The 57,671-nt window shown below is 69.7% G+C and carries 45 protein-coding genes (2 of these 45 cut by a window edge); 28 read left to right on the plus strand and 17 right to left on the minus strand.

All coding sequences use genetic code 11. From position 1 onward, the window contains the following. Positions 1–1,051, minus strand: partial view of a bifunctional aconitate hydratase 2/2-methylisocitrate dehydratase gene (gene acnB, locus ACTIGJ_RS03040; RefSeq protein ID WP_439638804.1) — the 5' end (the start) only. 1,544 nt of this gene lie to the left of the window's left edge; the window shows 1,051 of its 2,595 coding nt (coding positions 1–1,051); its start codon is at positions 1,049–1,051; its stop codon lies off the left edge, out of view. A gap of 243 nt (positions 1,052–1,294) precedes the next feature. Here acnB and ACTIGJ_RS03045 point away from each other — a divergent pair, with 243 nt between their 5' ends. From ACTIGJ_RS03045 to ACTIGJ_RS03075, 7 genes are all read left to right on the plus strand, one after another. Next, positions 1,295–2,614: a serine hydrolase domain-containing protein gene (locus tag ACTIGJ_RS03045; RefSeq protein ID WP_439638805.1), complete on the plus strand. Its 1,320-nt coding sequence runs from the start codon at positions 1,295–1,297 to the stop codon at positions 2,612–2,614. Between the two features lie 307 nt (positions 2,615–2,921). After that, positions 2,922–4,916 (plus strand): heme-binding protein, encoded by a 1,995-nt coding sequence (locus ACTIGJ_RS03050; RefSeq protein ID WP_439638806.1) that lies wholly within the window; start codon positions 2,922–2,924, stop codon positions 4,914–4,916. A gap of 4 nt (positions 4,917–4,920) precedes the next feature. Then, complete coding sequence (locus ACTIGJ_RS03055; protein WP_439638807.1) at positions 4,921–6,990, plus strand: hypothetical protein; 2,070 nt, start codon at positions 4,921–4,923, stop codon at positions 6,988–6,990. Between the two features lies 1 nt (position 6,991). Continuing rightward, positions 6,992–10,771 carry a hypothetical protein gene (locus tag ACTIGJ_RS03060; RefSeq protein ID WP_439638808.1) on the plus strand — a complete coding sequence of 1,260 codons (3,780 nt, stop codon included), beginning with the start codon at positions 6,992–6,994 and terminating at the stop codon, positions 10,769–10,771. Between the two features lie 15 nt (positions 10,772–10,786). After that, on the plus strand, positions 10,787–13,228 hold the full coding sequence (locus ACTIGJ_RS03065) for a cyclic nucleotide-binding domain-containing protein (RefSeq protein ID WP_439638809.1): 2,442 nt from the start codon (positions 10,787–10,789) through the stop codon (positions 13,226–13,228). Next, positions 13,215–14,258, plus strand: a complete 1,044-nt coding sequence (locus ACTIGJ_RS03070) for a hypothetical protein (RefSeq protein WP_439638810.1) — start codon at positions 13,215–13,217, stop codon at positions 14,256–14,258. Before ACTIGJ_RS03065 ends, ACTIGJ_RS03070 begins: the two co-directional genes overlap by 14 nt. Positions 14,259–14,263: 5 nt before the next feature. After that, entirely contained in the window at positions 14,264–15,994 is a 1,731-nt protein-coding gene (locus tag ACTIGJ_RS03075) for a hypothetical protein (RefSeq protein ID WP_439638811.1), read from the plus strand. Here the strand turns inward: ACTIGJ_RS03075 and ACTIGJ_RS03080 are convergent. The 6 genes from ACTIGJ_RS03080 to ACTIGJ_RS03105 are packed head-to-tail and all read right to left on the minus strand — an operon-like array spanning position 15,948 to position 22,532. Beyond that, positions 15,948–16,685 (minus strand): SDR family oxidoreductase, encoded by a 738-nt coding sequence (locus tag ACTIGJ_RS03080; protein WP_439638812.1) that lies wholly within the window; start codon positions 16,683–16,685, stop codon positions 15,948–15,950. The genes ACTIGJ_RS03075 and ACTIGJ_RS03080 overlap by 47 nt on opposite strands. Then, positions 16,682–17,995, minus strand: a complete 1,314-nt coding sequence (locus tag ACTIGJ_RS03085) for an FAD-binding protein (protein ID WP_439638813.1) — start codon at positions 17,993–17,995, stop codon at positions 16,682–16,684. The genes ACTIGJ_RS03080 and ACTIGJ_RS03085 overlap by 4 nt, the downstream gene beginning before the upstream one ends. Beyond that, positions 17,995–19,449, minus strand: coding sequence for a UbiA family prenyltransferase (locus ACTIGJ_RS03090; protein ID WP_439638814.1), 1,455 nt, complete (start codon positions 19,447–19,449; stop codon positions 17,995–17,997). The genes ACTIGJ_RS03085 and ACTIGJ_RS03090 overlap by 1 nt, the downstream gene beginning before the upstream one ends. Further along, entirely contained in the window at positions 19,446–20,435 is a 990-nt protein-coding gene (locus tag ACTIGJ_RS03095; RefSeq protein ID WP_439638815.1) for a lysylphosphatidylglycerol synthase transmembrane domain-containing protein, read from the minus strand. Before ACTIGJ_RS03095 ends, ACTIGJ_RS03090 begins: the two co-directional genes overlap by 4 nt. Next, positions 20,432–22,261 (minus strand): 1-deoxy-D-xylulose-5-phosphate synthase, encoded by a 1,830-nt coding sequence (gene dxs / locus ACTIGJ_RS03100; protein ID WP_439638816.1) that lies wholly within the window; start codon positions 22,259–22,261, stop codon positions 20,432–20,434. Before dxs ends, ACTIGJ_RS03095 begins: the two co-directional genes overlap by 4 nt. 13 nt (positions 22,262–22,274) lie before the next feature. Then, positions 22,275–22,532, minus strand: a complete 258-nt coding sequence (locus ACTIGJ_RS03105; RefSeq protein ID WP_439638817.1) for an exodeoxyribonuclease VII small subunit — start codon at positions 22,530–22,532, stop codon at positions 22,275–22,277. A 119-nt stretch (positions 22,533–22,651) separates the two neighbouring features. Here ACTIGJ_RS03105 and ACTIGJ_RS03110 point away from each other — a divergent pair, with 119 nt between their 5' ends. The 4 genes from ACTIGJ_RS03110 to parE all read left to right on the plus strand — a co-directional run bounded on the left by ACTIGJ_RS03110 (position 22,652) and on the right by parE (position 26,186). Further along, a complete protein-coding gene (locus tag ACTIGJ_RS03110; RefSeq protein WP_439638818.1) occupies positions 22,652–23,083 on the plus strand; it encodes a DUF6249 domain-containing protein in 432 nt (143 codons plus the stop codon). Positions 23,084–23,112: 29 nt separating this feature from the next. After that, positions 23,113–23,730 carry an RNA polymerase sigma factor gene (locus ACTIGJ_RS03115; protein ID WP_439638819.1) on the plus strand — a complete coding sequence of 206 codons (618 nt, stop codon included), beginning with the start codon at positions 23,113–23,115 and terminating at the stop codon, positions 23,728–23,730. 50 nt (positions 23,731–23,780) lie between these two features. After that, entirely contained in the window at positions 23,781–24,152 is a 372-nt protein-coding gene (locus tag ACTIGJ_RS03120) for a hypothetical protein (protein WP_439638820.1), read from the plus strand. Positions 24,153–24,245: 93 nt separating this feature from the next. Continuing rightward, positions 24,246–26,186, plus strand: a complete 1,941-nt coding sequence (parE, locus tag ACTIGJ_RS03125) for a DNA topoisomerase IV subunit B (RefSeq protein WP_439638821.1) — start codon at positions 24,246–24,248, stop codon at positions 26,184–26,186. 30 nt (positions 26,187–26,216) lie between these two features. Here parE and ACTIGJ_RS03130 read toward each other — a convergent pair whose 3' ends face one another. After that, a complete protein-coding gene (locus ACTIGJ_RS03130; protein WP_439638822.1) occupies positions 26,217–27,239 on the minus strand; it encodes a tyrosine-type recombinase/integrase in 1,023 nt (340 codons plus the stop codon). A gap of 260 nt (positions 27,240–27,499) precedes the next feature. Here ACTIGJ_RS03130 and ACTIGJ_RS03135 point away from each other — a divergent pair, with 260 nt between their 5' ends. The 8 genes from ACTIGJ_RS03135 (at position 27,500) to ACTIGJ_RS03170 (ending at position 39,440) form a co-directional block, all read left to right on the plus strand. Next, positions 27,500–28,234 (plus strand): MbnP family protein, encoded by a 735-nt coding sequence (locus tag ACTIGJ_RS03135; RefSeq protein ID WP_439638823.1) that lies wholly within the window; start codon positions 27,500–27,502, stop codon positions 28,232–28,234. Next, positions 28,234–29,325 carry a cytochrome-c peroxidase gene (locus ACTIGJ_RS03140; protein WP_439638824.1) on the plus strand — a complete coding sequence of 364 codons (1,092 nt, stop codon included), beginning with the start codon at positions 28,234–28,236 and terminating at the stop codon, positions 29,323–29,325. The genes ACTIGJ_RS03135 and ACTIGJ_RS03140 overlap by 1 nt, the downstream gene beginning before the upstream one ends. After that, a complete protein-coding gene (locus tag ACTIGJ_RS03145; protein ID WP_439638825.1) occupies positions 29,325–32,423 on the plus strand; it encodes an efflux RND transporter permease subunit in 3,099 nt (1,032 codons plus the stop codon). Before ACTIGJ_RS03140 ends, ACTIGJ_RS03145 begins: the two co-directional genes overlap by 1 nt. A gap of 318 nt (positions 32,424–32,741) precedes the next feature. Next, on the plus strand, positions 32,742–35,540 hold the full coding sequence (locus ACTIGJ_RS03150; RefSeq protein WP_439638826.1) for a hypothetical protein: 2,799 nt from the start codon (positions 32,742–32,744) through the stop codon (positions 35,538–35,540). 197 nt (positions 35,541–35,737) lie between these two features. Beyond that, complete coding sequence (locus ACTIGJ_RS03155; RefSeq protein WP_439638827.1) at positions 35,738–36,655, plus strand: peptidylprolyl isomerase; 918 nt, start codon at positions 35,738–35,740, stop codon at positions 36,653–36,655. 34 nt (positions 36,656–36,689) lie between these two features. Next, positions 36,690–37,412 carry an ankyrin repeat domain-containing protein gene (locus ACTIGJ_RS03160; protein WP_439638828.1) on the plus strand — a complete coding sequence of 241 codons (723 nt, stop codon included), beginning with the start codon at positions 36,690–36,692 and terminating at the stop codon, positions 37,410–37,412. A 10-nt stretch (positions 37,413–37,422) separates the two neighbouring features. After that, complete coding sequence (locus ACTIGJ_RS03165; RefSeq protein WP_439638829.1) at positions 37,423–38,280, plus strand: HlyD family efflux transporter periplasmic adaptor subunit; 858 nt, start codon at positions 37,423–37,425, stop codon at positions 38,278–38,280. Beyond that, positions 38,277–39,440, plus strand: a complete 1,164-nt coding sequence (locus ACTIGJ_RS03170; RefSeq protein ID WP_439638830.1) for an efflux RND transporter periplasmic adaptor subunit — start codon at positions 38,277–38,279, stop codon at positions 39,438–39,440. Before ACTIGJ_RS03165 ends, ACTIGJ_RS03170 begins: the two co-directional genes overlap by 4 nt. Here the strand turns inward: ACTIGJ_RS03170 and ACTIGJ_RS03175 are convergent. From ACTIGJ_RS03175 to ACTIGJ_RS03210, 8 genes are all read right to left on the minus strand, one after another. Then, on the minus strand, positions 39,431–40,465 hold the full coding sequence (locus tag ACTIGJ_RS03175) for a hypothetical protein (RefSeq protein ID WP_439638831.1): 1,035 nt from the start codon (positions 40,463–40,465) through the stop codon (positions 39,431–39,433). The two genes, ACTIGJ_RS03170 and ACTIGJ_RS03175, sit on opposite strands and share 10 nt — an antisense overlap. A gap of 162 nt (positions 40,466–40,627) precedes the next feature. Beyond that, complete coding sequence (locus ACTIGJ_RS03180; RefSeq protein ID WP_439638832.1) at positions 40,628–43,066, minus strand: TonB-dependent receptor; 2,439 nt, start codon at positions 43,064–43,066, stop codon at positions 40,628–40,630. A 13-nt stretch (positions 43,067–43,079) separates the two neighbouring features. Continuing rightward, a complete protein-coding gene (gene cysB / locus ACTIGJ_RS03185) occupies positions 43,080–44,075 on the minus strand; it encodes an HTH-type transcriptional regulator CysB (protein WP_439638833.1) in 996 nt (331 codons plus the stop codon). A 57-nt stretch (positions 44,076–44,132) separates the two neighbouring features. Continuing rightward, positions 44,133–44,744 (minus strand): hypothetical protein, encoded by a 612-nt coding sequence (locus ACTIGJ_RS03190; RefSeq protein WP_439638834.1) that lies wholly within the window; start codon positions 44,742–44,744, stop codon positions 44,133–44,135. A 46-nt stretch (positions 44,745–44,790) separates the two neighbouring features. Continuing rightward, positions 44,791–45,006 carry a TOBE domain-containing protein gene (locus tag ACTIGJ_RS03195; protein ID WP_439638835.1) on the minus strand — a complete coding sequence of 72 codons (216 nt, stop codon included), beginning with the start codon at positions 45,004–45,006 and terminating at the stop codon, positions 44,791–44,793. A 150-nt stretch (positions 45,007–45,156) separates the two neighbouring features. Then, the gene (locus tag ACTIGJ_RS03200) at positions 45,157–46,611 is read right to left on the minus strand and encodes an FAD/NAD(P)-binding protein (protein ID WP_439638836.1); all 1,455 of its coding nucleotides are present in this window, start codon (positions 46,609–46,611) and stop codon (positions 45,157–45,159) included. A 158-nt stretch (positions 46,612–46,769) separates the two neighbouring features. Then, positions 46,770–47,420 carry a hypothetical protein gene (locus tag ACTIGJ_RS03205; RefSeq protein ID WP_439638837.1) on the minus strand — a complete coding sequence of 217 codons (651 nt, stop codon included), beginning with the start codon at positions 47,418–47,420 and terminating at the stop codon, positions 46,770–46,772. Positions 47,421–47,547: 127 nt separating this feature from the next. Next, positions 47,548–47,694, minus strand: a complete 147-nt coding sequence (locus ACTIGJ_RS03210; protein ID WP_439638838.1) for a hypothetical protein — start codon at positions 47,692–47,694, stop codon at positions 47,548–47,550. Positions 47,695–48,037: 343 nt separating this feature from the next. On the opposite strand from ACTIGJ_RS03210, the gene ACTIGJ_RS03215 reads away from it, so the two are divergent. The 9 genes from ACTIGJ_RS03215 to ACTIGJ_RS03255 all read left to right on the plus strand — a co-directional run bounded on the left by ACTIGJ_RS03215 (position 48,038) and on the right by ACTIGJ_RS03255 (position 56,697). Then, positions 48,038–49,189 (plus strand): flagellin, encoded by a 1,152-nt coding sequence (locus ACTIGJ_RS03215; protein ID WP_439638839.1) that lies wholly within the window; start codon positions 48,038–48,040, stop codon positions 49,187–49,189. 94 nt (positions 49,190–49,283) lie between these two features. Then, positions 49,284–49,664 (plus strand): flagellar protein FlaG, encoded by a 381-nt coding sequence (locus tag ACTIGJ_RS03220; RefSeq protein ID WP_439638840.1) that lies wholly within the window; start codon positions 49,284–49,286, stop codon positions 49,662–49,664. Positions 49,665–49,689: 25 nt separating this feature from the next. After that, the gene (fliD, locus tag ACTIGJ_RS03225; RefSeq protein ID WP_439638841.1) at positions 49,690–51,021 is read left to right on the plus strand and encodes a flagellar filament capping protein FliD; all 1,332 of its coding nucleotides are present in this window, start codon (positions 49,690–49,692) and stop codon (positions 51,019–51,021) included. Positions 51,022–51,124: 103 nt separating this feature from the next. Continuing rightward, entirely contained in the window at positions 51,125–51,526 is a 402-nt protein-coding gene (gene fliS, locus ACTIGJ_RS03230; protein WP_439638842.1) for a flagellar export chaperone FliS, read from the plus strand. A gap of 95 nt (positions 51,527–51,621) precedes the next feature. Continuing rightward, positions 51,622–52,179 carry a PilZ domain-containing protein gene (locus ACTIGJ_RS03235; RefSeq protein WP_439638843.1) on the plus strand — a complete coding sequence of 186 codons (558 nt, stop codon included), beginning with the start codon at positions 51,622–51,624 and terminating at the stop codon, positions 52,177–52,179. 60 nt (positions 52,180–52,239) lie between these two features. Then, the gene (locus ACTIGJ_RS03240; protein ID WP_439638844.1) at positions 52,240–52,875 is read left to right on the plus strand and encodes a response regulator; all 636 of its coding nucleotides are present in this window, start codon (positions 52,240–52,242) and stop codon (positions 52,873–52,875) included. Between the two features lie 318 nt (positions 52,876–53,193). After that, positions 53,194–54,672 (plus strand): RNA polymerase factor sigma-54, encoded by a 1,479-nt coding sequence (rpoN, locus tag ACTIGJ_RS03245; protein WP_439638845.1) that lies wholly within the window; start codon positions 53,194–53,196, stop codon positions 54,670–54,672. A gap of 59 nt (positions 54,673–54,731) precedes the next feature. After that, complete coding sequence (locus tag ACTIGJ_RS03250; protein WP_439638846.1) at positions 54,732–55,136, plus strand: response regulator; 405 nt, start codon at positions 54,732–54,734, stop codon at positions 55,134–55,136. Further along, positions 55,129–56,697 carry a sigma-54 dependent transcriptional regulator gene (locus tag ACTIGJ_RS03255; RefSeq protein ID WP_439638847.1) on the plus strand — a complete coding sequence of 523 codons (1,569 nt, stop codon included), beginning with the start codon at positions 55,129–55,131 and terminating at the stop codon, positions 56,695–56,697. The genes ACTIGJ_RS03250 and ACTIGJ_RS03255 overlap by 8 nt, the downstream gene beginning before the upstream one ends. Positions 56,698–56,903: 206 nt before the next feature. Here the strand turns inward: ACTIGJ_RS03255 and ACTIGJ_RS03260 are convergent, their stop codons facing one another. Next, on the minus strand, positions 56,904–57,671 hold the 3' portion of the coding sequence (locus ACTIGJ_RS03260; protein WP_439638848.1) for a diguanylate cyclase domain-containing protein. It continues 243 nt past the right edge of the window; the window shows 768 of its 1,011 coding nt (coding positions 244–1,011); its start codon lies off the right edge, out of view — the gene reads right to left on this strand; it ends in the stop codon at positions 56,904–56,906.

The following is a 57,671-nucleotide window of genomic DNA, read 5'->3' on the forward strand; positions in this document are numbered from 1 at the left end:
GGCCGATGATCAGGTTGATGCGGCCACCGGCGCGCACTTCATCGAGCAGCACCTGGCTCTTGAGTTCGAAATTCGCAGCCACCGCGCCGCTCTTCTCGATCTTGCCGTCGTAGGGGTAGATGTCGATGACGTCGCCCATCTCGAACTTCGAGACGTCGACCTCGATCGGCAGCGAGCCGGAATCTTCCTGGGTGTTGAAGAAGATCGGGGCGATCTTGCCGCCGAGCGTCACGCCGCCGAAACGCTTGTTCGGCACGAACGGGATGTCTTCGCCGGTCGCCCAGATCACCGAGTTGGTCGCCGACTTGCGCGACGAGCCGGTGCCGACGACGTCGCCGACGTAGGCCACCAGGTTGCCCTTCTTCTTCAGGTCGTCGATGAACTTCATCGGACCGCGCTTGCCGTCTTCCTCCGGCGTGAAGGCGGCGTCGGAGCGCACGTTCTTCAGCATCGCCAGGTAATGCAGCGGGATGTCCGGGCGGCTCCAGGCGTCCGGCGCCGGCGACAGGTCGTCGGTGTTGGTCTCGCCGGGCACCTTGAACACGGTGACGGTGATCTTCTTGGCCACTTCCGGACGGCTGGTGAACCACTCGGCATCGGCCCAGGACTGCATCACCGACTTGGCGTTGGCGTTGCCGCCCTTGGCCAGTTCGGCGACGTCATGGAAAAAATCGAACATCAGCAGCGTCTTCTTCAGCGCCGCAGCGGCGGTTGCGCCGACTTCGGCATCGCCGAGCAGGTCGATCAGCGGCTTGACGTTGTAGCCGCCGACCATGGTGCCGAGCAGCTCGGTGGCCTTGGTGCGCGAGATCAGCTTGCACGGCAGTTCGCCATCGGCGACCACGGTCAGGAACGAGGCCTTGACCTTGGCGGCATCGTCGACGCCGGGCGGCACGCGATGGGTCAGCAGGTCCACGAGGAAAGCTTCTTCGCCAGCCGGCGGGTTCTTGATCAGCTCGATCAGCTCGGCGGTCTGCTGGGCGGACAGCGGCAGCGGCGGGATACCGAGAGCAGCGCGCTCGGCAGTGTGTTGGCGATAGGCTTGCAGCATGGCGGTGAAGGTCCGTGTGGGAAGGCGGTGGACGAGGGCGGCGCAGCGCGCGGCACTCCCACTCCAGGTTCGCGGGAACGGCACGGACGATGCATCACGCGGCCCGGATTGTAGCATTCGGGCCACATGGCCGGCCCCATCGGGTGACAGCGCAGCGCTCGGGAACCGATGCCGATCGATCGGGTCGGAAGCTGCAATGGCATCGCGCACCGGTCGATGCCGCCCGAACAGGCCCCTCCCGCCATGATCCGATTGCCGACGCTGCGGCGTCTCAGCTTCCTGCTGCCCTTGCTGCTGCTGTCCGCCTGCGGCAGCGGCCGTTCCAGCAACGCCGGTGCGCCGGTCATCGAGTCGTTCAGCGCCAGCCCGGCGCGCGTCAATGCCGGCCGCGAAGTCACGCTCAGCTGGCGCGTCCGGGATGCCGATCGCCTGCTTCTCCTGCCCGGCAACATCGACGTGACCGGCACCAACGAGATCAGCCTGCCGGTCACCGACAACGGCGCCTTCGCGCTGCAAGCCAGCAACGAACGCGGCAGCCGCACACAGCCGGCGACGGTGGTGCTCTATGACTGGCGCGCCGTCGGCGATGCGCTGGACAGCGCGGTGAGTGCCGGCACCATCGACGGCGCGAGCTTCGCGCTGATCGATCGCGATGGTCCGCTCTACACGGCCGAGCGCGGCGATATCGCGCTGAACCAGATGGTGCCGCTGGCGTCGGCCAGCAAGCTGCCGACGGTGATGGCGATCCTGACCCTGGTCGACACCGGCCAGCTGGCGCTCGATCGCCCGGTCGGCGACTACCTGGCGCGCGACGCCGGTTTCGACTGGCCGGCCGACAAGGCCGCGATCACGTTGCGGATGCTGCTGGCCCACACCGCTGGCTTCGTCGGCCTCGGGGACACTCAGCCGGATTGCTTGCTGCTGGAGCGGCTCAGCACGCTGCGCGACTGCGCGCAGGCGATCGCCAAGACCACGCTGGTCGCAGCCCCGGGTAGTGCCTTCAACTACGGCGGTGCGGACATGCAGGTGGCCGCGTATGTCGCGACATTGGTCAGCGGCGAGGACTGGCAGGACCTGTTCGCCGGCCGCATCGGCAGCCCGCTGGGGCTGGGCGGCCTGCTGAGCTACGGTGATCCGGCCGTGGTCAGCAATCCGAGAGTGGCCGGCGGCGCCGTCGCCAGCGCCCCGGCGTACGCGCGGCTGCTGCGTGTCCTGCTGAACGACGGGCTGTATGACGGCCGGCGCGTGCTGTCGACCGCGATGGTCTCCGAACTGCTGCGCAACCAGACCACCGGACTGCCGGTGCTATATCAGCCGTTTCCGGCCGACCGCACGACCGACTATCCCGGCTACGGGCTCGGCGTGTTCATCTCCGCGCCGCGCCTGCATCCCGGCAGCAGTGGGCCGGAATACAGCGACCCCGGCCTGTTCGGCGCCACTCCGTGGATCGATCTCGGGCTCGGCTATGGCGGCGTGCTGCTGATCGAGAGCACCACCGACGTCGGACTCGATCTCTGGGATCAGCTGCGGCCGCTGGTGATCCGCCAGCTGACCGGCACCTGATCGACGCCCGGCGCGCGACGAACGGGCCGCAGCCCGCCAGCGGCCGCCATCCCGCTTCCGAAACTGTGAACTGCATCACTTCTCAGACGGCCTGCGGCGCAGCTGACCGCGATTGCGCTGCGGGGTCGCTTTACTTCCTCCCTCGACAAACGGTTAACTGACGCAAACAACGGGACGGCGCTGGGGAGCGCCGTCTCATCGAAGCGGTATTCGAGTTTGCAGTTCAGCGAGTCGGGGGACTTGCATGTCAGGGTTAGCACGGGGGCGGGGGATTCCTGCGTGGGTCGCCGGAATCGCGTTGTCATGTTTGCTGGGCTGCACGAGCGGAACATCGCCAGGGCCGGACGGCATCGGTGCCGGCCCGCAGGCCTGTGCCGGTTTCTGCCAGGACACCGCCGCCGCAGCACTGTCGATCCCGGCGGTCGAAGACGTCATCCGGCGCGCGGTCGCGGAGGCCAAGGCCCGCAGCGCGCCGGCGACCATCGCCGTGGTCGATCGCGTCGGCAACGTGCTGGCCGTCTACCGGATGACCGGCGCACGCCGCTTCACGACCGTGCGTTCGCCCGCCGGAATCGCGGTCAGCGGCGGCCTGGAAGGTGTGGATCTGGTGCCCTCGGCCGCCGCCGCGATCGCCAAGGCGGTCACCGCTGCCTACCTGTCATCGGAAGGCAATGCCTTCAGCACCCGAACCGCCAGCCAGATCGTCCAGGAAGCCTTCAATCCGGGTGAAGCCAACCAGACCGGCGGCCCGCTGTTCGGCGTGCAGTTCTCGCAGCTGCCCTGTTCGGACCTGATGGCGCGCTTCGGCGCTGGCGAGGTCGGGCCGCATCGCTCGCCGCTCGGCCTCGCTGCCGATCCCGGCGGGCTGCCGCTGTATCTGAATGGCACGCCGGTCGGCGGCGTCGGCGTGATCGCCGACGGCCTGTACTCCTACGACGCCACGATCAGCGATGCCGATCGCGACATCGACGAACTGATCGCCGTCGCCGCCAGCTTCGGCCTCGGCGCGCCGCGCGACCGTCGCGCCGACCGGATCACCGTCGACGGCAAGACGCTGCGCTTCGCCGATGTCGATTTCGCCGATCTGGCCAGCAATCCGAACAACGCCGGCAGCCTGTCGCTGGCGGCCGAAGGCGAACTGCTCGCCGTACCCGGCTATTCGGCGGCCACCGTGCTGGCCGGCACCGTGTTCGGCGAGCCGGCGTCGGGCATCCGGCGGGCCACCGAACCCGCGCTGGCGGCCGAAGATGCCTTCGTGCTGGTCGACGCCGCCGGCGCCAATCGCTTTCCGGTGCGGGCGTCATCGGCGCCGTCCGGTCTGAGCCAGGCCGAAGTGCAGGGGCTGATGGTCGAAGCGCTGCGGGTCGCCGGCCGGGCGCGCGCGCAGATCCGCCGGCCGCTGGGCACCGTGGCGAGAGTCAGCGTGTCGATCATCGATCTCGATGGCTCGGTGCTGGCGCTGGCGCGCGGACGCGACGCGCCGGTGTTCGGCATCGATGTGTCGCTGCAGAAGGCGCGCACCGCGCTGCTGTTCTCGAAGGCAGGCACCGGCGCTGCGATCGGCGCGCTGCCGCCGGCCGGCTACATCAAGCCGGATCTGATTGCCGGCGACACCGACACCCTGCCGGTAGTCACCAGCTTTCCGAGCCTGGAGCTCGAACAGAGCGCCCCGTTCCGCTATGTGCAGAGCCTGCGCAGTCTGAGCGGCCGGCCGACGATGCTTGACGACGGAGCGGTCGCGATCGCCAATCGCTCGGTCGGCAATCTGGCGCGGCCGTTCTACCCGGACGGCATCCGCGGCAATCCGCCGGGGCCGCTGAGCCTGAGCTTCGACGCACCGCGGCGCTGGAGCCCGTTCTCGGTCGGCCTGCAGCTGGACCTCGGCTACAACGCCATCGCCCAGCACGTGGTGTTCCTGCTCGATGCCTTCGGCGTCGCCGACGTCGGCCGCAGCTGCGTCGGCGTCGGCCCGGTCAGCGGCGCGGTGCCGTTCGCGGCGCCGGCGGCCGCTTCGGAAGCCGCCAACGGCATCCAGATCTTTCCGGGCAGCGTGCCGATCTATCGCGGCAGCACGCTGATCGGCGCGATCGGCGTATCGGGCGATGGCATCGAGCAGGACGACATGGTCGCCTTCCTCGGGCTTGAAAACGCAGCGGCCGCCGCTGGCAGCGGCTTCGGCAATGCGCCGCCGGCGATGCGCATCGACCAGCTCGACATCGGCGGCCTGCAGCCGCGCTACATCCAGTGCCCGCAGGCGCCCTTCATCGACAGCACGGAGCAGAACGTCTGTGCGCGCCCGTAAGCCGATGATCAATTGGGCCTGCCTGTTCCTGTTCGGCACCAGCCTGGTGGTGCCGGCGACGGTCGATGCGCAGGCGGAACGGCGACGGCCGGGGCAGGGTGCGGACCGCGATTCCAAGGTCGTCGTACCGCCGTCGGCACGTCCCGCGAAGCCGGTGGTGCGGCCGCCTGCCGAACCTGCGCCGGCCGGCGGCGCGCTGGAACCGGCCTCGAATCGCCGCCGTCCGGGTGATCCGGCGCCGGCATCGGCGATCGAGGTGCCACCGGCCGAGGCCAGCGAGCCCGGCCTGCCGCGCCGTCCTGGCGCGGCCGCCGATCGCGGCAACGCCAATCCGCCCGGCGCGGTGACCGCCGGTGCCGGCAGCGGCCCGGACGAGGCGAAAACGGCACGCGCCGCCGGCCTGCCGGGCGCGCCGAAGCCGGGGCCCGATGCCGAATTCCGGATGGTGGTCGTCGACGACCGCTGGCAGCTGACCAACCAGGTGCCGCTGCCGCCCGGTGCGCGCGAGGCGCATTTCCCGGTCTACACCTGGCAGGGCAGCCGCTCCGGGCAGACGATCACCGGCAACTCGCTGCTGAACCCCTACGACCAGAACACGCTGAAGTCGGACCGCCCGGTCTGGCACGACTGGTTCCTGAACCTCGCGGCGATTTCCGACACCGTGTTCGAGCCGCGCCGCATCCCGACGCCGACCGGCCCGTCCGGCGAGCTGCGCGGCGGCCAGCTCGGCGTCATCGGCAACGGTCAGCAGAACGTCTTCAACGAGAATCTGACGCTGTCGGTGATCTGGTTCAAGGGCGAAACCACGTTCCGGCCGCCGGACTGGGAATTCCGCTTCGTGCCGGTGTTGAACGTCAACCGCGTCGAGGTCAACCAGGCGCGCGTGCTGCGCATCGATCCGCTCGACGATTCCAAGGTCAGGACCGATGGTCACATCGGCATCCAGGAGCTGTTCGTCGACAAGCACCTGCGCAATGTGTCCGACCGCTACGACTTCGACAGCTTCCGGGTCGGCATACAGCCGTTCACGGCGGATTTCCGCGGCTTCCTGTTCCAGGAGCAGCAGCTCGGCGTGCGCCTGTTCGGCATCCGCGACAACAACCTGTGGCAGTACAACCTGGCGGCGTTCCGGCGGCTGGAGAAGGACACCAACAGCGGCCTGAACGACACCTGGACACGGCAGCGGCGCGACGATGTGTTCGTCGCCAACCTCTACCGGCAGGACTTCCCGGTGCCCGGCTTCACCAGCCAGGCCGTGGCGCTGTACAACCGCAACCGGGAAGGCGACCAGGCCTTCAAGTTCAACAACAACGGCCAGCTTGAACGGCCGGCGCCGATCGGCCTGGAAAAGCCGCGCAATTACGACGTCGGCTACATCGGCTACAACGGCGACGGCCATCTCGGGCCGGTCAACCTGTCGGTGGCGCTCTACGGCGCTTTCGGCAGCGAGAACCGCAGCATCTTCGTCGACCGCCGCACCGACATCCGCGCCGGCATGGCGGCTGCCGAAGCCTCGCTGGATTTCGACTGGACGCGCCTGCGCCTGTCCGGTCTCTACGCCAGCGCCGACCGCGATCCGTTCGACGGCGTGGAGACCGGCTTCGACGCCGTGGCCGAGGTGCCGATCTTCGCCGGCGCCGACACCAGCTTCTGGATTCGCCAGAACCTGCCGCTGATCGGCGGCGGCGGCGTCACCGTATCCGGCCGCAACGGCGTGCTGAACTCGCTGCGCAGCTCGATCGCCCAGGGCCAGTCGAACTTCACCAATCCGGGCACCGCACTGGCCGGCGTCGGCAGCGATCACGATCTGACCCCGCAATTCCGCGTGTCGACCAATCTGAACTACCTCTGGTTCAACGACACCCGCACCTTGGAAGTGGCGCGCAACCAGGGCCATATCCCGCGTTCGATCGGCCTCGATGCGTCGGTGGCGACCATCTGGCGGCCGTTCTTCACCCAGAACATCGTGTTCCGGGGCTCGGCGGCGATGCTGGTGCCGGGGAGCGGCTACAAGGCGCTGTACGGCGACCAGCTGGGCTACTCGGTGCTTCTCAATCTGATTCTGGCGTACTGACATGCGACATCTTTCGCTGCGTCTGGGGTGGGCCGTTGCCGCCGTCGTGATCGGGGCACTGGGCCTGCCGCCGGCCGTGATGGCTTCCGACGGCGAACACGCCCGCGACATCCACTACGTGCTGGCGCCGTTCGCGCCGCGCAGCCAGACGGCGGAGGCGGCGGCGGCCAAGTCGGCCGGCTGCGTCAGCTGCCACACTGATACCGATGCCGCCAGCATGCACCGGCAGCGCGCCGGCACCGAGGCCGTGGTGCTCGGCTGCACCGACTGCCACGGCGGCGATGCCGCGACGATGCGGCTGGCCTCGGAAGCGCCGACGTCGCCGGCCTACCGGCAGAAGCTGGAAGCCGCGCATGTGCTGCCGCGCTACCCGGAGACCTGGAAATGGCCCTCGTCGGCCAATCCTCAGCAGAGCTACACGTTGCTGAACAAGGAAAGTCCGGAGTTCATCCGCTTCGTCAATCCCAGCGATTACCGCGTGGTCCGCGAAGCCTGCGGGGCCTGCCACCTGCCGATCATCGAAGCGGCCGAGCGCAGCATCATGGCCAGCGGCGCGATGCTGTTTGGCGGCGCCTCGTACAACAACGGCATCCTGCCGTTCAAGCGCTACGCGCTCGGCGAGGCCTACAGCCGCGACGGCAAGCCGGCGCAGATCCTCGGCCCGGTGAAGCCGGACGCGGCGATGACCGAGAAAGGCATCCTCGCGACCCTGCTGCCGCTGCCGGCCTGGGAAACGGTGCCGCCGGCCGACGTGTTCCGGGTCTTCGAACGCGGCGGTCGCAACATCCAGAACCTGTTCCCGGAACAAGGCCTGCCGAATCTCGGTATCAACATCCAGCGGCTGGAGGAGCCGGGCCGGCCCGATCTCAAGCAGTCGAATCGCGGGCCAGGCACCGGCAACCGCATTTCGGTGCCGGTGCTGAACATTCACAAGACCCGCCTGAACGATCCGCTGATGTGGTTCCTCGGCACCAACGAGCAGCCGGGCGACTATCGCTCCTCGGGCTGCTCGTCCTGCCATGTGGTCTACGCCAACGACCGCGATCCGCGCCACAGCGGCGGCTACGCGAAGTTCGGCCACACCGGCACCAGCCAGAGCGTCGATCCGACGATTCCGAAGAACGCGTCGGGGCATCCGCTGAGCCATGCCTTCAGCTCGGCGATCCCGACCAGCCAGTGCATGGTCTGCCACATGCACCAGCCGAACGTGTTCGTGAACAGCTTCCTCGGCTACACGATGTGGGACTACGAGTCCGATGCGCCGGCGATGTGGCCGAAGCAGGAAAAGAAGCCGAGCCACGCCGAGCGCCGGGCGATCAACAAGCGCAATCCCGAGGAAGCCGCCACCCGCGGCAACTGGAGCGATCCGGAGTTCCTGAAGGGCGTCAGCGAGCTGAACCCGACCCTGAAGGACACCCAGTTCGCCGACTACCACGGCCACGGCTGGAACTTCCGGGGCGTGTTCAAGCGCGACCGCCGTGGCCAACTGCTCGACAGCGACGGCAAGGTGGTGCCGGACGATCTGCCGAACAAGTTCGAGAAGAATCCGGACGGTACGCCGAAGCCGGGGCGGGCGGTGCACATGTCGTCGATCCATGTCGATGTCGGCATGCACTGCGTCGACTGCCACTTCTCGCAGGACAGCCATGGCGACGGCCACCTGTATGGCGAAGTGGCGCAGGCGGTGGAGATCGAGTGCCAAGATTGCCACGGCACTGCCAAGGCGCTGCCGTCGCTGCGCACCAGCGGCCCGGCCTCGCCGGACGGTGGCACCAACATGGCCACCGCCCGCACGCCGTTCGGCCAGCTGCGTTTCGAATGGATCGGCGACAAGCTGATCCAGCGCTCCAGCGTCACCGAGGGGCTGCAGTGGGAGATGAGCCTGGTCAAGAAGTCGGTGACGCCGGGCGATGCCCAGTACAACGCCAAGGCGGCGCGCGCCAAGCTGATGTCGAAGGACACCGCCCAGCAGGGCTGGGGCACGCAGGTCGCGGCGGGCGATCTGGCCCACAACCCGGACGAGATGATGTGCACCACCTGCCACACCTCGTGGACCACCAGCTGCGGCGGCTGCCACCTGCCGATCGAGGCCAACACCAAGTCCGACAAGCAGCACTACGAAGGCGGGGAAACGCGCAATTTCGCGTCCTACAACCCGCAGGTGGTGCGCGACGACGTGTTCCAGCTCGGCAAACAGGGGCCGGGCAAGGGCGGGCGCATCGCGCCGGTGCGGTCGAGCAGCGCGCTGGTGCTGTCGTCGACCAATGCCAACCGCGAAAAGATCTACATCCAGCAGCCGCCGGTGTCGGCCAGCGGCTTCTCGTCGCAGGCCTTCGCGACCCACTACCCGCACACCGAGCGCAAGACCGAGACCAAGCAGTGCGAGGACTGCCACCTGTCGGCCAATGGCGACAACAACGCGATCATGGCGCAGCTGTTGCTGCACGGCACCAACTTCATGAACTTCGTCGGCTACAACGCCTGGGTCGGCGGGGACGGCGCGCTGTCGGCGGTCACGGTCACCGAATGGGACGAGCCGCAGTCGGTGATCGGCAGCTACCTGCACCGCTATGCCTACCCGCAGCGCTACCAGGCGCACGAGCTGCGCGGCCGTGAGCTGCCGGACGAGCAGTCGCACGCCACCGGCGGCAAAGTCGGCTGCCTGCAGATGCGCGGCGAGTACGTCTACGTTGCCGAAGGGCAGGGCGGCTTCCGCGTCTACGACGCTGCCTCGGTCGCCAACAAGGGCTTCAGCCAGCGCATCGTCACCGCGCCGTTCTCGCCGCTGGCGCAGAACATGAAGATCGCGTCGAAGAACGCCACCTGCGTCGCGCTGCCGACCAACCAGCCGATCGACCCGCAGCGCAACCAGGGCGAGCTGATGCGGGTGGTCAACCAGGAGCAGCCGTTCCAGCCGATCTACCACTACGCGCTGATCACCGACAGCGAGGAAGGCCTGATCCTGGTCGACATCGACACCCTGGCCGACGGCGAGCCGCGCAACAATGCGCTGCGCCGGGCGCTGACCTGGAATCCGGGCGGCGTGCTGAACGGCGCCCGGCATCTCACGGTGGCCGGCAACTGGGTCTACGTGGCGACCGATGCCGGTATCGTCACGCTGGATCTCAGCGAGCCGCTGAAGCCGAGGCAGGCCGGGATCATCCCGCTGGCCGGCGTTCGCGCCACGGCGGTGCAGTTCCGCTACCTGTTCGCGACCACCGACGTCGGCCTGCAGGTGGTCGACGTCACCCACCCGGACCAGGCCGTGGTGCTGCCTGCCGCACGGGTGCCGCTGGCCGATGCGCGACGCGTCTACCTGGTGCGCACCTACGCCTACGTCGCCGCGGGCGCCGAGGGCCTGGCGATCGTCGACATAACCCGTCCCGAAGCGCCGGCACTGCTGACCAAGTTCACAGCCGATGGCCGCATTCGCGATGCCAGCGACGTCAAGGTCGGCGCCACCAATGCTTCGTTGTTCGCCTATGTCGCCGATGGCGCGGCGGGGCTGAAGGTGATCCAGCTGATGGCCCCCGACACCCAGCCGGGCTTCTACGGCTTTTCGCCGGAGCCGAGGCCGCAGCTGATCGCCATGCACCGTACGCGGGCACCGGCCCGGGCGCTGTCCGAAGGCCTGCATCGCGATCGCGCGGTCGACGAGACCGGAGGCCAGATCGCGGTGTTCGGCCGCATCGGCTCGCGGCCGTTCACGCTCGACGAACAGCGGAAGTTCTTCCTGAACGCCGACGGCCGGCCGTGGTTCGTCAGCAATGCGCCGCAGTAGCCGGATGCGTCGGTCTTGAGCGAAGCAGCGGCCACGCGTTACCGGATTGCCATCGTCGGTTCCGGCCCCAGCGGGTTATCGGCCGCCTGCCGGGCGGCCGAGACCGGCACCTCGCACGTGCTGCTGGAAGCCAAGCCGCACCTGTCCGACACGGTGTTCCAGTTCCAGAAGGGCAAGCACGTGATGGCCGAGCCGTCATGGCTGCCGCTGCGCGCGTCGTCGCGCTTCGAGGCCGGTTCGCGCGAGAAGATTCTCGCCGTCTGGGCCGAGGACGCCGTGCAAAAGGGCGTCAACGTGCGCTACCGCGCCGAGGTCGGCGCCATCGTCCGCGACGCCGACGGCTTCCAGCTGACGCTGAAGTCCGGCGAGCAGCTGCTGGCCGATCACGTCGTGCTGTGCGTCGGCGTGCAGGGCAATCCGAACCGCATGAAGATTCCCGGCGAGGATCGCTCGGACGTCCAGTACCAGCTCACCGACCCGAAGGAATACAGCGACGAGGTGATCGTCGTCATCGGCGTCGGCGATGCGGCGATCGAGAACGCGCTGGCGCTGGCTGGCCAGAACACCGTCCACATCGTCAATCGCGGCGCCGAGATCTCGCGCGCCAAGGAAGGCAATGTCGCGCTGATCACGGCGGCGATCGACCAGGGCCGCGTGCAGTACCACGTCAAGACCGTGCCCGAGCGGATCGACGATCTGCCGGCCGGCGATGCCAGCGGCCGGCGCATGCTGCTGCGGCTCAATTCGGCCGACGGCCCGGTCGACCTGCCGTGCGACCGCGTCATCGCCCGCCTGGGTGCCGCCCCGCAGCGCGGCTTCGTCGAAGCCTGCGGCATCGAGTTCCCGAGCCCGGACCCGGCGTCGCTGCCGCAGGTGTCGGCGACCTACGAATCGAACGTGCCGGGGCTCTACATCCTCGGCGCGCTGGCCGGCTATCCGCTGATCCGGCAGGCGATGAACCAGGGTTACGAGGTCGTCGAGACGATCTGCGGCCGCCATGTCGAGCCGGCCGACGTGCCGGTGCTGAAGGAGCGTTTCTCGGCGTTCGCGAAGAATCCCGATGTCGACACCTTCCTCGACATCCTGCCGGCGCGGGCGCCGATTCTGGCAGCGCTGAACCGCCTGCAGCTGCGCGAGTTCCTGATCGAGAGCAAGGTCTACCGCGTGGCGGCCGGCACCCAGATCTACGCCAAGGGCTCGTTCGCCGATTCGATGTACATCGTGGTGGCCGGCGAGGTGCAGCTGCAGTCGGCCGATGGCAGCAAGGACCCGCCCCGGCGAATCAAGGCCGGCAAGGTGTTCGGTGAAGTGGCGCTGCTGTCCGGCCGGCCGCGGCTGCGGCCAGCGGTGGCCGGCGACGGCTGCGTGCTGGTCGAGGTGCCGCGCCGCACGATGCTCAAGCTGATCGCCAGCAGTCCGACCGTACAGCGCTACATCGACCGCAGCTTCTGCGCCCGCGCGCTCGAACGCTATCTGCTTCCGGGCATGGACGATGCCCAGCTGCGGGCGATCGTCGATTCCTCGCTGGTGCGTTCGTTCAAGGCCCGCGAGCCGATCTACGCCGCCGGCGACGCCGCCGACCGCATCCACCTGATCCGCTCCGGCTCGGTGATGCTGTTCAACACCATCGGCGGGCGCGACGTGATCCTGCAGTACTGCGCGGCCGGCGAGTATTTCGGCGAGATCGACGTGATCGCCGGCAGCCCGCGTGCCGCCGGTGCACGGGCGGCGATCAAGACCGAGATCCTCAGCGTCGATGCCGCCGCCTTCCTCGATCTGCTGAACCGCGAGCCGGCGCTGCGCGAAACCGTGCGCAACCGTTTCCGCACCCAGCTGCAACAGCGGCTGGAGATGGAACGCTCGCCGGAGCGCGGCGAACGGGTCGGCTTTCTGCTGCGCGAAGGTCTGGGCGAGGCGACCGATGCCCTGCTGATCGACGAGGCGCTGTGCGTCCGCTGCGACCAGTGCGAAAAGGCCTGCGCCGCCACCCACGGCAATGTCTCGCGGCTGAACCGCGAGGCCGGCGCCACCTTCGACAACCTGCACGTGCCGACCTCCTGCCGGCACTGCGAGCATCCGCACTGCATGAAGGATTGCCCGCCGAATGCCATCCGCCGCCAGCCGAGCGGCGAAGTGGTGATCGAAAGCACCTGCATCGGCTGCGGCAACTGCGAGCGCAACTGCCCGTACGGCGTGATCCAGATGGGCGTCGAGACGCCGGCCGATCCGCGTCCGCAGCGCAGCCTCTGGCAATGGATGATGTTCGGTCTCGGCGATGCGCCCGGCACCGACAACCACCACTACCCGAAGGACGCGATCAAGAAGGCCGTCAAGTGCGACATGTGCGGCGGCCGCAAGGAAGAAGGCCCGGCCTGCGTGCAGGCCTGTCCGACCGGCGCGGCGATCCGCGTCAGCCCGCAGCAGTTCTTCGACGTGCTGTCCCGTGGCGATCGCTGAGCGCCTGCGCGGCTGGCTGCGGGCCAGCGGCAGCGGCCGGCCGACCGAACGGCGGCAGGCCCACGAATCGTTCTTCACCTGGCGGCGCAGCTATTACCTGAAGCTGGCGCTGGCGCTGGCGGCGGCGATCAGCCTGGTCTACGCGCTGCACGACCCCGCCGAAGGGCCGAGCGGCAGCACCTGGCTCGGCTATGGCCTGGGCACGGCCGGGGCCGGGCTGATCGTCTGGCTGTCCTGGCTCGGCGTGCGCAAGCGCTCGTTCACCACAGCGCGCGGGCCGATCCAGGGCTGGCTGTCGGCGCATGTCTATCTCGGCCTGCTGCTGCTGCTGGTCGGCACGCTGCATACCGGCTTCCAGCTCGGCTTCAACATCCACACGCTGGCCTATCTGCTGATGGTGCTGGTGATCGTCAGCGGCATCTACGGTGCGGTGGCCTACGGCGTGCTGCCGGCGCGGATCACGCTGAACCGCAAGGGCGGCGAACTGCGGACCATGCTGATGGAGATCGACAAGCTCAACGATGCCGCGCTGTCGCTGGCCGATCGCATCGATCCCGAAGCCCATGCCGTGGTGGTGCGCTCGATCGCCAAGATCCGCCTCGGCGGTTCGGCCTGGGAACAGCTGAGCGGGCGCTACCGGAATGTCGACGACGACGGCGGCAGCCTCGAGCGTTTCTTCGCGCTGAAGAAGCAGCAGTTCGGCGAAGTGGTCGGCGCCGCCCGCGCCCGGCCGCAGACGCCACCACCTTCGCCTTCCCCAGCGCCGCAGGCGTCGTCGGGCGGCCTGCGTTCCGGCACCACGATGTTCGTCATCGACCACCTGTTCGACCGCGGCAACGACAAGGCCGCAGCCTTGCTGAACAAGCTGCTGCAGGCGATCGCCGATCGCAAGGAACTGGTCGAGCGAGTCAATGCCGACATCACGCTGCGCGCCCGGCTGTCGGTCTGGCTGTACCTGCATGTGCCGCTGACCGTGCTGCTGCTGGTGGCATTGCTGGCGCACATCCTGTCCGTCTTCCTGCTCTGGTAGTCCGGATGCAATTGATCGTCAGGATCCCGCGCCGGGATGGCAGCGTTCGCGAGTCGCAGCATGACGGCGCCGCCACCGTCGGCCGCGCGCCGGCCAATGACGTCGTCCTCAGCGGCCTGCGGGTTGCGGCCCAGCACCTGCGTCTCACCGCGCTGGCGGCCGATCGGCTGGGCGTCGAATGCCTGTCGTCGATCGGCGTGCGCCTCAACGACGGCCCGGTGGTCACCGGCGCGTTCGAGGCGCGGGTCGGCGACTCCCTCGAAGTCGGCAGCTGGCGGCTGACCGTGCAGGCCGCCGAAAGCGGCGACGCGCTGCGGGTGCTGGCGACCGATATCGGCAACGCCGATGGCCTGCAGCGCAGCCGCCTGAGCCTGGGCGACACCGGCCTCAGGATGCGCCGGCCGGCGCTGATCGGTGCCGTCGCCGTGCTGCTGCTGGCCCTGCTGCTGCCGCTCCTGTTCCGCGCGCTGCCGCTGCCGGCCTCGGTGGCCCGCCTGCTGCCGACCGAGCGGCTGTGGTCATCCGGGCCGCTCAGCCACGCCCACCGCCACCTGCAGGACCGCTGCGACAGCTGTCACGACACGCTGTTCGTGGCGGTGCGCGACAGCAGCTGCCTGAGCTGTCATGGCGGCATCCGCCACCACATGGCCGATGCCGGCCTGCTGAAGGACACCGGCCTCGACAGCAGCCGCTGCGCCAGCTGCCATCTGGAGCACGGCGGGCCGCATGCGGTGCTGCCGGCGCATCCGGCGACCTGCACCGACTGCCACGGCAGCGAGACGCGCAGCCGCCAGTGGCAGCTCGGCGGCGCCGCTGTCGATTTCGCCGACCGTCATCCGGCGTTCCGGCCGACTGTCAACCACCGCGATCCGGCGACCGGTGCCTGGTCCGAACAGCGGCTGGCTGTCGACGCGCCGGCCCGTGACGACCCGGGGCTCAAGTTCCCGCACGACCTGCACCTCGATCCCGCCGGCATCCGCGGCGCGAAGGGGCGCGAGGTGCTGCAGTGCGCGTCCTGCCACGCGGCGGCGCGCGGCGAGCCCGGCTTCCCGGCGATCCGCTACGAGACGCACTGCCAGTCCTGCCATGCCCTGAAGCTGGAAACCGCAGCCGGTCCGCTGACCGTGCCGCACGGCGATCTCGCCACCGCCCGCGCGCTGCTGCAGCCGGCGTTCGACAAGGGCCTGCTGGCCCGGCCTGAGCTGCCAGAGCCGGCGGCGCGCCGGCGGCCCGGCGAGCAGGCCGAGCGCGACCTCGACACGCGCGCCGCCACTGGCACCGTCGATGACCTCATCGAGCGCGGCCTGTGTGGCACCTGCCACGCGTTCAGCCCGCGCCCGGACGGGGTGGCCGAGCTGATCAAGCCCCGGCTGCGCAGCAGCTGGCTCGTGCATGCGCAGTTCAGCCACGCGCCGCACCAGTGGGTGGCCTGCAAGGATTGCCACGGCGCCGAGCAGTCGAGCCATGCCGAGGACCTGCTGCTGCCGACGATGGCCGGCTGCCAGAGTTGTCACGGCGGTGCCGGCGACGACCGCCGCATTCCGTCAACCTGCATCGACTGCCATCGCTTCCATCAGGCCGAAGGGCCGGTGATGGGGCAGGCTTCGAAGCCGGTGGCGCCGGCGGTAACCCCGGCAGACGCGCCCCCGGCCGCGCCGGCCGATGCGGCAGCCCCGGTCGGGGCCGAAGCTAAAGCCGGAGCCGGCGGAACAGTGCTTCCGGCAGGTGGCGGATGATCAGCATGATCGGCCACCAGAACCACGGCGTGTAGAGCACGGCCCGGCGCTGCTGGATGGCGCGGACGATGGCCCGCGCGACCTGCGCCGGTGTTGCCCACAGCGGTCCCTTGCGGAAGGCGGCGGTCATCGGCGTGTCGACGAAGCCGGGCTTGATCGTCAGTACCACGACGCCTTTCGGATGCAGGCGCTGGCGCAGGCCGCTGGTGAAGGCCGTGACGGCGGCCTTGGCCGCGCCGTAGACGTAGTTCGACTGCCGGCCGCGATCGCCGGCCACTGAGGAAATCACCGCGATGCAGCCGTGGCCCTGGGCTTCGAAGCGGTTGCCGAGCACGGTGCACAGCGCCATCTGGCTCAACGCGTTGACCCGGAATTCGTCGGCCAGCAGCGCGATGCTGGCCTGCGCGGCGGCCTGGTCGGTCAGCGTGCCGTGGGCGATCAGCGCGGTGTCCAGCCCGCCGAGACGGGCGCTGGCTGCGTCGACCAGCTGCGGATAGTCGTCCAGCGCCCGGGCGTCCATCACCTGCATGTCGACCTGGGAAGCACCGCGCAACCGCAGGTCATCGGCGATCGCCGACAGGCGGGCGCTGTCGCGGCCGACCAGGAACAGCGCCGCGCCCAGGGCGGCGAACTCGCGGGCGGTGGCTTCGGCGATCGCCGAGGTCGCGCCCATGATCAGGATTCGTCTCATGCCGTCGTGCTGCCGGTGACTCGCCGCCAGAACGACGACGAGAACTTCGGATCGATGTAGCGGGCGAAGGCCTGCCACTGCGGAAAGTACTGCTGGAAGGCGGCGGCCGACATCCGGGCGTCCTTGGCCGGATACACCGCGCCGCCGGCGTCGAGGGTCAGCCGGTCGAGCGCATCGAGCAGCGCCAGGGTCGCCGCGCCGCGGTTCGGGAAGTCCAGCGCCAGGGTCACGCCCGGCCGCGCGAACGACAGCAGGCCGCGCGAGCGCTGCGCGCCGAAGGTCTTCAGCACCACCAGGAACGAGCCGAGGCCGGAGGCGGCGATGCGCGCCAGCATCTCGTCCAGCACGGTCTCGGCGTCGGCTGCCGGCAGCACGCACTGGTACTGGTAGAAGCCGCGTGGGCCGTACAGCCGGTTCCAGTCGGCAATGGCATCGAGCGGATAGAAGAACGGCCGGTAGTGCCACAGCCGCTCGCGGGCCTGCGCTGCCGGGCGGTGGAAGTACAGCGTGTTGAAGGCGCGCAGGCTCAGGCTATTGACCGCCGACAGCGGCGGCGTGAACGGCAGCCGCAGCGACCGTCCGGCGGCTTCCTGCTGCGGGCCGGCGACGGTGGCCGGCGCGTGGTTGGCGCGCAGGAAGATGCCGCGCCCGCGGTGCCGGCCGCTGGCCGAGCAGTCCAGCCAGGCCACGGTGTAGGCGTAGTCGGGCTCGGAGCAGGCCGAGATCGCGAAGAACTCGGCGAGGCCGCCGAAGCGCAGGCTGTCGCCCCGGAGCCAGGGGCCGCCGACGCGCTGCAGCTGCAGCCGCGCGCGACGGATCAGCCCGGTCAGGCCCAGGCCGCCGATGGTGGCGTCGAACCAGTCGCGGTGTTCGGTCGGCGAGCAGTGCAGCACCGTGCCATCGGACCGCAGCAGTTCGAAATCGAGCAGGTGGTGGCCGAAGCTGCCGGCCCGGTGGTGGTTCTTGCCGTGCACGTCGTTGGCGATGCAGCCGCCGACGGTGACCCAGCGGGTGCCCGGCGTGACGGCCGGAAACCAGCCGTGCGGCAGCGCCAGCGCGATGATGCTGGCCAGCTGCACACCGGCCTCGACCTCGATGATGCCGGTGGCCGGATCGAAGGCGATGTAGCGGTCGAGCGCGCCGGCCGCGAGCAGCACGCCGCCGTCGTTGCGGCAGGAATCGCCATAGCTGCGGCCGTTGCCCCAGGGCAGCATCGACGCCTGTGCGGGAAGCGTCTGATGGCGGCTGCCGATGGCCAGCCATTGCGGCTCGGCGCCGGGCAGCCGCCCCCACGACGGGCTGCCGCGCATCACACGGCCGCCAGCACGGTCAGCGCCATCAGGCCGATGATCAGCAGGCTGGTGCGGTCGCGCATCGCGAACAGGATGGGGTCGTCGTGCATCCGGCCCCGCGTGGTCAGCAGCCAGACCCGACAGACCCAGTACAGCAACAGCGGGCAGATCAGCCACAGCGGCCGGGGATCGCCGTACAGCGCCTGCGACTGCGGGCTGTTGATGTACAGCGCCAGCACCACGATCGCCGCGAAGCCCGACGCCGTGCCGAGGGCGAGCAGCAGCGGCAGGTCGGCCGCCCCGTAGCCGCGCCCGGCGGCCTGGGTCAGGCCGGCGCGGGCGGCGTCGTGCAGCTCGGCGTAGCGCTTGACCACCGCCAGGCTCAGGAACATGAACATCGAGAAGGCCAGCAGCCAGAACGTGACCTCGACGCCGGTGGCGACGCCGCCGGCGACGATGCGGATCGTGTACAGGCCGGCCAGCATCATCACGTCGACGATCGGCGCGCGTTTCAGGCGCAGCGAATAGGCGCCGGTGCAGGCGTAGTAGGCGGCCAGCACCGCGCTGAAGGCGAGGCCGACCTGCAGCGCCACGGCGGCTGCCGCCAGCGCCAGCAGCAGCGCCGCCAGCGCGCCCTGGCGGGCCGGCAGGGCGCCGCTGGCGAACGGCCGCCTGCGTTTGCGCGGATGGCGGCGGTCGGCGTCGAGATCGAGCAGGTCGTTGATCAGGTAGACGCTTGACGCGCACAGCCCGAAGGCCAGGAAGGCCAGCAGGGCTTCCTGCAGCACCGCCGCTTCGGCGATCCGGTGCGACAGCAGCGCCGGCACCAGGATCAGCAGGTTCTTGACCCACTGGTACAGGCGCGCCGCCTTCAGCCACAGCTTCGGCGAGGCCGGCACGGTCGCGAACAGCGGACCAGGCGTGGCCAGCCGGGCGGCGCGGGCGGCCAGTCCGGCATCGCCGACCACGATCGCCTGCCGCGCCGCCGGCCAGACCTTCAGGTCGACCGGATGGTCGCCCACATAGTCGAAACCCTGCTCGCCGAAGCGGCGGACCAGCGCGGCGCGCTTGCCGGCACCGGCCAGGTTGTCGCCGGCATCGGTGGCGATCACCTCGTCGAACAGGCCGAGATGCGCGGCCACGGCTTCGGCGATGCGCCGGTCGGCGGCGGTCGCCAGCACCAGCCGACGGCCCCGGCTGCGTTCGCCGCGCAGCCATTCGAGCAGATCGCGCCGATAGGGCAGGTGGCTGACGTCGATCTGCACCCGCTGCGACAGCTCGTGCTTGAGCCGCGCCCGGCCGCCGGCCAGCCAGCGCGGCAGTGCCAGCAGCGCCAGCGGCCGGACCCGCGCCAGCGCCAGCGCCGTCTCGTGCAGCGTGTCGACCGGCGTCAGCGTGCCGTCGAGATCGACGCACAGCGGCACCTGCGATTCGGCGTCGGGCGGCGTCGGGGCATTCACCTGGGCGTTCATCGCGCGGCCACCGGCGGCGGTCGTTCCGGCCGCGCTTCCAGCACGGCGGCGGCCAGCAGGCCCAGCAGCACCGCGAACCACAGGGTGGCCAGCCGGCACAGCAGCATCGCCAGCACGGCGGTGGCCAGCGGCACGCCCTGGGCCACCAGCAGCGCCGGCATCACCACTTCGAGGCCGCCGATGCCGCCCGGCATGAAGAAGGCGACGCCGCCGGCCAGCACCGCGATGCCGTAGATGCCGATCGCGGTCAGCAGCGTGACCGGCAGGTCCAGCCCGGCGCAGATCCAGTACAGGCCGACGCCTTCGACACCCCAGGCGATCAGGCCGAGGCCAAGCCCGCCGGCCAGCAGGCCGGGCGACAACAGCCGCCGCGAGGCGCGCAGCAGGTCGGCGAGGCCGGCCAGCGCCCGGCGGCTGCGGCCGCTGCGGGCGGCGGCGAAGCGGTCGAGCAGGCGGCTGGTGGCCGGCCGGCCGATCACCGCCAGCAGCGCCGCCGTCAGCAGCAGCGCGCCGGCCAGCGCCGGCCAGTAGGCGCGCGCGCCGAGCACGAACAGGCCGGCCAGCAGCGCGATCGCGAGCAGGTCGAGCAGGCGTTCGACGAACAGCGCGGCGATCGAATCGGCATAGGCCACGCCGTGTTCGCGCAGGTACAGCGCGCGCACCGCTTCACCGGCTTTCGCCGGGCTGACGGTGAACGCGAAGCCGCACAGGTAGACCAGCAGGTGGCGGCCGCGCGGCAGCGGGTGGCCAAGCCGGCGCAGGTAGCGCGACCAGCGCTCGAAGCGCAGCAGGTAGTTCAGCAGCGAGGCGCCGAGCACCAGCAGGCCGCCGCCGATGCCGAGCGCCCGCAGCGCCGCCTGCAGGCGGGTCGCATCGGTGACCAGCGCGGCGGCCAGATAGACCAGCACGCCGAGGGCGGCGGTAGCGATCAGCGCCCGCCGCCGGCCGCCGGACAGCTGCAGCGCCGGCTCGGCTGCGCCGTTCATGGCGCGCCGTGGCCGGCGCTGGCGCTGCCGCCGCCGAGACCGCGCAGCCGGCCCTGGATCGCGCGCAGCACGCCGGCGGCATCGAGCCCGCAATCGGCCAGCAGCTGCTCGCGGCTGCCGTGGCCGACGAAGCGGTCCGGCAAGCCGAGGTTCAGCAGCGTGCAGCCGGCCCGCTGGGTGCTCAGCCACTCGTTGATCGCGCTGCCGGCGCCGCCGGCCAGGGCGTTGTCTTCCAGGGTCACCAGCAGCGCGTGATCGCGCGCCAGCTCGGCGAGCAGCGCCTCGTCGAGCGGCTTGATGAAGCGCAGGTCAGCGACCGTGGCGTCGAGCAGCGGGGCGACTTCCAGCGCCGTCGCCAGCAGTGCGCCGACGCCGATCAGCGCCACGCTGTGCGGCCGCCGTTTGGCGCTGCGGCGCAGGATGCGGCCGCGGCCGATCGGCAGCGGCTCGGCCGCCGCCAGCGTCGCGCCGGGGCCGTGGCCGCGCGGGTAGCGGACTGCGCTCGGGCCGTCGTGGGCAAGCCCGGTGGCGAGCATCCGGCGGCATTCCTGCTCGTCGCTCGGCGCCATCACGACCAGGTTCGGGATCATGCGCAGCAGGCCGAGATCGAAGGCGCCGTGGTGGGTCGCGCCGTCGGCGCCGACCAGCCCGCCGCGGTCGACCGCGAACAGCACCGGCAGGTTCTGGATCGCGACGTCGTGGATCAGCTGGTCGAGCGCCCGCTGCAGGAAGGTCGAGTAGATCGCCACCACCGGCCGCAGGCCGGCGCAGGCCATGCCGGCGGCCAGCGTCACCGCGTGCTGCTCGGCGATGCCGGCGTCGAAATGGCGCTGCGGAAAGGCCCGGGCAAAACCGACCAGGCCGGAGCCCTCGCGCATCGCCGGCGTGATCGCGACCACCCGGGCATCGGCTGTCGCGGCCTGGGTCAGCCAGTCGCCGAACAGCTCGGAGTAGCTGGCCGGGCCGGCCGGGGCTGGCAGCGCGCCGGTCACCGGGTCGAAGCGGGTGACGCCGTGGAAGGCGATCGGGTCGGCTTCTGCCGGCGGGTAGCCCTTGCCCTTGACCGTGACCACGTGCAGGAACTGCGGCCCCGGCGTCGACCGGAGCCGGTCGAGTGCCGGCAGCAGCGCGTCCAGGTCATGACCGTCGACGGGCCCCGAGTAGGTGAAGCCGAGCGCGGCGACCAGCGCCGCCAGCGAACCGTCGCCAGCGGCCGGCAGTGGCCGGCCCAGCTGCCGCGCCACGGTGTCGCGCAGCGCGCCGACGTTCTCCGAGATCGACAGGTCGTTGTCGTTGAACACCACCAGCAGGTCGAGCCCGAGCTGGCCGGCGTGGTTCATCGCCTCGAAGGCCATGCCGGCGGTGAAGCCGCCGTCGCCGATCACCGCGATGCTGCGCCGGCCGGTCGGCTGCAGCCGCTCGGCGACCGCGAAGCCGGCCGCTGCCGAGATCGCGGTGCCGGCGTGGCCGCCGCCGAAGGCGTCGTGCCGGCTTTCGCTGCGATCCAGGAACGGCGCCAGACCGCCGTGCCGGCGGATCGTGTCCAGCCGCGCGCGGCGGCCGGTCAGGATCTTGTGGGCGTAGGCCTGGTGGCCGATGTCCCAGACCAGCGCGTCGCGCGGTGTGTCGAACACCCGGTGCAGGGCCAGGGTCAGCTCGACGACGCCGAGGCTGGCCGCGAAATGGCCGCCGACGCGGGCCACCGTTTCGATCAGGCAGCGGCGCACCTCGTGGGCCAGCTGCGGCAGCCGCCCGGCCGGCAGGGCGCGCAGCGCGGCCGGGTCGTCGATGGTGCCGAGCAGCGCGTAGCCCGGGGTGTCGTTCATCAGCGGTGGCGGATCAGCGGTCGGCGGCGTCGTCGCCGGCATCGAGCAGGTTGCGCACGCGCAGCTCGGCGCTTTCCAGCGAGCTGCGGCAGACCTTGGTCAGCCCCATGCCGCGCTCGAACAGCTGCAGGCTTTCTTCCAGCGGCAGGTCGCCGCGTTCCATCCGCGCGACGATCGCTTCCAGTTCGGCCAGCGAGCCTTCGAAGCGGGCGACCGGATCGTCGGCGGGTGCGGCGCTGTCGCTGGCGGGGGCGGCGGTTTTCCGGGTCATCGGGCAAGTCCTTGAGGGCCGACTATTGTAGGCGCAGCGCCCGCGGCGGCCGGTGCATCCGAATCGGGGTCCGGCCGCATCAGACTCGCCGACGCATGACCATGACCCAGGAGTTGCCCATGTTGCTGACTTCCGCCGCCGAATTCGGCATCGACCTCGGCCAGCACGCCGGCCTCGGCGATGCCGCCACGCCGCTGCTCGACGCCCTGCTGCCGCTGCTGGCGGTGCTGATGGTGTTCGGCATGCCGATCGTCATCGTGCTGGCGGTGCTGCGCTACCGCGCGCAGCGCCAGAAATCGATCAACGACATGGTGCTGAAGCTGGCCGACAAGGGCCAGCCGATCCCGCCGGAGCTGTTCCTGGAGCCGGGGCGCAAGCGCAAGTCCGATGTCAGCTCCGGCCTGAGCCTGGTCGGTGCCGGGCTCGGCCTGATGGGCTTCTTCTGGTTCGCCGGCGCCGAGTCGGCGATCGGCATCGGCTTCATTCCGCTGATGATCGGCGTCGGCCAGCTGATCGCCTGGAAGATCGAGCAGACCCGCAAGGACGGCTGAGGCCGCTACGCCCGGAACCGGACCACGACGTGGCCAGCGAAGCAGTCAGGGTGCAGGCGGTGGAGCCGCTGCCGGCCGACGGTCCGCCGGACACGGCGCTGGTCGCCCGGGTGCTGGCCGGCGACGATCGCCACGCCTTCGCCGCGCTGGTGCGCCGCCACCAGGGTTCGGTGCGTGCGCTGCTGCGCCGGCTGTGCAAGGGCGATGACGCCTTCGCCGACGATCTGGCGCAGGAAACCTTCCTGCTGGCCCATCGCAAGCTCGACCAGTTTCGCGGCGACGCCAAGTTCAGCACCTGGATCTACCGCATCGCCTACAACAGCTTCCTGATGGCGATCCGCTCCCGGCACCCCGAGGAGCCGCTCGACGAGAATCGCGGCGACGACGATGCCGAGGCCCACGAGGGCCCGAGCGACCGGCATCCGGAGGAAACCGTCGCCGACCTGCAGATGGATCTGGCGCGGGCGATGGCGATCCTGTCGCCGGCGGAAAGAGCCGTGATTGCCCAGTGCTACTATCTCGACCGCAGTCACGAGGAAGCCGCCTATGCCCTCGACTGCCCGCTGGGCACGGTGAAATCGCACATTTCCCGCGCCAAGCAGAAGCTGAAGGCCCACCTTCAGGTCTGGGAGCCACGGACGTCATGAACCAGCCGCGCAATCCGCCGCCCCGGCGCGGCGAGCCCGAGGAGCCTGCGATGGACGGATCGATGTTTCCCAGCGGCCGAGGCGGCCCGCTGCAGCCGGGCGCGCCCGGCGACGACGCCTGGCTCGACGCGCTGCTGCGCGAGGATGCCGCCCGCCAGCCGCACATCGCCGACGACGGCTTCGTGGTCCGGGTGCTTATGAACATGCCGGCGCCGCGCAAGCCGGCCCCGCGCTGGATCGTGCCGGCCGCCACGCTGGCCGGCTGCGCGATCGCCGCGCTGTTCACCCCGGCCGGCGCCTGGTTCGCCGGCGGCCTGCTGCAGCTGCTGGACATCCGCAACCTGTCGGCCGAGCAGTTGCCGGTACTGGTGCCGCTGGCGGTGTTCTACGGCTGCTCGTTCTCGGCGCTGCGCGAACGCTGACACGGCCACCCGCCGCTGCGGCCTCGGCTTGCGGCACAGCGGGTCATTGAGTACCGTCCCGCGACTTTTTGCCGCCCCGACGATTCCGCAGCGATGGCCACCCCGAATTCATCCGCCTACGGCGCCGAGCAGATCGAAGTTCTTTCCGGCCTCGATCCGGTCCGCAAGCGCCCCGGCATGTACACCGACACCGCGCGCCCGAACCATTTGGCGCAGGAAGTCATCGACAACTCGGTCGACGAGGCGCTGGCCGGCCACGCCAAGCGCATCGACATCACCCTGCTCGCCGACGGTTCGCTGAAGGTGTCCGACGACGGTCGTGGCATGCCGGTCGACATCCACCCGGAGCACGGCGTTTCCGGTGTCGAGCTGATCCTGACCAAGCTGCATTCAGGCGCCAAGTTCTCGAACAAGGCCTACGGCTTTTCCGGCGGCCTGCACGGTGTCGGCGTGTCGGTGGTCAACGCGCTGTCGAAGAAGCTGGAAGTGCGCGTGGTGCGCGGCGGCGGCGAATGGCTGATCGGCTTCGCCGACGGCCACAAGGCCAGCGAGCTGGCGCGGGTCGGCGACGCTCCGGCCCGCAAGAGCGGCACCACCGTGCATTTCTGGCCGGACGAGCAGTACTTCGACTCGCCGAAGTTCTCGATTCCGCGCCTGAAGCAGGTGCTGCGCGCCAAGGCCGTGCTGTGCCCGAACCTGCGCATCAGTTTCGATGACCAGATCAACAACGAGCAGACCGTCTGGCAGTACGAGAACGGCCTGGTCGACTACCTGAAGGACGCGCTCAACGGCGCCGAGGTGCTGCCGGCCGAGCCCTTCGTCGGCAAGTTCGCCGCCAAGCGCGAAGAAGCCGAATGGGCGCTGTGCTGGGTCGCCTCGGGCCCGGAAGCGGTCGCCGAAAGCTATGTGAACCTGATTCCGACCGCCCAGGGCGGCACCCACGTCAACGGCCTTAGAACCGGCCTGACCGAGGCGATCCGCGAGTTCTGCGAGTTCCGCAATCTTTTGCCGCGCGGGCTGAAGCTGTCGCCGGAAGATGTCTGGGCCGGCTGCAGCTACGTGCTCAGCATCAAGATGCTGGACCCGCAGTTCGCCGGCCAGACCAAGGAGCGGCTGTCGTCGCGCGAGACCGCGGCCTTCGTGCAGGGCGTGGTGCACGACAGTTTCAGCGTCTGGCTGAACCAGCATCCGGCCGAAGGCGAGCAGGTGGCGGCGCTGGTGATCGCCAACGCCAATGCGCGCATGAAGCTGGCCAAGCAGGTGGTGCGCAAGAAGATCACCAGCGGCCCGGCGCTGCCTGGCAAGCTGGCTGACTGCGTGCTGACCGATCTCAACCAGACCGAGCTGTTTCTGGTCGAAGGCGATTCCGCCGGCGGCTCGGCCAAGCAGGCCCGCGACCGCGACACCCAGGCGATCATGCCGCTGCGGGGCAAGATCCTGAACAGCTGGGAAGTCGACGCCAACGAAGCGCTGGCGTCCAACGAGATCCATGACATCTCGGTCGCCATCGGCGTCGACCCGGGCTCCAAGGATCTGACCGGCCTGCGCTACGGCAAGATCTGCGTGCTCGCCGATGCCGACTCCGACGGCCTGCACATCGCCACCCTCTTGTGCGCGCTGTTCCTCAAGCACTACCGGCCGCTGGTCGCCGCCGGCCACGTCTACATCGCGATGCCGCCGCTGTTCCGCATCGATGCCGGCAAGCAGGTGTTCTACGCGCTCGACGAGGCCGAGAAGCAGGGCATCCTCGACCGCCTGCAGGCGGAAGGGAACAAGTCGAAGCTCAACGTCACCCGCTTCAAGGGCCTTGGCGAGATGAACCCGCTGCAGCTGCGCGAAACCACCATGAGCCGCGACACCCGCCGGCTGGTGCAGCTGACGCTCGATGGCGCGGCCGATACCGGCATTGCCGATGAGGAAGGTGCCGAAGTGCCGGTCACCGTCGACGCGATCATGGACATGATGCTGGCCAAGAAGCGCGCCGGCGATCGCAAGGCCTGGCTCGAAGAGAAGGGCGACAAGGCCGAGGTCTGAGCGATCGGCCGGCTACCCGGCCGCCCGCGTTCACTCCGGCGGGTTGCGGCGGCTTTTCTTCAGTCGGGCCATCGCGCCGCGCCCGGCCTGTAGGCTTTCGCTGTAGCGGATCACCATCCGCTCGGTCTTCCAGCGGCCCTGGCGCATGATTTCGGCGCCGCTGAAATTGGCCGCGATCAGGTCCTGCGCCGCGCCGACGCGGGTGCTGTGGCCGGACACCAGGGTCGGGTCGATGCCGGCCTGCAGCGCGCGTTCCTTGAAGATCCGGGCGACGTCGCGATCCGACAGCGGATGGGCGTAGCGATCGGCCTTGTTCGACTTCGGCACCGACCGGAAGATCGGCCCTTCGACCAGTCCGGCGATCGCCAGCCAGTCGCGGATCAAGGCCAGCGTTTCCGGCGACAGGTACTGCAGGAAGCCGCTGCCTTCCTGGTCGGTCTTGCTGTTCGGCAGGAAGATCCGGCCTGAGCCGTCGGCCTCCTCGCTCAGATCCTCGATCCGCAGCACGATCAGTTCCGAGCGCCGGAACATGGTCTCGAACGCGGTCGACACCAGCGCCGCGTCGCGAACATCGCGCGGCTTGGCGCGATCGAGCACGGCGATGATCCGGTCGATGTCGTCCATCGTCAGGCCCCGGGCCTGGCGCTGGCGGGCGCTCAGGTGCTCGCGGCGCAGGCCGCGCCACATCAGCCGCGCTTCCATCGAATCCATCGGCGACGGCAGTTCGGCCAGCCGGTGAACGACCGTCAGGGTCGCCAGGTAATGGTCGATGGTGGCCCGCTTGCGGCCGGCGGCGATGCGCTCCAGCACGAAGGCGCGCAGCGCCGGCACCGTCGCCGGCAGCGGCGCATGGCCTTCGCGCGTGCAGAACTCGGTCCACACGCGCCAGTCGGCACGCCAGCTTTTCAGCGTGTTCGGCGCATAGGCGATCTTCAGGTCGTCGGCCATCGCCTGCAGCCGGTCGACGGCGCCGGATGGCGTCTGGGCCAGCAGTTCGGCGACGGCGCCGTGGCGGTTGAACGCGGGGTCGGGACGGACTTCGGGCGGATTCACGCGGCGGACCGGGCGTCTGGACAAGGCAGCAGGGGCGCTGCTGGCGTCGATTGTCCCTGATCCGCGCCGGGCATCGACAGCAGCCGGCAATGACCGCCTGCAACCTGTGATTGAGCGGCTTGTTTCGATTATTAGGCTCGATCAAAACAATATATTGAACGCTGTTCTTATTCATTACAGTGACGGCCGATTCCGCTCGCACCGTCCCCGTGATCTCTCGTCCCTCGCTCCGTTCGCTGGCTGCGCCGCTCGCTGTCCTGATGGCGCTGACCGCTTGCCGGCAGGCGACGGCACCGGCGACGGCGCTGGACATCGAGATCAGCCACGTCGCCGGCACGGCGGCGCTGGAGAAGGGCGGTACGGTGACCACGCCGGCCGGCGAGGCGCTGACGGTCGGCAAGCTGCAGTACTACCTGTCGAACCTGCGGCTGCTGCGGCCGGACGGCAGCTGGTGGACGCCGAGCCACGATCCCGAGACCGCCGACGGCTACTGGCTGGTCGATCTTGCGCGGCCGGAAACCCAGCACCTGCGGATCGACAGTGCGCCGGCCGGCGAATACACCGGCCTTGAGCTGCTGATCGGCGTCGACCCAGCGCGCAACAGCGCCGGTGCGCAGACCGGTGCGCTCGATCCGGCGCTCGGCATGTTCTGGACCTGGGCGACCGGCTACATCCACTTCAAGCTCGAAGGCCATTCGCCGGCGTCGCCCGAGGCCGGGCAGACGGTGACCCTGCATCTCGGCGGCGACGGCGTGCAGCGCAGCGTGTTCCTGCCGTTCGCGCCGAAGCCGCTGCGGCTGTCGCCGGACCTGACGTCGACCGTGCACCTGCACGCCGATCTCGATGCCCTGCTCGGCGGCACGCCGCCGGTCTCGTTCGCCCGCACCGCGCTGGTGATGCAGGCGGCGGAAGGCCGGGCGCTGGCGGTGGGGCTGCCGGGCTTTCTGAAGCTCGACCATCTGCATCACGAGCCGCGCGATCGCGCAGCGCACTGATGCGCCATCGGCAACCCGGCAAGGGCCGCAGCAACGGGCAGGTGACGTGGCTGGCGGCGCTGATCCTGCTGGCGGTCGGCGCGCTGGCGCTCGACGCCCGGGGCGGCATCGGCATGCTGGCCGAACAGCTGGCGCTGCTGCGCACGCCGCAGTTCGAAGTGCCGGCCGGCTGGCCGCAGCCGGTCTACGACTTCCACGCCAATCCGATCACGGCAGCCGGCTTCGCGCTGGGCCGGCAGCTGTTCTACGACCCGCGCCTGTCGCGCGACGGGACGGTGTCCTGCGCCAGCTGCCACCAGCAGTTCGCGGCGTTCGCCCATTACGACCATGCGGTCAGCCACGGCATCGGCAACCGCAACGGCACCCGCAACGCGCCGGGGCTGTACAACCTGGCCTGGCTGCCGCAGCTGATGTGGGACGGCTCGGCGCACAACCTCGAAGTGCAGCCGCTCGGGCCGATCGCCAATCCGGTGGAAATGGATGCCCAGCTGCCGGCGCTGATCGAGCGGCTGCGCGCCGACGCCGACTATCCCCGCCGCTTCGAAGCGGCCTTCGGCACGCCGGCCATCGACAGCCAGCGGCTGCTCAAGGCGCTGGCGCAGTTCACCGGCACGATGATTTCCGCCGGCAGCCGCTACGACCGCTACGTCGCCGGTGATGCCGGCGCGCTCGATGCCCGCGAGCAGGCCGGGTTGGCGGCATTCCGCCGGCATTGCGCGCAGTGCCACGCCGAGCCGCTGTTCAGCGATTTCCGCTACCGCGACAACGGCCTCGATGCCGCGCCGCGCGATGCCGGCCGGGCCACCGTCACCGCCGTGGCCGCCGACTGGGGTCGCTTCCGGGTGCCGAGCCTGCGCAACATCGGCCTGACGCCGCCGTACATGCACGATGGCCGCTTCGACACGCTGGCCCAGGTGATCGAGCACTACCGCAGCGGCATCGCGGCCGGCGATCAGGTCGATCCGGCGCTGCGTGGCGGGCTGCCGATCAGCGACGCCGAACGCGACGCGCTGCTGGCCTTCCTGCCGGCGCTCGACGATCCGGCGTTCACGCACGACGTGCGCTTCGCCGACCCGGCCCATCGCCGCTGATGTTCCGCGCCCTGCTCGAAGCCAGCCTGCGCCACCGGGCGCTGGTGATCGCGCTGGCGGTGGCGCTGGTCGGCGTCGGCCTGTATCAGGCGGCGCGGCTGCCGGTCGACGTGCTGCCGGATCTGACCCGGCCGACCGTCACCGTGCAGATCGAGGCACCCGGCTTCGCCGTCGAGGACGTCGAGACCCAGGTCGCCTATCCGCTGGAAACCGCGCTCAGCGGCCTGCCGGGCATCAGCCGGCTGCGCTCGCTGTCGACCGCGGGGCTCGCCATCGTCTACGCCGAGTTCGACTGGGATGCCGATCTGTATCGCAGCCGGCAGCTGGTCGCCGAACGGCTGGAGGCGGCGCGCGGCCAGTGGCCGGAAGGGCTGGTGCCGAGGATCGGCCCGCCGACCTCGCTGATGGGCGAGATCCTGCTGGTGGCGCTGCAGGCCGACGGCCCCGACGCCGATCCGCAGATCCTGCGCAGCCACGCCGACTGGACCCTGCGGCCGGCCCTGCTGGCGGTGCCCGGCGTGGCCCAGGTGCTGGCGATCGGCGGCGAGATCCGCCAGTACGAGGTGCAGCCGGACCCGGCGCGGATGCGGCTGTTCGGCGTCACTCTCGACGAGCTGCAGGCGGCGCTGCGCGGCCATGGCCAGAACCTCGGTGGCGGGCTGATCGAATCCGCTGGCCAGGAAGTGGCGGTGCGGGCCAGCGGCAAGCCGTTCTCGTTCGATGAACTGGCGCAGGTCGCGGTGGCGCGCAAGGGCGTGGCGGTGATCCGGGTCGGGCAACTGGCGACTCTGGCGGTCGGCCATCGTTTTCCGCGCGGCGCTGCCGGCGCCAACGGCCATCCGGCGGTGATCCTGGCGATCCAGAAGCAACCCGGCATCGACACCCTGGCGCTGACTGCCGCGCTGGAAGCGAAGCTGACCGCGCTTGATGCCAGCCTGCCGAAGGGCGCGCGGCGGCTGACGGTGTTCCGGCAGGCCGATTTCATCGAGCACGCGGTCGACAACGTGCTGGACGCGCTGCGCGACGGCGCGCTGATCGTCGCCGTCATCCTGTTCGTGTTCCTGCTCAGCGGCCGCGCCACGGCGATCGCGCTGACCGCGATCCCGCTGTCGGTGCTGGCGGCGATCCTGGCGCTGACCGCGCTCGGGCTGTCGATCAACACGATGACCCTCGGCGGCCTGGCGATCGCGGTTGGCGAGCTGGTCGACGATGCCGTGGTCGGCGTCGAGAACGTGGTGCGCCGGCTGCGCCAGCGGGCCGGCGCGCCGGCCAGTCCGCGTGCGCTGATCGAGGCGGTCGGCCGCGCCACGCTGGAAGTGCGCTCCGGCATCCTCTACGCGACTCTGCTGATCGTGCTGGTGTTCGTGCCGCTGTTCGCGCTCGGCGGCGTCGAAGGCCGGCTGTTCGCGCCGCTCGGCATCGCCTACATCGCCGCGATCCTCGGCAGTCTGGTGGTCGCCATCACGGTGACGCCGGTGCTGTGCGCCGGGCTGTTCGGGCGTGCCGCGCACCTGCCGGTCGAACCGCGCTGGCTTGCGGCGCTGAAGCGGCGCTACCTGGGCCTGCTCGAACGGTTGCTGGGCTGGCCGCGCGCGGTGCTGGCCGGCACCGGCCTGCTGCTGGCCGGCAGCCTGCTGCTGGCGGCCCAGCTGCCGCGCAGTTTCCTGCCGTCGTTCAACGAGGGCACGCTGACCATCAACCTGATCGCTGAGCCCGGCATCGCGCTCGGCGAATCGGACCGGCTCGGCGGGATCGCCGAGAACCTGATCCTGGAGGTGCCGGAAGTCGCGGCGGTCGGCCGGCGGACCGGCCGCGCCGAGGCCGACGAGCATGCCGAAGGCGTGCATTACGCCGAGCTTGACGTGAGCCTGCGCGACGACGGTCACGGCCGGCCGCAGCGCGTGGTTGCCGCCGATCTCCGCGCCCGGCTGGCGGCGCTGCCGGCCTCGGTGTCGATCGGCCAGCCGATCTCGCACCGGCTCGACCACCTGCTGTCCGGCGTGCGCGCGCCGCTGGTGGTCAAGGTGTTCGGCCCGGATCTGCCGACGCTGCGGCGGCTGGCGGCCGAGGTGCAGGCGACGCTGTCGGCGCTCGACGGCCTGGCCGATGTGCTGATCGAGCCGCAGATCGACACGCCGCAGTTCGAGATCGGCCTTGATGCCCGCGCCGCCGCCGATGCCGGCGTCTCGCCGGCGCGCGCGCAGTCGGCGATCAATGCGCTGACCGTCGGCAGCCGGCTGGCGCAGATCGTCGACGGCGAAACCCGCACCGAGCTGGTGCTGCGGCTGCCGGACGCGGCGCGCCACGAATCGGCGCTGGAAGACCTGCAGATCGACGGCGCCGCCGGAGCGGTGCCGCTGAACTGGATCGCCGAGTTCCACAACGGTGCGGCGCCGAACCAGATTCTGCGCGAACACCTGCAGCGGCGCATCGCCGTCACCGCGTTTCCGGCTGCGCGCGGCTTCGATGCAGCGGCGGCCACCGCCCGGGCGCAGCTGACGGCGCGCACCTGGCCGCCCGGCTACCGGGTGGTAGTCGAAGGGCAGGCGGCTTCCCGGGCAGCGGCGGCGCAGCGGATCGCCGGGCTGGGCGCGCTGTCGCTGCTGCTGATGGCGGCGGTGCTGTACGGGCGCTACGGCTCGCTGCGGCTGACCGCGATCATCCTCGGCAACGTGCCGCTGGCGCTGATCGGCGGTGTGGTGGCGCTGGCGGTGACCAGCACGCCGCTGTCGGTGGCCAGCCTGATCGGCTTCGTGACCCTGGCCGGCATCGCCGCCCGCAACGGCATCCTGAAGATCAGCCACTACCTGACGCTGGCCCGCGACGAAGGCCAGCCGTTCGGTGTGCCGCTGGTGCTGCGCGGTTCGGCCGAACGGCTGACGCCGGTGCTGATGACGGCGCTGATCGCGGCGCTGTCGCTGCTGCCGCTGATGCTCGATGGCGGGGCGCCCGGCAAGGAGATCCTGCATCCGGTGGCGCTGGTGATCTTCGGCGGCCTGCTGTCGTCGACGCTGCTCGACAGCTTCGTGACGCCACTGCTGTTCCTGCGCCTCGGCGGCGGCACCGTGGCGCGGCCATCGAGCGAGGGGGAAAGCTGATTCTTATCGCCTTAGGTTCTGCGCTTAGAACGCGTCGTTCCGTTGAAGATTTGAAATAACCTGGGGTTCATTGGTTATTTCAAATAATTATCCGATTTTTCTTATGTGAACGTCATTTTTAAAACCTTAAATCGCGTTTCCGTGGCGAAATGATATATCCGGAATCAGTCGTCAGAATCCCGTAAAACAATAGGATACGCAAGCTTGGGGGAGTCATTCGTGATGCACGACGGCAAAGTGCGGAACGTTCGATGCAACCTGAGAAAACCTCGGAAAAGTCCACTTTTCCAGATCAACACAGTCATGGGAGATGTTCACGTGAAGCAAGACAATCGACAGCGCAAGCTGGGCGGCGTCGCTTCGGCCCTCGCGATGGCGGCAACCATCGTGGCGGCCGGCGCGCCTGTTCAGGCTGAAGCGCAGCTGGTGCAGAACCTGCTGGGAGGCAACTCCAGCAGCACCGCACCCGCCGCCGGCAACGGGCTGGTGCAGACGCTGCTGCCCCGCGATCAGACGCCGGCAGCCGGTGCCCCGGCGGCCATCAACAAGTACACCAACAAGATCATCCCGAACGGATCGGTGCTGCTGGTCTGGACGGCCGACGGCTGCTCGACGCCGGTCTGCAACCCCCAGACCGCGCAGGACTTCCTGGCCGTGGTCGACGCCGAGCCGAACTCGACGACCTACGGCAACGTGATCTGGACGGCCGAGCTGCCGAAGGTGCTGGTGTCGAACGTCCTGCCTGTGGCCACCGCAGGCGCGGCGACGGATTCGCACAACGATCCGCACCACATGCTGAGCTACACCTCGTACATCTCCGGTGGTGGCGACGGCCTGAAGGCCGGCCGCAAGTACCAGTTCGCCGGCGGCGTTATTTCCAAGAACGTGTTCCGTTTCGACGTGACCTCGGTCCGCAACATCGGCAAGGCCGAGCTGGCGGTCTGCGGCACCCAGGTGCGCCGTTCGTCGCTGACCGATGACTTCGTGGTCATGCCGTCGAAGACCGGCAACCACAAGATCCTCTACACCTACATGTCGAACTACGTGTACGGGCCGGGCGGCTCGGTCACCGAAATCGAACCGGATCGCGTGGCGCCGACGCTGCTCAACATCTGCCTTGCCACCGCGCCGGCCGTGCTGCCGCTGCTGGAATCGGTGCAGGTCGGTGGGCTGATCGGCAACATCCCGGGCCTGATCACCGACGATGCCAACCTGCTCGGCCACACCGGCATCACCGAATACGGTGCCGCCGTGCGGGCCAACCAGCCGCGCAACCCGACCAACTACACCAGCTACCCGGACCTGCGTCCGTCGCGTCGCTACAACCAGGGCGCGTTCTACCTGGGCAACGACGATGCCGGCATCGAAGCGCTGCCGCACGGCATGGGCCTGACCTATGACGGCAAGTACCTGGTGTCGTCCGACTACGCCGTCGCGGCGTCGATCGGCGTGGCCGCCATCAACGGCGCGCTGCGCGGCGTCTGCAACCAGGGCGCGTTCACCGGCGGCACCGGCAACGGCAGCCCGCTGGGCGTCTGCGGTTCGACCTTCGGTTCGTCGGTGCGCGTCTTCGAGACCAGCTACCAGTACAACCGCGGCAAGACCCGTGACTCGCTGAAGGAAGCGAACGTCTACGCGTCGAACCCGTACATCCGCTCGGTCTCGGCCGTGCCGGACGGCCCGCGCGAGGAACTGGTGCTCTTCCACGAAGAGAACGAAGGCCTGATGCCGTTCGGCCTGCCGCACCAGTCACACCACTGCAAGAACCAGAAGGGCTGGGTGGATCTGAACGATCCGACCTACGACTCGGCGATCACCCCGGCCGGTCTGGCCGCGAACGCCTCGTCGGCCGTCAACATCGACAGCTGCAAGCCGGGCGACCCGGACTACGTGCCGCACGATGGCGCGTTCACCGGTGCGATGTGCGGTGGTGTCCTGTACTACAGCCCGAACATCCGCATCTCCGGCAAGGAGACCAACGTGTTCGGCGGCAAGGGTCCGTACTGGCGTGCAGTCTATGACGTCGGTCCGTGCCCGGGCGTGTCGTACTTCAGCATCTCCGACGACGACCGCTTCCTGATCCAGCCGATCTCCGGCATCGAAAGCCCGGCCTCGATCGATCCGGTCGGCGCCGTCGAGTTCGACCGTGACTATCCGCGCGAGCACAGCCGCCGCGTGCTGACCATCGACATCCGTCCGCTGCTGGCCAAGGGCCGTGCAGAAACGGCGGCGACGGCCATCGCCTGCGACTTCCCGCCGCCGGATCGCAGCCGCGCGTCGAAGAGCTCGCTCGGCAAGCTGGCCCAGCGTCCGGACCTGTCGGGTGGCATCTCCGGCGCGTTCAACGTGCTGAAGCACAACAACGAGGCGGCGGATTGCCCGCGTGTTCGCGGTGCCGTGGGTCAGTTCGAAACCGGTCCGACCGGCGTCGGTCTGGCGACCACGCTGTCGTCGAACGTCTCGCAGCTGGGTACCGGCTACCTGCGCGCTGCGCAGATCATCGAAGAAGTCACCTCGGTGAACCCGGGCGGCATCCTGCTCGACAAGACCAAGACCGGTGGCGAGCCTTCGGGCGTCACGGGTGGTGGTCCGGGCAGCGGCAACCTCAACAGCCTGCAGAACCTGTACACCCACGGTGGTCCGCACTTCACGGTGATCGACCGCGTCGGTTACCAGAAGACGCCGGGCAACGAAGGTGGCTACCTCGACCTGCGGCCGAAGAACAACGGCTCGGGCATCGGTGTGCCGCGTGATGCCGTGGTCGGCGCCGCGCCGGCCACCGGTGTGCAGCGCTACGCGTTCATCCAGTACTTCGTCGAACTGAACCATGTCCCGGGTCCGGGCACCGGTTCGGATGGCGATCGCACGATCTGCCTTGCCAAGTACGACCGCCGCACCGGCGCCACCGTGCTCGACACCAGCTTCACCGACGAACTGCTGGGCACGCCGTGCATCGACTTCGACTCCGCTGCCCGTGACGCCTGGCTGTGGCCGGGTGCCCGTGGCAAGAAGGGCGCTGCGAAGCCGCACGCCGCGGTGTTCGAGCGTGACGGTGCCGCGCTGTTCGGCCCGGGCTACTACCCGGCCGCGCCGCTGGATCTGGACGGCACGCGGTAATCGACGCTGGCAGTGACGCCGGTCCCGGCCTGAAGCCGGGGCAGGCGAGCCGTCCCCGCCTGCAAGGGCGGGGGCGGTGCATCCACCGGGAAGGTCCGTGCCGGGCGCGCCGCAAGCGGCCCGGCGCGAACCTTCCCAACCCCTTCCCGTTCGCGGGGAGGGCTTTTTTTATTGATCGTTAGCGGAGTACCCACCCGATGTCGCAGTTCCCGTTTTCCCGTATCACGCAGGCGCTGGTCGTGGCCGGCCTTTTCGCTGTCGCCGGCAGCGCCCATGCCCAGGCCCAAGCTCGACCGGCCCATCCGGCCGAAGCCGGACTGGCGGTCGATGTCTCCGTCAATGGCAAGCCGATCACCCGCAACCACATCACGCTGATGGGCGCCAACTTCACCGAAGACCACAAGGCGCCAGGGCCGGAAGCGCAGGCCGCCGCCCGCGCCGAGCTGATCACCCAGGAAGTGCTGGCCCAGGCCGCGCTTAAGGAAGGGCTGGACAAGAAGCCGGTGGTCGCCGACCAGATCGCCTTCCAGGAGCGGGCGATCCTGTCGCGCGCCTACCTGGAGGACTACTTCATCAAGAACCCGGTCACCGACGAATCGCTGAAGGCCTCGTACGACTTCACCGTCGCCAGCGGCAAGCTCACCGAGGTGAAGGTGCGCCACATCCTGGTCAACGACCTGCCGAAGGCCGAGGAAATCGCCGCGCGCCTGGCCAAGGGCGAGGACTTCGTCGCCATCGCCAAGGTCGAGACCCTGGACCCGGGCGGCCAGAACAACGGCGGCGATCTCGGCTGGTTCCGGCCCGACATCTTCGTCGACGCCAACTTCGCGCGCGCCGTGCAGGCGCTGAAGAAGGGCGAAGTCACCAAGGTGCCGGTACGCAGCCGCTTCGGCTGGCATCTGATCAAGCTCGAGGACGGCCCGCGTCCGGTCGCCAATGCCGCCAAGTGGGACCAGCTCGACGAGCCGGTCAAGCAGGCGCTGCGCCAGCGTTCGGCCCAGGCCCGGCTCGAGGCGCTGACCGAAGGCCTGACCGCCAAGGCCAAGCTGGCCGGCCCCGGCTTGAATGCCGCCACCACCTCGGCGGCCGGCGGCAAGAGCAAGAGCGCGCCCTGAGGCGCCGCCGTTTCCCCCATTCGAGAACACGCCGATGACCCGCAATTCCCTGAACACGACGGCTGCCGCGATCGCGGCGGCGCTGCTGCTGGCTGGCTGCGCGCAGCCGGCCGCCAAGCCGGAAGTGGCGGCCGCTGCCGCCGTCGCCGATCCGTCAAAGGACGTACCGCCGACCCTCGATTCGCTCGATCCGGCGACGCTGTCGCCGGAAGACCGCGTCGACCTGACCACCCACTTCGCGCGGATCGGCGACCTGGCCGCGCTGAAGCGGATGCTGGATGCCGGCGTCGACGTCAACAGCCGCGATTCGCTGGACCAGACGCCGCTGATCGCGGCCGTCAGCCAGAACTCGCTGCCGGCCGTCAGCGCCGTGCTGGCGCGCGGCGCCAAGCTTGATCTGGTCGACAAGGCCGGCTGGTCGCCGCTGCATTTCGCGACCTTCTTCTCCGACCAGACCGACATCCTGAAGGTGCTGCTCGACGCCGGCGCCAACGTCAACGCGCAGAACGATCGCGGCATCACGGCGCTGTACTTCGCTGCGGCCACCGGTCACGAAAAGCAGGTCAAGCTGCTGCTCGAACGCGGCGCCGATCGGCGCATCGCCTCGAAGGCGGGCTGGACGCCGCTGCGCATCACCAAGGTCAAGGGCATCGAACCGATCGTCAAACTGCTCGATCCGGACGGCAAGGGCGATGGCAGCCCGGAACCGACGCCGGTTTCGGCCAGCGGCGCGCCGGCCGCGCCCGGCGGTTCCTGATCGGCCGAAGATGAAGCTGCGATCGCGCGTCGGGCTCGGCGCGCTGCTGCTGGCCGCAGCGGCAGCGGTGCCGGCCCATGAAGGCCACGAGCGCGCCGAGCCGGCGCCCGCTGCGCCGGCCGTCCTGCCGGCGGCATTGCCGGCGGCCGCCGCCGTGACGCCCCGCATCAGCCGGCCGGCGCGGGTGATCGCCGATGTCCGTCGCTCGGTGCTGGTCGCCGCGCCGGAAGCCGGGGTGCTCGAAGCGCCGGCCGGCGGCTTCAAGCGGGCCGGCCAGACGGTGCAGGCCGGCGAGCTGCTCGGCCGCCTGCGGCCGGCGACGCCGCAGGTGCTGCGCCGCGATCTCGAGGCGCAGCTGGTCGAGGCACGCCGCGACACGGCGCTCGGCGCGCTGCAGATCGACCGCTACGGCATCACCGAAGCCCAGCGCTTCGACATCAGCCTGCCGACCCAGACCTTGCAGATCCTCACCGACTACACCGCCGCGAAGGAGCGGCGGGCGCAGTTCGAGAACAGCCTGGATGGCACCGTCGAGATCCGCGCGCCGCGCAGCGGCCGGGTGCTGCGCAGCGACGTCGATGCCAGCCGCCAGCTGGCCGCCGGCGAGTCGCTGTTCGCGATCCAGTCCGACGGCGAGGCGCTGGCCGTCGAGCTGAAGGTGGCCGACGACCGCTTCGTCGCGCCGCAGACCGCCGTCGCCGTGCTCGGTGATGGCCGGGAGCTGCCGCTGGCCCGCATCGGCAGCGGTTTCGACCAGGCCCAGCGCGTCCATGTGAGCCTCTACGCGCCGCAGCAGGCGCCGCCGGACTGGGTGGTCAACCAGCGGCTGCGCGTGCAGTGGCCAGCGGCGCCGGAGCCGGGCCGATGAGCCGGCACGGCCACCCGCGGCGGCGGGCACTGGCGGCAGCCTGGTCGGCAACGCTGACAGCGGCCGTCATCACCGCCGCCGCCGCCCACGACGGCGAGGTCCATCGCGATCCCGATGCCGGCGCGCCGGCGGCCGACGCCGCAGCCGTGCTGCAGCGGCCGGTCTGGCTGGCCGACGGCAGCCTGTACGTCGGCCGCGAACTGCAGCAGCGCCTGAAGCTGCGCAGCCAGCCGTGGTCGCCGGCGGCCCAGACGCTGCCGGTGCAGCATCTGGCCGCCGAGGTGCAGCCGCAGCCGGACGCCGCGCTGGCGGTGGTGGCGATCGAACGCGGCCGGCTCGATGCCCCGGAAGGCGGCAGCTGGCCGCTGCCGGGCCAGCAGGTCCGCGCCGGCCAGCTGCTGGCCTGGCTGCAGCCGCAGCTCAGCCAGCCGCAGCGGGCCGAGCGGCGGGCGCGGCTGGCGAAGCTGGACGCCGAGTTGGCGATCGCGGACGTCAACGTCGAGCGCCAGCAGTTGCAGAGCGCCGTCAACACCGATGCCGGCGGTGTCGCCAGCGGCAATATCTGGGTCGAGAAGTACCTCGCCGAACGCGACGCGATGCGCCGCAACCGCGATCTGCTCGCGCAGAGCCTGGACGACCGCATCGCGCTGAAGGCGCCGCACGCCGGCCGGGTGCTGGGCGTGGTGGCCGCGCCCGGCACCGTGGTGGACGCCGGCGCGGCGGTGCTGCGGCTGTCCGACAGCGATGCGCTGCAGCTGAGCGCCGTTCATCAGCAGGCCGGGCTCGGTGCGCGCATCGCGGCGGCGCGGCTCGGCGACGGCAGCCTGCTGCTGCCGCGCGGCGAAGAGCCGCTGGCCGATGGCAGCGGCTGGCGGCTGCGCTTCGACGTGCCCGCCGGCCAGTCCCGGCTGCTGGCCGGTCAGGTGGTCGACGTGGCGCTGGCGGTCCGCCCGGCGGGCCATGCGCTGGCGCTGCCCGCCGGCGCCTGCGTCGGCCGCAACGGCGCGGCGGAAGTCTGGCTGCAGCGCGGCGACGAGCGTTTCGAGCGGCGCCACCTGCCGTCCTGCCGCCCGGCGGACCTGCAGCCGGCAGTGCTGGCGCTAGCCGACGGCGACCGCCTGGTCACCGAAGGCGCGGCCCTGCTCAGCCGCTATCGCTGAACCGGCCCGGCCGGCGACGCTGTCGCCGGTGCCGGGGCGGGTGCTGGCGGTCGCTTGACCGGCGCGCCCTGCGCAGCCGGCTTTTCCATTGGGGATGCCAAGGGCTTCGCGGCCGTGCCGGCTGGCGTCGGCCTGTCCACTGCGCCGGCGGCTTTCGGCCGGCGGGCTGGCGATGGCGCGGAGGACGGCGTCGGTGCAGCGGCAGCCGGTGATGGTCTTGCGGCAGGCGCCGCCGTGGCAGCCTTCGGCGCCGCCGATGGCGCTGGCGTCATCGCCGTCTTCGGCCGGCTTGCCGACGGCGCCGGCTCGGCAGCGGCCCGGGCCGGTGTGACGGGTGCAGCGGTGGCGGCCTTGCCCGTGCGGGCAACGGCTGCGCCTGGCGTAGGGGACGGCGCGAGTCCAACGGTCCCCGCGCCACCCGGTACGCCGCCGGCACTCCCCGCAGCAGCAGGGGCCACGGGGTGGCCTGTCACCGCCGGCTTGCCCGTCTGGGACGGAGATGGAGTCTGGGATCGCGCTTGGGATGGGGCTGGGGCTTGGGCCTGAGTCTGCGGTCGGGCCGGTGGTTTGGATGGCGGCTGGGATGGCGGCAGCGTGGCGGAGCTGCGCTGTGCTTCGACGTTCGGGCTGGCCTTGGCTGTCACCGGGGCTTTCGGTTTCGGCGCGCGCTTGGGCGCGGCCTTCGGCTTGGCGTCTGGCGCCTCGGCCGGCGACGCGGTGGTGCTGCCGTCGGCGGGCCGGCAGCGCCGGCCGCTGTAGATCGCCAGCGCGGCGATCTGGCCTTGTTCCTTGCGCACGCCGACCAGCCGGGCGTCGCAGCCCTTCACGCAGACCGAAGGCGGCGCGATGGTGCGGTTGAGGACCACCGAGGCGGCCGGCTGGTTGATCTTGACGTCACAGCGCAGCACCGGCGGCTTGGCCGGCCGGGCCGGCTTCGAGGGCTTGCGGGCAGCAGCGGCGGCGGTGGTCGCAACCAGTGCCAGCGCCAGGACCAGCGCCTGCACGCGGTTCAGCTTCGGGGGCATACATCGGAGAAGGATCAGCGGACGCGGCTTGCGTCCGATGCCTATTGGACCTGCTTCGGCGGCCGATCGTCCGGCAGCCGGCATGAAAGGCATCGGTGGCCCGCCCGGCGCATACGGGCGGCCACCGATGTCAGGTCGGGGCGCCGCAGCGGCACGTCGGCTTCAACGGATGTCGTAGCTCACGGTCACGCCGACGATGCGCGGCTGGCCGGCGTAAGCGAAGGCGGTGTCGCCGAGATTGACCACCGAGGCCCGGTAGAACTCGTTGGTCAGGTTGCGGGCGAAGGCCGTCACCTGCCAGCGCTGGCCGGGTGCCGAGAAGGCCAGCCGCACGTCGAGGATCTGGTGCTCGTTGAGCGTGAAGAACGGGTCGCCTTCGAGCGTCGAGTTGGTGGCGCCGGTGTGGCTCCAGGTGACGCCCGGCGACACGTTCAGCGCGTTGTCGATGGTGAACGTGTAGTTCGCCAGCAGGCTGGCCTGCAGGCGCGGCGCGTAGTTGAACGGCCGGCCGGCGAAGTTGAAGTCGTCGCCGGTCGCGGTCAGGCCGACGAACTCGATGACCTTGGTGCGCACATAGGAGCCGAGCGCGGTGATGTAGAGATTGCGCACCGGCAGCCAGGTGGCGGTGATCTCGCCGCCCTGCACGCGGGACTTCGGCACGTTCTGCAGATACTGCAGGTTGCCGAAGATCGGGTCGGAGAAGTAGGTCAGCAGCTGCTTGTCCTTGTACTCGTACTGGAAGGCGGCGCTGTTGATTTGCACGCGGTTGCCGAACAGGCCGATCTTGGCGCCGACCTCGTAGGCGTCAAGCCGTTCCTGCACCACCGGCGCCAGGCTGGCCTGGTCGACCGAGAACACGGTCGGGAAGCCGCCGGACTTGTAGCCGCGCGTGTACGAGCCGTAGAACAGCAGGTCTTCGGCCGGCGTCCAGCTCAGCACGCTGCGGTAGGCGAGGTTGTCCTGCTTCAGCTGGCCGGCCACCAGGCCGGTGTTGCCGTTGGCGTCGACGCTGCCGCACTCGCCCGGCGCCACCACCGAGTTGCCGCCGCGGGCGATGCTGGCAAAGGTGAACAGCGCCGACAGCGGCAGGATCGAGTCGTTGTCGACGTTCTCGTAGGTGCAGCCCTGGTAGCTCTGGGTTTCGCGCGAGTAGCGGATGCCGGCGGTCAGCGTCAGGTGATCGACGAACGTCCAGTTGGCGTCGGCGAACACGCCGTTGGAGCGGGTCTGGCCGTCACCGCGCGCCGAGCCCCGGTTCAGCACCAGCGGCGTGAACAGCGGCGGCGTCGAGCCGAACAGCGGGAAGTTCAGGCTGTTGTCGGAGGCACGGCCCTCGCTGACGATGCCGTACTCGTCGTAGTTGGCATTGACGCCGACGATGAAGTTCGCGCGGTCGCTGAGCGTGCCTTCGAGGCGGATCTCGCCGGACGTGCTGCGGATGTTGCCGGTCAGGAACTGGTCGATGTTCTCCAGATCGGTACCGCCCTGCGGCAGCGCCGAGCCATCGCTGCGCACCTGCGAGAACGCGAACAGGCCGATCAGCCGGTAGTCCTCGTTGATCTGCCACTGCGGCTTCAGCGTGGCGTTCCAGAAGTTGTCGTTCAGGCCGAAGCCGCCGTCCGGGTTCCAGTCACCGATCTTATTGTTGTTGTTATTGGCTATGAACGGGTAGTCGCGCAGCCGTGGCGAGATCGCCGCGTTGCCGGGCAGCAGCGGGTTCTGCGGCCGGATGTCGACCGCGTACGGCGCCTGCGGCTCGCTCTTGTCGAGCCAGCCGGATACCGCCAGCCGCACGGTGACGTCCTCGATCACGTCCCAGTCGACGATGCCGCGCGCGGCGCGCTTGGACACCTTGCCGAGGCGATCGTCGGGCCGCGTGTTGCTGCGCTGCCAGCCGATTTGCGATTCGCTCAAGCTGCCGGCCAGTCGCACCCGCACCGAATCGCCGAGCGGGCCGCTGACGAAGCCTTCGGTGTCGAAGCGGCCATAGCTGCCGCCGGTGGCTTCGAGCCCGGCGGTGAACTTCCGGGTCGGCTTGTTGGCGATGTAGTTGATGGTGCCGCCGGTGGAGTTGCGGCCGTACAGCGTGCCCTGCGGTCCCTTCAGCACTTCGACCCGGCGCAGGTCGAGGTTTGGACCCTTGGTCATCACCGGATAGGGCAGCGCCACTTCATCGAGATAGACGCCGACCGTCGACTGGTTGGCGAAGCTGGAATCGGCGAAGCCGACGCCGCGCAAGGTGTAGATCGGCGTGTTGAAGCCGGAATCAGCCGCAGTGAAGCCAGCCACCAGCTTCGACAGTTCGCGGGTGTCGCGGACGCCGACCGCCTTCAGATCTTCGCCGCCATAGGCGCTGATCGAGGTCGGGATGTCGTCGATGTAGCCGTCGCGGCGGGTGGCGGTGACGACGATCTCCTCGATCCGGGTCACGTCCGGTACTGCCGGCGATTCAGCCGCCGGTGCCGCTTCGGCGCTGGCGGCAGCGGTGGTAGCAGTGTCGTCGGCTGTGGTGACGCCGTCCTGGGCCAGCGCGGCGCTGCCCCAGGGCGAGGTGAGGCCGCCGAGTGCGGCGGCGGAAACAAGCGTACGGAGGGTTTTCATCGGCAGGCGGGGATCAGCGTTTCTGCAGGGTCGGGAAGCGTTCAGCCACCAGGCGGCGGCGTTGTTCGGGGTCCTGGATCGCGGCGACGGTCTCGACGACCTCGCGCGTCAGGTGCGGCGCGAAGCGCTGGATGAAATCGAACATGAAGCCGCGCAGGAACATTCCCTGGCGGAAGCCGATGTGGGTGGTGCTCTGTTCGAACAGGTGGTCGACAGGCAGGCTGACCAGGTCGCTGTCCAGCGTTTCGTCATGCGACATTGAGGCGACGATGCCAATGCCCAAGCCCAGCCGCACATAGGTCTTGATGACGTCAGCATCGACGGCGGTCAGCACCACGTCGGGCCGCAGGCCCTGCGCGGCGAACGCCTGGTCGAGCTTCGAGCGGCCGGTGAAGCCGAAGGTGTAGGTGATCACCGGATAGGCGGCGATCTCGGCCAGGGTCAGCGCCTGCGGCCGGTCGCTGAACTGGCGCGCCAGCGGGTGGTCCGGCGGCACCAGGATGCTGCGGTTCCAGTGGTAGCAGGGCAGCATCACCAGGTCGTCGAAGTGTTCGAGCGCCTCGGTGGCGATGGCGAAATCGGCGGCGCCCTCGACCGCCTGCTTGGCGATCTGCGGCGGGCTGCCCTGATGCAGGTGCAGCGCCACCGACGGCCAGGCCTTGCGGAAGCCGCCGATCACCGGCGGCAGCGCGTAGCGCGCCTGGGTGTGGGTGGTGGCGACGCTGAGATCGCCGCGGTCGGCAGTGCGGAATTCGGACGCGATGTTGCGGATGTTGTCGGCTTCCAGCAGCAGCCGGCGCGTGTATTCGAGGATGCGCTTGCCGGCCGGCGTGATCTCGGAGATGTGCTTGCCGTTGCGCACGAAGATGTCGACGCCGAGTTCTTCCTCGAGCAGGCGCACCTGCTTGGAAACGCCCGGTTGCGACGTGAACAGCGCCTCCGCCGCGGCGGTGACGCTGAGGCCGCGCTTGGAGATTTCCATCACGTAGTGAAGCTGACGCAGTTTCATGACTGCATGTCCCTTTTTGATGTTGAGGTCCGCCGGATCGCGCGCCGGCGGCGCGCGTCAGCAGAACGAGGCTTCGGTGGCGCGGTAGACGCCGTCGTGACCTTCCAGCGACAGCAGCCGGCGATCGACCCAGCGGGCATTGCTGAGCCACAGGCCGTTCCATTCCAGGCCGTCGGCGCGGTGCAGCAGCTCGATGCGGCCCTCGGCCTCGTCGAGGAACACGATCCGGTTCTGCGGCCCCAGCCAGGCATCGAGGATGTGGCGGAAGTCGCGGTCGTAGATCAGCCGCCGGCGGTTTGCCAGGAACGGCCCGAGATAGTCGTTGACCAGATGCCAGGTGTCGGAACGCCCGGCCTGCCGGATCTCGACCCGCGCGGTGCCGTTGTGCATCAGGTACAGCCCGTGGGCGAGCTTGAACGGATGCAGGTTCTCGGCATGCGAGGAGCCGCGCGTGCGGCGCCGGAAGTGGAACGCGCAGTTGCGGCCAGCGAACTGCTCGGCCAGCCGGCTGGCCAGTGCCACGTCGGCGATGCCGCTGCGTTCGATGCGCGGCTTGCCGTGGGCATCGAAACCCATGAAACCGAAGCCGTCCGGGTTGTATTCGGCAGCGGATTCCAGCAGCGCGACCGGCGTGGTCGCACCGATCGGCTGGTGGATGATCAGGCACATGGGGAGCGGGAATCGGGGCGTGGACGCGGCGCGCGGCTGGCCGGCTTCAGATCTTGGCCAGCATCACTTCGGTGGCCTTGAACACGGCCAGCACTTCCGAGCCGACCTGCAGGTTCAGGCTCTTGATCGACCGCGTGGTGACGATCGAGGTGACGATGCCGGACTCGGTTTCGACATCGACTTCCGAAACCACAGGGCCGAGCACGATCTCGACGATGCGGCCGGGAATCTGGTTTCTGCTGTTGATCGCGTGGATCACCATCACTCACTCCTTGAAGGCCAAAGGCTTAACGGAGCGAGAGGTTACGGGGCGCTATTTAGTATTTAAAGAAATATAAAATGCTTTTTATATGCGTAACAGAATAAGGACGGCAGGCCGTCCGTCGTGGTGTCGAAGCGCCCGATCCGCCGCTCAGAGCGCCGTCGCCAGCCGTCCGGACAGCACGCCGCGCAGCTCGCCGGCATCGCGGTGGAGCGGTTCGAGCGAAGCCAGCAGATCACGCGCAAGTGCCTGCGCCTGCTGGCGGATTTCCGGCACGGCGGTGGTTTCCCAGAGCGCGCCCTTGCGCGGCGGGCCCAGGGTGTAGAGCTGCGTCGACGGCTGGCCGTCCTGCTGCAGCAGCCGGCCGCCGGCATCGGTGTCGAGTCCGAGCCCGAGGTCGTCGACCCGCGCCAGCCCCTGTTCGCGCAGCGTGTTCAGCAGCGGATGGTTCAGCCGGCGGTAGTTGCTGTCCGGTCCGGTGCAGTTGACCACCCGCTGCACGCTGCGGATCACCGTGCCGGTGCGGCCGCGCGGCCGCAGGTGCACGTCGACGTGGTCGCCGTGCTCGACGAAGGTCACCGGCCGGGCGGCCATCAGCTCCAGCTGGCCCCGGTCGATCAGCCGCTGCACGGTGTCGAGATTGCGCGGCGCGGCGCGATGACGGTGGATGTCCCACCAGGTGCGGGCATGGCGCAGGAAACGCTGCTGCTCGGCGCGCGGCAGCCGCTGCCAGAGCGTCTGGCCGTGCGGGCGCAGCGCATCCATCACCGAACGCCAGTCGCCGCCAGCGGCGGTGACGGCGGCGACCTCATGGCGGATCAGCCGCATCAGCGCCCGCACCGATGGCGGCGCCGCCGCCGGATCGAAGCCGAGCAGGTGGCGCGCGGCGCTCTGGTGCGGCCGGGGCAGCAGGCCGCGCCGCGACACCACGTGGATGGCGCCGCGATGGCCACGTTCGGCCAGCGAGGCGATCCAGTCCAGCGTCGTCAGGCCGGAGCCGACCAGCAGCACGGCATCGTCCCGGCGCAGCGAGATCAGGCCCTGCATCGACCAGGCGTGGCTCTGGTACATCGGTGAGGCATAGAAGCGCCGGTCGTCGACCGGCGGGTCGGCCGGACCGGGGTTGCCGATCGCCAGCACCAGGCGATCGGCCTCGATGACGGCGCCGGACGCCAGCCGCAGCGTCAGCTTCGACGGGCCGGCGGCGAGGCCGCAGACCTCGTCCTGGACGATGTCGAGCCGCACGTCGCGCGGCGCCTGATCGGCGGCGGTGGCCAGCACGTCACGCAGGTAGTGGCCATAGAGCCGGCGCGGCAGAAACGCCGCCGGATTGACCAGCGCCTCGTCGCCGCGATAGTCGGCGAGCCAGCGCAGGAAGTGGCCCGGCTGGTCCGGGAACGCGCTCATGCCCTCCGCGCGCACGTTCAGCAGGTGCCGGTCCGACTGCTCCCGATAGGCGATGCCGGCGCCGGCCGTTTCGGCGCGCTCGATCAGCACCACCCGCAGCGGCGAACGGGCTTCGCGAAGCAGGTGGGTGGCCGCCATCGTGCCGCTGAAGCCGGCGCCGACGATGGCAATGACGGGGCACGGTAGGCGTCGGGACACAGGCATTCCTGGCGTTCGGGGTCGGCCTGATTATGAAAGCCCGTGACGTCAGAACGAATGACCAAATAAGGCGTGGGAATAAAGACCGATAGCTGTTTATGGAATAAGAATCTAAACATTAGGTACAAGATGGCATTTCTGTTGCGTGAAGATGCTCCTCAAGCCGCCTGGCGCTGGGCCGCCGTCACTGGCCGTTCGGCCTGCGGACGGCGGGCGCCGACGACGCGGAAGCCGAGCTTGCGGGCGCTGCGCCAGTAGCCGTGCCGGCCCGGGCCGAGTTCGCCGATCAGCCGGCCATCGGCGAACACCCGCCCGGTGGCGCCGTCGGGAACCTCGAAGCAGCTGACCCGTGCGTCGAGACGGCCGATCGCCTGCAGTTCGGCCAGCAGGCCGGCCGGCACCTGCAAGGCATCGCACAGCGCCAGCCGCTGCACGACGGGCGTGGTGGCGCGCTTCCAGCACAGGCGACGACCGCGCGGCGGCAGTACCTCGACGAGCCGGCCGTCGACGGTCAGCAGCAGCACCTCGTCGGCGCCGGCCTCGATCAGCGTGAAGGCCTCAAGGACGGCCGGTTCGGCCGCTTCGATCAGCTGCTCGGCGTCTGCCCCGGCGTACAGCGGGCTGGCGTCGACACGGCACAGCCGCAGGTCCAGCGGCGCGTGATGGCCGATCAGCCGGGTGACGCCCGGCATCAACACCCGGACCGCGCGGCGATCGCGATACAGCAGGCCGCGCTGGCCGTCGCCGATGGTGATGGTCTTCAGGCCCAGCAGGCGGGTGCAGCGGAGCAACAGGGCTTCGAGGGTCATGACGCGAGGTCCGCAAGGTGTTGGCAGCGCGAATGCCCATCACGAAAAAGCCCCCGGGAGCTGCACTCCCGGGGGCATTCGCAAGCCTTGGGGAGACCGGGTGACCGATCTCCGATGTTCTGGACGATCAGTCGATGACGCGGGTTTTGACGATGGACAGCAGCGGCAGCACGACAACGACGACACCTGGATTGACGACGGCATTCGTCCACGCGCAAGCCGGGCCGGTGGCCTGGTGCGTGGGGTGCATCGAATGGCGTGAACGTGCGGACATGGCGTCGGTAAGTGCAGTGCTGCGGCAATGGCGGGGCGATGCAGAAGAAGGCCCCGAACGGCGCGAACAATACGTCGCGCCGATGAAGTCATGCAAGCACGAATCGCGCCGAAATCGGTGCCAGGGCCCAGGAAAGCCGCCGATGCACCGTTCTTCGGCCGCTGATGACCGCTCGTCCCGATGCCGACCCCGGCCATCAAGTTTTGCCGGGCCGGACCGCTAAGCCCCTCAACGGCAGACACCGCCGGAACGAAGCAAGTCGAAGCACGTCACTGGCCGCACCGCCGTCCCCTCGACACGGTCACGAAGCCTGCCGAGAGCCACCTACTTAGGAGAATTGACCATGGCTGCAATCATCAACACCAACGTGGCGTCTCTGAACGCGCAGCGCAATCTGTCGTCGTCGCAGAGCAGCATGAGCACCTCGCTGCAGCGCCTGTCCTCGGGCCTGCGCATCAACAGCGCCAAGGACGACGCCGCCGGCCTCGCGATCTCGGAGCGCTTCACCGCGCAGATCCGCGGCCTCGACGTCGCCTCGCGCAATGCCAATGACGGCATCTCGCTGGCCCAGACGGCGGAAGGCGCGCTCGGCGAAGTCACCAACAACCTGCAGCGCATCCGCGAACTCGCGGTGCAGTCGGCCAACGCCTCGAACAGCGCCACCGACCGCGCCGCGCTGCAGACCGAAGCCTCGCAGCTGCTGTCGGAAGTCGACCGGGTGTCGAACCAGACCAAGTTCAACGGCGTCGCGCTGATCGACGGCAGCTTCACCTCGGCGGTGTTCCAGGTCGGCGCCAACGCCGGCGAAACGATCACCGTCAGCTCGCTGGTCGACGCCAACGTCGCCGCGCTCGGTTCGGTGACCTCGGCCAGCGCGCAGTCCAGCGCCGTCAGCGGCATCAGCTCGCTCGGCGCGCTGGCGGCCGGCACACTGACCATCAACGGCACCGACATCTCCACCCAGATCGGCGCGGCGGGCACCTCGCAGCAGCGCGTCGGCCAGGTCGTCGATGCGATCAACAACAGCTCGACCACCACCGGCGTCAACGCGGCGTTCGACGCCTCCACCGGCAAGATCGTGCTGAGCTCGGAGTCGAACATCACCGTCGGCGGCACCGATGACGGCACTGCCACCGGCTTCGATGGCGCCACCGGCGTCACCGGCACCGCGTCGACCACCACCGGCCTGACCGCGCTCGATCTGTCGAGCTATGCCGGCGCCTCGCTGGCGATCAAGCAGATCGACTCGGCCCTCGGCCAGGTCAACTCGGCGCGCGCCACGCTGGGTGCCATCCAGAATCGCTTCAGCTCGGTGGTGTCGAACATCGCATCGACCTCCGAGAACATGTCGGCATCGCGCAGCCGCATCCAGGACGCCGACTTCGCCAAGGAAACCGCCGCGATGACGCGCGGCCAGATCCTGCAGCAGGCCGGTACCGCGATCCTGTCGCAGGCCAACTCGGCACCGCAGAACGTGCTGAGCCTGCTGCGCTGAGTCGCAACGAGTAGGGCGGGGCCAGGTGTCCGTGTCGCAGGCCTGATCGGGGACTGCGGCACGGGCACCGGGCTTTATCACCGAGGACTTGTCCATGTCCGTGCCATCCAGTTCCGCCGTCAGCGCGATCCAGGCCACCGTGGCCGTGGATCGTTTTGGCGTTTCCGCTGCCGTGCCGGGAGGCGGCGTGCCGGTCAGCGCGCCGGTCGTCGAACAGCCGGCCGTGCTGGCTGCTACCGAGGTTGCCGCCGAACCGGTGCAGCTGGCCCAGGCGGTCGATGATCTCAACCAGCGCTTCCGCGACGCGCGCACCGACCTGCGCTTCAGCGTCGATGACGACAGCGGCCGTGTGGTGGTGTCGATCGTCGACGCTGCCGACGGCAAGGTGCTGCGCCAGATGCCCACCGAGGAAGCGCTGCGCGTGGCCAAGGCGCTCGACAAGGCGCTGGGCACGCTGATCGAACGCGTCGCCTGATTTTCCGTATCGCAAGAGAATTTCCATGGCCGCCATCACTTCCGCCGGCGTCGGGTCCGGGCTCGACGTCGCCAGCATCGTGTCCCAGCTGGTTGCCGCCGAACGCGGCCCGGCCGACCAGCGCCTGTCGATCGCCACCACCAAGGCCAACACGACGATTTCGGCGCTCGGCAATTTCCGTTCGCTGCTGGCCAGCCTGCAGACCGCCGCCAAGGCGCTGCTGCCGGGCACCAGCGGCACGCCGAGCGGCCTCGGCAAGCTGAGCGCGACACCCGCCAACACCACCTATTACACGGCGAGCGCCGAGAACAAGGCGGTGGCCGGCAACTATTCGGTCGAAGTGGTCTCGCTGGCGGCCGCGTCCAAGCGCGCCAGCGATCTGTACGCGTCCAGCGGCTCGACGGTCGGCAATGGCGACGTGACCATTTCGGTCGGCGCCAGTTCGTTCACCGTCAATCTGGCCGATGGCGCCAACACGCTGGCCGACCTGCGCGACAAGATCAACGCGGCCAGCGACAACAAGGGCGTCGGTGCTGCGATCGTGTCCGACTCCGGCGGCGCCCGCCTGCTGCTGACCAGCCGTTCCACCGGCACCGCCAATGCGGTCAGCGTGTCGACCACGCTGTTCAACACCACGGTGTCGCAGGCGGCCGCCGACGCGGTGGTCAAGGTCGACGGCTTCCAGACCACCAGCAGCTCCAACACGGTGACCACGGCGGTCGACGGCCTGACCCTGAACCTGGTCAAGGCCGAGCCGGGCACCAGCACGGCGCTGACCGTGTCGCTGGACCAGAAGGCGTCAGAGACGGCGGTGGCGACCTTCGTCAACGCGTACAACAACCTGGTCAAGTTCATCGGCACCCAGACCAAGTACGACGCCACCGCGCAGACCGCCGGCGTGCTGCTGGGCGATGCCACCGTGCTGTCGGCGACCCAGGCGCTGCGCAACGTGATCGGCGGCACCACGGCTTCGGCCGGCGACTACAAGACGCTGTCGGCGCTCGGCATCAAGACCTCCAGCGACGGCACCCTGATTTCCGATACCGCCAAGTTCAGCAAGGCGGTCAGCACCGATTTCTCGGCGGTGCAGCGGCTGTTCGCCGCCGACGACGGCATTGCCACCAGACTCGATGCGCTGGCCAAGACGCTGCTCGCCGACGACGGCCAGATCAAGGCCAAGACCGACGGCCTCAACGCCCGGGTCAAGGACCTGGCGCGCCAGCAGCAGGCGGTGGATACCCGGATGACCGCCTACGAGGCGCGGACCCGCGCCCAGTTCACCGCGCTGGACACGCTGATGTCGAAGCTCAACAGCACCAGCACCTACCTCAGCCAGCAGCTCGCCAAGCTCGGCTGAAGCCGCCGCGACAGCGCTGAAAGATCACGGTTTTTTCGCGCTTCCGTCTCAAGATTCCGGCGCCGCCGCCGTTAAGGAAGGCAATCGAGACACGGAGCGCGACATGGCCCATTACATGAATTCGGCGATGAACCAGTACCGGCAGACCGGCGTTGCCGCGGCAACCGTCGAGACCGATCCGGTCAAGCTGATCGCCATGCTGCTCGGCGGCGCCATCGACCGCCTAGCTTTCGCCCGCGGCGCGATGCTGCGCAAGGAGCGAGAAGCCAAGCACCACGACCTGCGCGCGGCGATGTCGATCATCGAGCACCTGCGGCTGGTCCTCGACCTGAAGGCCGGCGGCGAACTGGCAGCCAATCTGGCCCGGCTCTACGACTACATGCTGGGCCGGCTGCCAGCCGCCAACCTGGCCGACGACCCGGCCGGCCTCGACGAAGTGATCGCCCTGCTGCGCGAGATCAAGGGCGGCTGGGACGCGATGCCAGCCACCGCGCGGCGCCACTGACGTCCACCGATCGCGGGCGCCAGCCATCCGGCACCGGCGACGGGCCTGCCGCTTGCACGGCAGCCCGTGTCGTCCCGCCATCGGTCGCCGCTGCCATGACTGCACCTGACATCCACGCCACTGCGCTGATCGGCGCGCCGAGCTACGAGGCGGCGCTGCCGCTGCACTGGACGCCGCTGGCGGAGGCAATCGGCGGCCTGCGCCGCGAGCAGTACAACGACGACAACCTGCGGGTGCTGGCCGCCGTGGCGGTGCTCGACGAAAGCCGCAGCAGCCTGGTGCCGGACGAAGCCGCTGCGCTCGACGCCGAGATCGGCCGGCTGAACCAGAAGCTCAACCTGGTGATCGACCTGCTCGGCTTCCTGATCGCCCAGCAGGCGGCCGCGCCGCCGGCCGGCCGGGTGCGGCTGTCCTGGCAGGGCGCGGTGTTCGTCGGCCCGCAGGCGGCGGGCGAGGCCGGCCTGCTGAGCCTGCAGCTGCATCGCAGCGTGCCGCAGCCGTTCATCTGGCCGGCGCGGATCAGCCATGTCGACGGCGAGGAACGCCACGCCCGCTTCGCGCCGTTCGGCGACGCGCTGCAGACGGCGCTGGAACGCCACGTCTTCCTGCGCCATCGCCGCGCCATCGCCGGCCACCGGCGCGGCGGCAGCTGAGCCGGCGGCGCTGGCGATAGACTGCGGCGCACCGTTCGCCCGTCTGCCTGCCGCCGCGCCATGCGCCTAGTCCTCGCCGATCCACAGCCGCTGGTCCGTGCCGGCATCCGCCGTCTCTGCGAGACGCTGGCCGGCACCGAGGTGGTTGGCGAGACCGGCGACGGCCAGCAGCTGCTGGAACTGGTTGCGCGGCAGTCGCCGGATCTGGTGCTGCTGGAGCTGCAGCTGCCGAGCCTGAACGGCATCGACGCGATCCAGCAGATCCGCCGCCATTACCCGGCGACCTCGGCGATGGTGCTGTCGGCGCGCGCGGAAAGCTCGCAGGTGCGGGCGGCGCTGAAGGCCGGCGCGGTCGGCTACCTGTCCAAGCAGGGCGAGGCGGTGGAACTGGAACTGGCGTTGAAGGCCGCCGAGCGCCGGCAGATCTACCTGAGCCCCGGCATCGCCCACAGCGTGGTCGGCCCGCGCAAGTCGGCCCGCGCCGAAGACAGCGTGACCCTGCCGCGCCGCCAGCAGCAGGTGCTGAGCCTGATCGCGCGCGGCAAGTCGACCAAGGAAATCGCCAACCTGATGGGCATCAGCGCCAAGACCGTCGAAACCCATCGGGCGCGGATGATGGACGCGCTGGGCCTGTATGGCACCAATGCGCTGATGCGCTACGCGATCCGCACCGGCCTGGAAGGCGCTGAAGGCTGAAGGGGGCCTGACCGGGAGGGCTGACGCGCCGGCGTCGTCGGATCGCGCTGAGCCGCCCGGGCCGCCCCAGACCGGCCTTGACCGTCGCCGACCGGCCCGACGCAGTCGCCGCAGACGCGGATTCCGAACCTGTCCAAATCCTGTACATCGACCAGCGAGGGCAATTTCCGGACCAGTGGCGGGTGCCCCGATCAGCTTTTGACGTTTGTCAGGATTTTGCTGACAAGCAGTCAGGAAAAAACGGATTGGGCGGACTCGGCCGTTCAACAAAGATGCTTCCACCAGATCAGGCGCAAGCCAGCGCACAGGGGAGCAGACATGAAAGCAACGACGCGGATGGGTGTTTCGCAGAACGTCGCACTGACGCCGCAACTCCTTCAATCCATTCGACTTCTCCAGCTGTCGGCGATCGAGCTGGAGCAGGAGGTCGAGTCCGCCCTGGAAGGCAATGTGCTGCTCGAGCGCGACGAATCGGCGATCCCGACCGCAGCCGGCGCCGAAGCACCGTCGCCGCAGCTGGCCGACCCCGCGCCGCAGGCGGCCGACTCCACCGAAGCCCCGGTGTCCGGCTGTGACACCGCCGCCATCGAGCGGGTCGACGCCGACTACGACTGGTCGAGCGCCGAAGCCTGGTCCGGCGGCGAGCCGGGCGAAGATGGCGAGCCGCTGGAAGCGCGTCGCGCCGCCGCGCCGATCGAGGACACCCGGGTCGCCGCGCTGGAGCAGCTGGAACTGGTGATCACCTCGCCGCGCGAATGGCAGCTGGCGGTGGCCATCATCGAAGTGGTTGACGACAACGGCTACCTGGAAGTCTCGCTGGACACCCTCCTCAGCCAGCTGCCGGCGGAGTGGCAGGTGTCGATGGCCGAACTCGAAGCGGCGCTGCGCACCGTGCAGGGCGTGGAGCCGACCGGTTTCGCGGCCCGCGATCTGCGCGAATGCCTGCTGCTGCAGCTGGAAGCCGTGAAGGCCGGCACGCCGGGCAAGAACCTCGCGGAAACGCTGGTTGCCGACCATCTGGAACGGGTCGCGGCCCGCGATTTCGCCAACCTGCGCAGCGAACTGGGTGCCACCGAGGCGAAGCTGATCGCGGCGATGGAGCTGATCCGCACGCTGGACCCGAAGCCGGGCGCCTCGCGCATCGAGCCGGCCCAAGCCGTGGTGCCGGATCTGATCGTCAGCGGCGTCGCTGGCGCCTGGAAGGTCGAGCTGAACCCGGTGAACCTGCCGAAGCTGCGCATCAACGGCCAGTACGAACGGATGATGAGCGCCAACGCTGCCAGCCACAAAGGCATGAAGGACCAGCTGCAGCAGGCGCGCTGGCTGGTGCGCGGCCTGGAGATGCGCCACGAGACGCTGCTCAAGACCGCCCGCGTGGTGTTCGAGCGGCAGCGCGAATTCCTGAAGCGCGGCGAGGAAGGCATGCTGCCGCTGACCCTGCGCGAAGTTGCCGACGCGATCGCCATGCACGAATCCACCGTCTGCCGCGTCACCTCCAGCAAGTTCGTCGCCACGCCCTGGGGCGTGTACCCGATGAAGGCGTTCTTCCCGAGCCAGATCCAGGGCACCGAGGCCGACACCTCGGGCATCGCGGTGCGGGCGATGATCCGTCGCATCGTCGACGGCGAGAAGGCCGGCGCGCCGCTCTGCGACGGCGCGATCGCCGCGATCCTGGCCCGCAACGGGGTGCGGATCGCCCGCCGGACCATTGCCAAGTACCGCGAAGCCATGAAAATTGCACCGGCCAAGGAACGCAAGCTCAACGCGGCGCGGGTTGCCGTCAGAATGGCGGGATGAAGCCATCGTCGCCGCAAGGCGCATGCAGCCCGCCAGCGCGGGCCGGGGATACGAGGAAGATGAATACGGTTCGAACGCTCCTGGTTGACGACAACGAGGCCTTTCTGGTGCTGGCCCGCCACCTGCTGGCCTCGGTGCCGGAAATCAGCGTCGTCGGCCTCGGGCACGATGGCTACGACGCCGTCCGGCTGGCCGAGGAACTGCGGCCCGACCTGATCCTGATGGACCTGTCGATGCCCGGCATGGGCGGCCTGCAGGCGACCCGGCTGATCAAGGCCCAGGACGCGCCGCCGCGCATCCTGATCGCCAGCCATTACGACGACGCCGAACACCGCGAGCACACCGCGCAGGCTGGCGCCGACGGCTTCATTTCCAAGCACGACTACGAACACCGGATCGCCGAATACGTGCGCGCCAACATGTCGCAGGGCGACGCCGACGCGGAGGGCAGCGCGCATGGCTGAGTCGCGCGTGCTGGTGATCGACGGCGACGACCAGAACGCCGCGTCGCTGGCGTCGATCCTGCAGTTCATCGATTTCATTCCGGTCTGCGTGCCGTCGGCCGCTGCGCTGAAGCTGGCCGAGCGCCGGCCGCAGGAATGGCTGGCCGTGATCATCGGCCAGGAGGCCGACGGCGCCGCGCTGAGCCGCTTCGTTGAATGGCTCAAGCGCGATCGCCACCATCCGCCGCTGCTGGTGTCGCCGAATCGCCAGGAAGCGCTGTGCGAGCAGTTCGGCCTCGACCGCAGCGCCTGCTTCGCGCTCGACCAGCCGGTGCGCTACGCGCAGCTGAACGATCTGCTGCGCCGCGCCGGCCTGGTCCGCATGGACCAGGAAGCGGCGGCGACCCGGCTGATCGGACCGACCGGCAACTCCGCGCCGATCCGCAAGGTGCGGCGGATGATCGAGCAGGTGGCCGGTCATGACACCACCGTGCTGGTCACCGGCGAATCGGGCACCGGCAAGGAAGTGGTGGCCCGTGCCGTGCACGAGCAATCCAATCGCCGCGACAAGCCGTTCGTGGCCGTCAACTGCGGCGCCATTCCCAGCGAGCTGCTGGAATCGGAGCTGTTCGGGCACGAGAAGGGCGCGTTCACCGGCGCGATCACCTCGCGCAAGGGCCGTTTCGAGATGGCCGACGGCGGCACGCTGTTCCTCGACGAGATCGGCGACATGACCCTGCCGATGCAGGTGAAGATCCTGCGCGTGCTGCAGGAGCGCACCTACGAGCGGGTCGGCTCCAATCGCAGCATGCGCTGCGAGGTGCGGATCATCGCCGCCACCCACCGCAATCTCGAGGACAACATCGTCAAGGGCAGCTTCCGCGAGGACTTGTTCTATCGTCTGAACGTGTTCCCGATCGAGATGCCGGCGCTGCGCGAGCGGCTCGAAGACCTGCCGCTGCTGATCGACGACCTGATCGACGCGATGCGCCGCAACGGCCACGGCTCGGTGCGGCTGTCGCCGGATGCCGTGCACGCGCTGCGCGCCTACCACTGGCCGGGCAATGTCCGCGAGTTGTCGAACCTGATCGAGCGTCTGGCGGTGCTGCATCCGCACGCCGTGGTCGGCGTTGCCGAACTGCCGGCGCGCTACCGCCAGAACATCCCGATTCCGGCGCCAGTGCCGCAGCCGCTGTCGGTACCGGCCGTGGCCGAGGAAGACCTGCAGCCGATCGTCGTCAACGGCCGCGCCAGCAGCAGCGGCAGCATCGCCGCGTCGTCGGCCTCGCTGGCATCGGCCGGCGGCTTCACGGCGGTCTCCAGCCTGCCGCCGCTGGCTGCGGCGTCGACGGCGTATTTCCCGGCCGGCGCCGCCCAGCTGCCGCCGGATGGCGTGAACCTCAAGGATCACATCGAAACCATCGAACTGGCGCTGATCAAGCAGGCGCTGGCGCAGTCGTCCGGCGTCGTCGCCCACGCCGCCAAGCTGCTCAACACCCGGCGCACGACGCTGGTCGAAAAGCTGCGCAAGTACGGACTGCAGCGCGACGACGGCAGCGATCCGGAGTCGGCGACGCTGTAAGGCCTCGACGCGCCGCGCCCTTGTCATCGCCGGTCAGGCGGTGACGAGGCGCAGCGGGGCATGGTTGATCAGTAGTTCGGCGCTGGCCGCCGTGACTCGCCGGCCGGGTCATCGACCTCCGTGACGGCCGATGTCAGCCGTCAGCCTCCGGCGATCTCCCGCGAACCGGCTCGGCGCGCGCCGGCTGGCGACCGCCGGAGCGGGCTTCAGCCGCGCTTGCCCTGCTTGTCGCGATACATCAGCTGGTCGGCTTCGGCGATCAGCTGTTCAAGGCTCTCGCTGCTGTCCGGCGGGCAGGGCCGCAGACCGACGCTGAAGCCCAGCTGCGCTTCCAGGATCGGGTTGGCCGACAGTTCCTCGACGGCCCGCGTCAGCCGGTGGCGGATCGCGTCGACCTCGGCGCCGGTGTCGGGTGCGAACACGGCAAACTCGTCGCCACCCAGGCGCGCCACGATGTCGGTGGAGCGAAACACCTTCCGCAGCAGCATCGCGGCCAGCACGATGATGGCGTCACCGGCGGCATGGCCCAGCCGGTCATTGACGCCCTTCAGACCGTCGAGATCAACGAAGGCCAGCACGCAGGACGCGCCGCGCCGGCGGGCGCGGCCCAGTTCCGGCGCCGCCTGCAGATCGAAGCCGCGCCGGTTCAGCAGGCCGGTCAGCGGGTCGCTGATCGACTGCTGGCGGATATCCTCGTACTGGCGCGCGCGCTCGGTGTCGTCACTGGCGATGCTGCCGATGTAGCGACGGCCGAGGCTGTCGTGAAACGGAAAGCGGGTGACCTGCCAGCAGCGGGCCGTGCCGCTGGCGTCCTGCACGATCTCGACGCTGCGCTGCGGTTCGTGACCGCCGAGGATGTCCAGATCCTGCACGCGTGCGCGGGCCGCATCGTCGTGACCGAACAGCTCGAAGTCGGTCTTGTCCAGCGTGTCGATCGCGTGAAGGCCGAAGCGCTCGAACCAGTTGCGATTGGC

Origin of the sequence: Nevskia sp. (genome assembly GCF_051860985.1) — a bacterium.
Taxonomy (GTDB): domain Bacteria; phylum Pseudomonadota; class Gammaproteobacteria; order Nevskiales; family Nevskiaceae; genus Nevskia.

Bases quoted from the DNA above. Each gene is read 5' to 3' on its own strand.
- ACTIGJ_RS03045 (WP_439638805.1), top strand. From the start codon at position 1,295: ATGATCCGATTGCCGACGCTGCGGCGTCTCAGCTTCCTGCTGCCCTTG.
- ACTIGJ_RS03055 (WP_439638807.1), top strand. From the start codon at position 4,921: ATGATCAATTGGGCCTGCCTGTTCCTGTTCGGCACCAGCCTGGTGGTG.
- ACTIGJ_RS03060 (WP_439638808.1), top strand. From the start codon at position 6,992: ATGCGACATCTTTCGCTGCGTCTGGGGTGGGCCGTTGCCGCCGTCGTG.
- ACTIGJ_RS03075 (WP_439638811.1), top strand. From the start codon at position 14,264: ATGCAATTGATCGTCAGGATCCCGCGCCGGGATGGCAGCGTTCGCGAG.
- ACTIGJ_RS03080 (WP_439638812.1), bottom strand. From the start codon at position 16,685: ATGAGACGAATCCTGATCATGGGCGCGACCTCGGCGATCGCCGAAGCC.
- ACTIGJ_RS03085 (WP_439638813.1), bottom strand. From the start codon at position 17,995: ATGCGCGGCAGCCCGTCGTGGGGGCGGCTGCCCGGCGCCGAGCCGCAA.
- ACTIGJ_RS03090 (WP_439638814.1), bottom strand. From the start codon at position 19,449: ATGAACGCCCAGGTGAATGCCCCGACGCCGCCCGACGCCGAATCGCAG.
- ACTIGJ_RS03095 (WP_439638815.1), bottom strand. From the start codon at position 20,435: ATGAACGGCGCAGCCGAGCCGGCGCTGCAGCTGTCCGGCGGCCGGCGG.
- dxs (WP_439638816.1), bottom strand. From the start codon at position 22,261: ATGAACGACACCCCGGGCTACGCGCTGCTCGGCACCATCGACGACCCG.
- ACTIGJ_RS03105 (WP_439638817.1), bottom strand. From the start codon at position 22,532: ATGACCCGGAAAACCGCCGCCCCCGCCAGCGACAGCGCCGCACCCGCC.
- ACTIGJ_RS03110 (WP_439638818.1), top strand. From the start codon at position 22,652: ATGTTGCTGACTTCCGCCGCCGAATTCGGCATCGACCTCGGCCAGCAC.
- ACTIGJ_RS03120 (WP_439638820.1), top strand. From the start codon at position 23,781: ATGGACGGATCGATGTTTCCCAGCGGCCGAGGCGGCCCGCTGCAGCCG.
- parE (WP_439638821.1), top strand. From the start codon at position 24,246: ATGGCCACCCCGAATTCATCCGCCTACGGCGCCGAGCAGATCGAAGTT.
- ACTIGJ_RS03135 (WP_439638823.1), top strand. From the start codon at position 27,500: ATGGCGCTGACCGCTTGCCGGCAGGCGACGGCACCGGCGACGGCGCTG.
- ACTIGJ_RS03140 (WP_439638824.1), top strand. From the start codon at position 28,234: ATGCGCCATCGGCAACCCGGCAAGGGCCGCAGCAACGGGCAGGTGACG.
- ACTIGJ_RS03145 (WP_439638825.1), top strand. From the start codon at position 29,325: ATGTTCCGCGCCCTGCTCGAAGCCAGCCTGCGCCACCGGGCGCTGGTG.
- ACTIGJ_RS03155 (WP_439638827.1), top strand. From the start codon at position 35,738: ATGTCGCAGTTCCCGTTTTCCCGTATCACGCAGGCGCTGGTCGTGGCC.
- ACTIGJ_RS03160 (WP_439638828.1), top strand. From the start codon at position 36,690: ATGACCCGCAATTCCCTGAACACGACGGCTGCCGCGATCGCGGCGGCG.
- ACTIGJ_RS03165 (WP_439638829.1), top strand. From the start codon at position 37,423: ATGAAGCTGCGATCGCGCGTCGGGCTCGGCGCGCTGCTGCTGGCCGCA.
- ACTIGJ_RS03170 (WP_439638830.1), top strand. From the start codon at position 38,277: ATGAGCCGGCACGGCCACCCGCGGCGGCGGGCACTGGCGGCAGCCTGG.
- ACTIGJ_RS03175 (WP_439638831.1), bottom strand. From the start codon at position 40,465: ATGCCCCCGAAGCTGAACCGCGTGCAGGCGCTGGTCCTGGCGCTGGCA.
- ACTIGJ_RS03180 (WP_439638832.1), bottom strand. From the start codon at position 43,066: ATGAAAACCCTCCGTACGCTTGTTTCCGCCGCCGCACTCGGCGGCCTC.
- cysB (WP_439638833.1), bottom strand. From the start codon at position 44,075: ATGAAACTGCGTCAGCTTCACTACGTGATGGAAATCTCCAAGCGCGGC.
- ACTIGJ_RS03190 (WP_439638834.1), bottom strand. From the start codon at position 44,744: ATGTGCCTGATCATCCACCAGCCGATCGGTGCGACCACGCCGGTCGCG.
- ACTIGJ_RS03195 (WP_439638835.1), bottom strand. From the start codon at position 45,006: ATGGTGATCCACGCGATCAACAGCAGAAACCAGATTCCCGGCCGCATC.
- ACTIGJ_RS03205 (WP_439638837.1), bottom strand. From the start codon at position 47,420: ATGACCCTCGAAGCCCTGTTGCTCCGCTGCACCCGCCTGCTGGGCCTG.
- ACTIGJ_RS03210 (WP_439638838.1), bottom strand. From the start codon at position 47,694: ATGTCCGCACGTTCACGCCATTCGATGCACCCCACGCACCAGGCCACC.
- ACTIGJ_RS03215 (WP_439638839.1), top strand. From the start codon at position 48,038: ATGGCTGCAATCATCAACACCAACGTGGCGTCTCTGAACGCGCAGCGC.
- ACTIGJ_RS03220 (WP_439638840.1), top strand. From the start codon at position 49,284: ATGTCCGTGCCATCCAGTTCCGCCGTCAGCGCGATCCAGGCCACCGTG.
- fliD (WP_439638841.1), top strand. From the start codon at position 49,690: ATGGCCGCCATCACTTCCGCCGGCGTCGGGTCCGGGCTCGACGTCGCC.
- fliS (WP_439638842.1), top strand. From the start codon at position 51,125: ATGGCCCATTACATGAATTCGGCGATGAACCAGTACCGGCAGACCGGC.
- ACTIGJ_RS03235 (WP_439638843.1), top strand. From the start codon at position 51,622: ATGACTGCACCTGACATCCACGCCACTGCGCTGATCGGCGCGCCGAGC.
- ACTIGJ_RS03240 (WP_439638844.1), top strand. From the start codon at position 52,240: ATGCGCCTAGTCCTCGCCGATCCACAGCCGCTGGTCCGTGCCGGCATC.
- rpoN (WP_439638845.1), top strand. From the start codon at position 53,194: ATGAAAGCAACGACGCGGATGGGTGTTTCGCAGAACGTCGCACTGACG.
- ACTIGJ_RS03250 (WP_439638846.1), top strand. From the start codon at position 54,732: ATGAATACGGTTCGAACGCTCCTGGTTGACGACAACGAGGCCTTTCTG.
- ACTIGJ_RS03255 (WP_439638847.1), top strand. From the start codon at position 55,129: ATGGCTGAGTCGCGCGTGCTGGTGATCGACGGCGACGACCAGAACGCC.